Genomic DNA, 57,671 nt, shown 5'->3' with positions numbered 1-57,671 from the left:
GCCGGGCGGGCCTCGGGGCGCTGGGCCTCAGCGTGCGCTGAGAGCGGTCCGCGCACCCGCTCACCGTCCCTCGCTGTCGTCCGGGCGGACGGCGATGTGGTCGGGTTCCAGTTCCAGCGCGACGCGGTCACGCATGTCCAGCGCCTTCGTGTACTCGGCGGGCAGCTGGAGGCGTCCGGCGCGGTCGAGCATGGCGTACTCGCGGGCGACGACGGTCTCGTGGCCGGTGGCCGCGTCGACCTCGCTGCGGCGCAGCACCTCGGTGGAGGTACGGCCGTCACGGATGGCGACCGTACGGCGGACCTCGCCCGCCACCGCCTGGTCGTGGGTGACGATCACGATGGTCGTGCCGAGCCGTTCGTTCGCGGTGCGGAACGCGGCGAAGATCTGCTCCGCGGTGTGGGAGTCCAGTTCGCCGGTGGGTTCGTCGGCGAGGAGTACGGAAGGATCGCCGGCGAGGGCCACGGCGATGGCGACGCGCTGCTGCTGACCGCCGGACATCTCGTGCGGGCGGCGGTCGCGGCAGTCCGCCACCTCCAGCAGCTCCAGCAGTTCCAGGGCGCGTTCGGCGCGGGCCCGGCGTCCGGACCGGGACCGGCTGCCGCGGCGGCCGGCGAGCCGCATCGGCAGGTCGACGTTCTGCGCCGAGGTCAGATAGGGCAGCAGATTGCGGGACGTCTGCTGCCAGACGAAGCCGACGACCTCACGGCGGTAGGCGAGGCAGTCCCCGGCGGTCATCGTGAGCAGATCACGGCCGGCCACGCGCGCCGCGCCGGCCGTGGGGGTGTCCAGGCCGGCCAGGATGTTCATCAGGGTCGACTTGCCGCTGCCGGACGCGCCCACGAGCGCCATCAACTCGCCCTCCCGCACCAGGAGATCGAGCCCCTGGAGCGCCTGCACCTCCACCCCGTCCGCGGTGAAGACACGGACCAGGCGGTCGCAGGTGATGAGCGCGTCATGGCCGTAGGCCGGGCGGTCACGGTCGGCGGCGACGCGGTCGGCCAGCTCGGCGAGCGTGGGATCCGAGGTCATCGGGGGCCTCCTGGGCGGGAGTCGGTCGCTGCGGCACCGCACGGGCGGGCCCGGCCGCCGGACGGCCGTGCGGCCACCCGGGTCCCGGGCCCGGAACGGGGGCGGTCGTGCCACGGCCGGAGTGGCCGTAGCGGCCGGGGCGAGGCGGGAGAGGGCGCGGACGAGGAGCGGAACGTCGTGGGCGAAGAGCGGGGCATCGGGGGAAGCGCCGCGGGCCCGGACGCCGTGCGGCCACCCGGGCCCCGGGCCCGGAACAGGGGCGTCCGTGCCACGGTCGTAGCGGCCGGGGCGAGGTGGGCGAGGGCGCGGGCGAGGAGCGGAACGTCGTGGGCGAAGGGCGGGGCATCGGGGGGATGCGCCGCCGGGGAGGGCGCCGGGCGGGTCATCGGGCGTCACCCGCCCTCAGCTCCCGCACCGATCCCCTGCGCCCCGTCCACCAGGCCTGCGCCGCCGCGATTCCGACGGTGATGGCCACCACGGTCAGCGCCGGTACCAGCAGGGACACCGGGTCGGTGCGCAGCGCCGCCCGCCCCGCCGGGGACGCGGACGAGGAGACGGCGACGGCCGTCAGGTCGATGCCGGGCGACAGCAGCCGGATGGCGGCCCACGCCGTGACGGTGCCGCCGGCCGCCGCGAGCAGCGCCTGCGGCAGGGACTCCAGGACGAGCAGGCGGCGGCCCTGGGCCCGGGTGAGGCCCATGGTGCGTAGCCGGGCCAGCAGCGCGGCGCGTTCGGGAGCGGCGCGCAGCAGGGTCAGCAACAGGGCGAGCACCGCGTACCCGGCGCCCGCCGCCACCGCCGCCGTGTAGACGCGCTCGGCGCCGGACTGCAGGGGCGAGTCGACGTACCGCGCGAACTGTTCCGCCCGGAGCCGGACCTGCGCGGCACCGCCCGCCGCCTCGCGCAGCGCGCCCGCGTCCGGCCGGTCCCCGGTCACCAGCAGCGTGGTCGGACGGTCGGGGCCGTCGGGCAGCCCGGAGCGGTCCACGACCAGGAAGTCCAGCCCGGCCAGCACCGGGGTCCGCTCACGCACCTCCACGATCCGTACGGTGATGTCACTGCCGTCGTCCAGGCGCACCCGGAACGGCCGGGTGCCGTAGCGGTCGGCGACCTCGGGGGAGGCCAGGGCGGGCAGGGCCCCGGCACCGGACGCCTTCAGCACGTCCGGATCGAAGGCGCCGACGTCCGTGTGCCGGCTGAGGGCCGCGTAACCGGCCGGGTCGACCCCGGCCACCGGCACGGTCAGCCGCCCGCCCGGGGGCATGCCGTCGTAGGAGACGCTTACGGCGGTGACGTCCCGGACGCCGGGTGCGCTCCGGACCCGCTCGGCGAGCCCCGACGGCAACGGCTGCATCCCCTCGACACGGGCGTCGGCGCCGACACCGAGGACGGCCGCGCGGTCCCGGGCGTCGGCCACACCGGTGAGGACGGAACCGCCGAACGCGGCCGTGGTCAGCGCCGTCAGCAGGGCGAGCAGCGGCAGCACCGCGGACCCGGACGTACGGCCCGCGCGGGCCAGCGACAGCGGGCCCACCACACCCCGCAGCCGCCCGGCCGGACGGGCCAGCCCGCGCAGCGGCAGCGGGTACAGCCGCGCCAGCACCAGCGCGGCGATCATCCCCACCAGCACCGGTGCCGACGACACCAGCTCGTCCCCGGACGTCCCCTCGCCGTCCGGCGTACCGCGCGTGCGCAGCGCCACGACCGCGCCCGCCGCCAGCGTGAGCAGCGTGAGCTCGGCGACCGTGCGACGCCGTGACGGGCGGGCCGAGGCGAGGTCGTCACGGGCGGCGTGCACCCGTACCGCGCGGTGCGCGGCGACGGCCCGCAGCGGCAGCGCCACGGAGGCGAGCAGGGCGACGGCCCCGGCGGCGGCCACGGCGTACGACAGCCGGCCCCCGTCGACCGTGAGCCGGGCGGCGGCCAGACCCAGGGCGGCCGCCGGCACGGCGACCACCGCCGTCTCCGCCAGCAGCCGCCCGGTGAGACCGCGCAGGGAGGCGCCGCGGGCACGCAGCAGGGTCAGCTCGGCGCGGCGCCGGTCGGCGGCGAGACCGCCCGCCATCAGCAGGACGACGGCCGCGACCGTGCCGGTGCCGAAGGCGGCGACGGCCACCAGGGGGCCGATGACGGAACGCAGCCCGGTGTACTCGGCGAACACCTCGTCGAGCGAGGTCTCCGCTTCCGCGGTCGGCGCGGCGACCGCACGGGCCCGCTGGAGCAGCGGGCCCGCCTCCAGGGAGGCGACGGCCGACGTCAGCCGCGGCAGGTCGTAGCCGTGCAGGGCGGACACCTCGGGGGCCAGCATCCAGTACCGCTCCGGGATCCCGCCCGTGCCCAGCAGCGCCGGGGCCGCGTCCGGGGGCAGCAGCAGCGCGCCGACCCAGAACACGCTGCGCGACGGATCGCCGGGGACGGTCACCAGGCTCGGGCCGCGCAGCACGGGGGTCGTCGACCAGTACGCCTGACGCGGCGCGCGCGGTTCGACGACGCCGGTGATCCGCACCGCGAGCGGGGCGCGCTCCACACCGGGCACGTGGACGACCGAGCCCACCTCGATGTTCAGTTTCCGGGCCGTCTCGGCGGTCACGGCGGCCTCGACCGTCGTCGTCGACGCGGTGACGCCGTCCGGGGCCTTCGGCAGCCGGCCCTCCCGCAGCCGGGAGTGGCCGGCGAGCCCGCCCGGGGCGACGAGGTGGAACTGCGGGGCGAGCCCGTCCGGCCGGGACAGATACGGGTCCGGGGCCGCCAGCCGCCGGGTGGTGCGCACACCGTAGGACGACTGGTCCGGGTCGAGCGGGAGGGAACGGCCGGGCAGCGCGAAGAGCTCGGCGTAGGGGCCGCGCACGGCGTCCCCGCGCAGCTGCTCCTCCCACGTTTCGAGGGGTATGACGCCGTCGGGCCGGGAGGCGTACAGCTGGACGGTGGTGCGGTCGGGCCCGGCCGTCTCCATCGACCGGCGCAGCCCCGCGTCGCCGTACCGGTCGACCGCGAGCGGCAGCGCGGCGGCCAGGAACGCGGTCACCGTGACCAGCACCGCGAGCGCCGCAGCCGCCCCGGGCGCCGACCGCAGCCGGGTACGCACCCAGGGCACGGCCACCCGCACCCGCCCCGAAGTCCGCTCGCTCACGTCACTCGCCTCCCGTTCCGGCAGGGGTACGGCCGTGATGGGCGGTGGTGGCGGGGAGTGCCGGGTTGTCGCGGCGTCGGGTGCGCGGGGTCGGGGCGCCCATTCTCGATCGCCTCTCCGTTTCCGCAGGGGTACGGCCGTGATGGGCGGTGGTGGCGGGGAGTGCCGGGTTGTCGCGGCGTCGGGTGCGCGGGGTCGGGGCGTCCACTCTCAGTCGCCTCCCCGTTCCCGCAGTGACGTCACCGGGTCCGCCCTGCGCAGGGCCAGTACGGTCGTGATCAGCAGAGGGGCCGCGACCACGGCGGCCAGCAGGGTGGCCACTCGGGCGGGGGGCAGCTCCACCAGGACCCCGGGGACCGGGCGGGTGGCCTCCGTGGTCAGCATGATCAGGGGGATCACCGCCCGGGCCAGCACCGCGCCGAGCAGGACGCCCACCGCCAGCGCCAGACCGACCAGCACCCCCTGCTCGACGAGCACCACCCGGGCCAGCCGCCGCCGGGAGGCGCCGAGCGCGCGCAGCACCGCGAACTCGGCGGACCGTTCCCGCAGCGACCCCGCCGCGCTCACCGCGAACCCGACCGCCGTCAGCGCCGCCGCCGCGAGGGCCGCCGCCCCGAACGCGGTGCCCGGCCCGGCGCCGAACGGGTCGTCGCGCAGCTCCTCGGCGATCTCGTCCCGCACCACCACCCGGGACGGATCGATGTCGGGCCGGCCGCGCAGCGCCTCCGCCACCCGCGCCGACGCGCCCGGCGCGGTCGCCAGCCACCACTCGTTCGGCAGCGCGCTCTCCCCCTGGCGCGCCTGCGTCATCCGGTTGACGGACCGCAGGTCGACGAGCAGGGCCCCGCCGTCGTCCTTCCCGCCGGTCGGCGTGGACGGCAGCTCCCGCACCGCCCGCACGAGCCGCAGCGGCACGGTGACCCCGCCGATCCGCACGTCCACCCGCTGCCCCGCCCGCGCGCCCGTGGAAGCGAGGTAGCGGTCCGTCGCCACGGCGGTGACCTCGGACGACGACGGCTGCGGCACCTGGAGGCCGATGGTGAGCGGAGAGGGCCGCCAGGCCAGGTCCGCCGGGATGTAGCCGGTGCCGTAGACGACGGTCGTCGGGTCGTCGGAGACGATACGGGGCTGGTCCGGGCCGGTGTTCCCGCCGGGGGAGGACACCGCGTCACCGGCACGGACGGACAGCTTCCACTCGGCCGGCAGCGACAGCTCCCGTTCCCGGCCGCCGGTGTCCGTGGCGGTCAGCGCCGCCAAGGTGAGGCGGTGCCGCTCGGCCTTCCCGACCGGCTGGACCAGCTCCAGCCGGAGCCCGGTCAGCGTCAGCGCGCCCATCGGCGCCTCGGTGACCGCCGCGAGGTCGAAGGCGAGGCCGTGGGGGCGTCCGTCGGCGCGCAGTCCGCCGAGGCCGAGCGCGTACGGGGTGCCGTAGGAGTCCTCCACGGTGGCGGTGACGTCGACCGAGGCCCCCGCGTCCGCGCCCCGCAGCGCCGCCGTCAGCGCCAGCCGCGCGGTGCCCGCCGGCACGCGGACGCCCGCCGAGGCGCCCTTCGGCGGCAGCTCGGACATCATCGCGCGCACCGGCACCGGCGCCAGGTCGGAGCGCATCAGCACCGTGTCCGCCGCGTGCGCGGTGTCCAGTGCCAGCACGGTCGCCGTCCGTCCGCCGGACAGCGGCACGGTCGTACGGAAGGCGGGAGCGGCCGCGCGTACGCCGGACACGGCCGCGTACGCCTGACCGCGGCCGAACACGTCCTCCCCGGTGGCCAGGACCCGCACCGGCGCACCGGCCCGGAAGTCCGCCTGCTCGTCCTGCGAGCGCTCCCACGAGGAGCCCTGGCCGATCGCCAGCGTGCCCAGCGCCACGGCGAGCACCAGCAGCAGCACCGGCCCGGCCCCGCGCATCGGGCGGCGGCTGAACTGCCAGCCCGCCAGCGCCCCCGGCAGCCCCCGGCCGCGGGCCGCCCACCGCTCGGCCAGCCGCGCCACCGGCGGCAGCAGCCGCAGCGTCAGCACCGTACCGGCGAGCAGCGCCAGCGCCGGGGTGACCACGAGCAGCGGATCGACGCCGAGGTCCTCGCCCACGGCACCGGAGGGCCGGCGGCTCAGCCGCCAGTACGCCACACCGGCCACCACCAGCAGACCCATGTCCGCGCCCGCGCGCACCATGCCCGGCAGCGGCCTGGCACGGCCGGCCGTGAAGGAGGAGCCGAGCGCCGGGACCGTGACGGCCAGCGCGCAGCCCAGCGCCACGCCCGCCGCCACCAGCCACACTGTGCCGCGTCCGGCGACCGCGCCGACGGAGGCGTCCAGGCGCAGCCCGATCCGGGCCAGCGCGCCCTGCCCGGCGAGCAGCCGGACGAGCGGTCCCGCGAGCAGCGGGGCGCAGGCCGCCGCGGGCACGGCCAGCAGCAGCGCCTCCAGGGCGGCGAGCCGGGCCAGCTGGGCGCGGGAGGCGCCGCGGGCCCGCAGCAGCAGGGTCTCGCCCGCGCGTTCGGCGCTCAGCAGCCGGGCCACCAGCAGCAGGGCGCACGCGGCGAGGAGGGCGAGCTGGAGCGCGATGACCAGCAGTGTGGAGCGGGAGACGAGCAGGGAGCGTTCGATGCGGTCCAGCGCGGCGGGCAGCTCGCTCGTGGCGGTCGCCGTGCCGTCCAGCGCCTCGGCCTCGGGCAGGCGGGCGACGCCCTCGCGCACCGCCTCGCGCAGCGCGTCGATCCGTTCGGTCGTCATCGTCGAGAAGTCGGCCGACGCCAGCCATCCCGAGGGGCCCGTGCTGACCGGGTGCCCGGTGAACAGGGTGGGGTCGGCGAGCAGGGGACCGTACGTCGTGAAGTGTCCCTTGACGATTCCGCGGCCGTTCAGGTCGTCCAGTCGCCAGTAGGGCGCGGCGGTGTCCACGGGCCGGTACAGGCCGGTGATCCGGACCGTCGCCGGTGGTCCGTCGAGCCGGTTGTCCAGGGTGAGGCGGGCGCCCGGCTCCAGGGCGAGGACGCGGGCGGCGGTCTCCGGGAGGGCGGCCTCGATCTCCGTACCGGTGACCTTCGCGGGCATCCGGCCCTCGGTGATCCGCACCTGGGTGCGGTCCAGTGCGGCGAAGTGTGTGAGGTCGGGTTCGTCCGTCCTCGCGCGTTCGTCCGGGGGGCGGAGGGAGCCGGGGAGGGCGTACGGGCCGGAGCGGGTGAGGGTGCGCAGCGTCACCGGCAGTCCGTCGAAGGCTTCGCGGGTGCCTTCGCGTACGGCGGCGTCGGCGGCGGTGCGGCCGGACGCAGGGACGGTCTCGGCCTTGACGGTGAGTGTGGTGTCGGCGGCGTCGCGGGGGGCCGCCAGGGCGTGGCGCAGGGAGGCGTCGCCGATGGTGGTGGAGTAGGCGGTGAGGGTGGCGAGGACGGCTGTGGTGAGGAGGACGGTGAGGAGGGCGGCCGCGAGGAGGGGTCTGTGCGCGCGTGCGCGGGCGAGTATGAATTTCGCCGAGTCCCCTGCGGATGGCACCGCAACCCCCCGTGGTTGTCCGGACCTTCGGGTGATGTTGTCAGAGGGGGTGGGGTGGGGGTAACCGTTCGGGGGGTGGGTTTGATCGGATCGTGATCGGAAATCGGGGTCGGGGGACCGGAATGCGATCGGGAAGGGAGGGTTTTCTTCGCCCCCGCCGCCCCTTCCCGTCCCGTCCCGGGGCTCCGCCCCGGACCCCGCTCCTCAAACGCCGGAGGGGCTGATTGCGGAGAGGCTGCTCGTCAGTCCGGGGAGTTGATCATCGACGCCGCCGCGTGCGTCATGTACTTCCACAGCGTCTGTTCGTGTTCCTCGGGCAGGTCCAGTTCGTCGACGGCGTCGCGCATGTGCTTCAGCCATGCGTCGTGTGCCGCCCGGTCGACCTTGAACGGGACGTGACGCATCCGCAGTCGCGGGTGGCCGCGGTTCTCGCTGTAGGTGGTCGGACCGCCCCAGTACTGCATGAGGAACAGTGTCAGCCGTTCCTCGGCCGGGCCCAGGTCCTCCTCGGGGTACATGGGCTTCAGCAGTGGATCGTCGGCCACCCCCACGTAGAAACGGTGGACGAGCCGGCGGAAGGTCTCCTCCCCGCCGACCTGCTCGTAGAAGGTCTGCTCCTGAAGCGTGCCGCGCCGAATCTCTGTCACGCCGTCCATGGTCTCAGACGTGCCGGCATAGGACTTGAGGCCTAGGACCGCCCTACTGTGGAGACGTGAGTGGACAGGACCGTGAGCTGCGGGCCGCGCTCGTGCGGGAGATCGGTGCGAGCGGGGCCTTCGACGCCGACCCGGTGTGGCGGGAGGCGTTCGCCGCCGTACCGCGCCACCTGTTCGTGCCGTACTACTACGTGGGCGTCGTCGGCGGCTACGAACGCCGGTGGGGCGAGAACCCCGACCCCGAGGCGCGCGAGCGGTGGCTGCGCGGCGCGTACGAGGACACCCCGCTGGCGATCCGGCTGCGCGACGGCGAGCTGCTCTCCTCCAGCAGCCAGCCCTCCCTCATGGCGCTGATGCTGGCCGGCCTGGAGGTCGGGGAGGGGCAGAGCGTCCTGGAGATCGGCACCGGCAGCGGGTACAACGCCGCCCTGCTCGCCCACCGGCTCGGCGACGACGACCTGGTCACCACCGTCGACCTCGACCCGGACATCACCGAGTCGGCCACCCGGCACCTGGCCGCCGCCGGACACCGCCCGGCCGTCGTCACCGGCGACGGCGCGCGCGGGGTGCCCGCACGCGCCCCCTTCGACCGGATCATCGCGACCTGCGCCCTGCCGTCCGTCCCACGCGCCTGGCTCGCCCAGTGCCGTCCGGGCGGCCGGATCCTCGCCCCGTTCGCCACCGGCCTGGTCGTGCTCACCGTGCGCGACACGGGCCACGCCGAGGGGCGCTTCCTGCACACGCCCGCCTACTTCGTCCCGCTGCGCGGCGCGAGCCGGTCGTGGCAGGAGCAGCCCGATCTGGAAGGGCTGCCGGCCACGGCCAGGGGAAGCGATCTGTTCCGGTTCCTGCTGGCACTGACCGCCGGCGCCCTCGCCCCACGGGAGGCGTACGACCTCTGGGAGCGCGAGGGCAGGCCGCAGCGCGAACGCTACGGCCTCACCGTCGACGCCGAGGGCGACCGGGCCTGGCTGGACGACCCCGGAGGGCCGCACGCCTGGCCGGTGCCCGCGGCCTAGGGGTGTCGCTCAGCCCCGGCGGATGGTGATCGTCGTCCAGGCGCCCACGTGGACCTGGTCGCCGTCCTGGAGCGGGACCGGGACGAACGGCTGGATCGGCTCGTCCGAGCCGTTGACCGTCGTGCCGTTCGTCGAGTTCTGGTCGACGACCGCCCACGTGCCGTCCGGCTGCTGCACCAGCACCGCGTGCTGGTGGGAGACGCCCGGGTCCTCCGGCGGGGTCGACAGATCGATGTCGGGGGTGTCGCCGGTGGAATGGCGACGGCGCCCGATGGTGATCTGGTTGCCGGTGAGCGTGCGCTGCTGCTCGGGCGAGTACGCGGGCAGGTTCAGGCCCGCGGCCTCGGGGCCGGAGCGCTGCATCATCGCCATGAAGTACTCGCGGTCCGGACCGATGGTCGCGGTCCAGGTCGCCGGGCCCTGCGGCGGACGGGGCTGCTGCGGGAAGCCGCCGGGTCCGGGCGGAGCATGGGTCGCACCGGGCTGCGGGTAGCCGTAACCGCCGCGCTGACCGGGGCCGTTCGGGCCGCCGGGACCAGGACCGGGACCGGGGCCGCCGGGTCCGCCGGTCGGCGGGGAGATCACCCAGTCGTCGTCACCGCCGCCGAAGGGCGGCCCGCCCGGCTGGGGGCGGCCGGTCTCCTGCGGGAACCCGGGCGGGGCCGACGCCCCGGGCTGGAACGCCTGCGGAGCACCGGGGCCGTTCGGCCCGCCGGGGCCTCCAGGGCCGCCGGGACCACTGAAACCGCCGGGACCGTTCGGGCCGCCGGGTCCACCGGGACCACCGGGTCCGCCCGGACCGTTCGGTCCACCGGGACCGCCGAAGCCACCAGGGCCACCAGGCCCGCCGGGACCACCGAAGCCGCCAGGACCGTTGGGCCCACCAGGTCCGCCGGGCCCGCCGAAGCCGCCAGGACCGCCAGACCCGCCGGGACCGTTGGGCCCACCAGGACCGCCGAAGCCGCCGGGACCGTTCGGGCCGCCGGGTCCACCGGGCCCGTTCGGGCCGCCAGGCCCGTCAGGACCGCCGAAGCCGCCGGGACCGTTCGGGCCGCCGGGTCCACCGGGCCCGTTCGGGCCGCCAGGCCCGTCAGGACCGCCGAAGCCACCGGGCCCGCCCGGGCGGTTCGGTCCGCCGGGACCGCCGAAGCCACCGGACCCACCCGGCCCGCCAGGTCCTCCGGGTCCGGGCGGACCCGGAGGCGGCGGTACAGGCCGTGAGGGGTCGCCGCCGAAGCCGGGCGGGCCCGGGGGGATCGGTTCGGCGGGGCGGTTCATCTGTGAGGGGCGTGAGCCCTGATAGTCGTACGAGTCACCGCCGCCGTACGACGGTCCGCCGGGCGGCTGCCGGAAGGGACCGCCCGGACCCGGACCCGGACCCGGGCCTGGGGCCGGCGGACGCGGGGCGGCCGGGGTGTACGAGGTCGCCGTGTTCGTCAGGAAGTTCCACCGGCACTCCTCGCAGAACGGCGCCGCGCCCTCACGCGGCGTACGGCACTGCGGGCACAGCTCCGTCCGGCCGCCACCGGGGCCACCGCCGAAACCACCGGGACCGCCAGGACCGCCGGAGGGGCCGCCGGGCGGCGGGAAGCCGTAGCCGCCGCCGGGTGCGGGCGGCGGGGGAGGAGGTGGGGGCACGGCACCCGCCATGCGGTGACCGCACACCTCGCACCAGTCGTCGGAACCCGACTGGTGTCCGTTCGGGCAGGTCGGCATGTCGGCGCTTCCCCCTCTCCCTGTCCGGCCGGTTCCGGCCGGTTTCTCCCACCCCGAGGGGTCGGGCTCGACTACTTACGGATCACTTCTTTACACGAACAGTCTTTGTCGACCGAGTCTCGAGCGTCATCTCGTCGGCCTCCTCGACCTTCGCCTTCAGTCGCACAGTACCCGTCGCGGCATCGACCACGTCCACCACCTTCGAAAGCAGTTTCGCAGTATCCGCGTTGCCGGACGCGCTCGCGAGCTGCACGGCCCTGCCCAGTTTGGCCGTCGCTCCGTCCATATCCCCCTCTTTGCGCAGATCGAGACCCTGTTGGATGACTTCCGCCAGTTCCGCCTGCCCGGTGTAGTGGGCGACCTGGGGGTTGATCGACGTCGAGGCGGCCATGTCGTCCGTCCACACGGCCCGGACCAGACCCTGCGCCCCGAGGTTGCGCACGCTGCCGTCGGACGACTGCGGGATCACCAGCGACAGCCGGGCCGCCAGCATCTCCTGCCCGATGTTCGCGGGCGGCACCTCTACACAGACGTGGTAGTCGCGGGACTCGTCACCCCAGGAACCCAGCGGGTAGTCGCCCGCGCGCGGACCCGCCTCCGTACGACGGCCGGTCAGCTCCTCGACCGTCGGCGCGACCTGCTTGACGAACCTCACCGTCGTACCGACCGGGGTCCACAGCCGCAGTGAGACGTCCGCGACCTCCTTGCCCATCGCCGTCTCCATCATCCGCGTGAAGTCGGCGGCGAGACCTGCCGGATCGGCGACGATGTCGGCGGTGCCGAGGAGGGCGGAGGCGACGGCTGTGACTTCTTTCACTTCCCAGTCGGTGCCCACCCCGCGGGCGTCACAGGTGAACCGTCCGGCGCAGGCGTCCAGGGCCGCCTTCAGGTCCTGCGGCGACTCGTGCTCGTTGCGGCCGTCGGTGAGCAGGATGCCGTGCCGGATCGCCACGTCCGCCGGCGCCAGCAGCCGGTCGGCCAGCCGCAGCCAGGTGCCGATCGCCGTGCCGCCGCCCGCGCTCAGCTTCCGCAGCGCCTGCTTGGCCTGCTCACGGGTGGAGGCGTCGGTGACCGCGAGGCCGCCGCCGCCCGGATACACCTCCTTGGCCACGTGCGTGCCGCCGACCACCGCGAAGTGCACGCCGTCGCGCAGGGCGTCGATCGCGGCGGCCGTCGCGTCGCGGGCGTTGCGCATCTTGGTCGGCGGGTAGTCCATCGAACCCGAGCAGTCGACCATGAGGACCACGGCCGCCGACGGGCCCTGGCCGGGCGAGTAGAGGTGGGGTGCCGCCACCGCGCTGCCGATGGTGCCGCCGCCGGTCGCGGTCACCGTGACGATGGCGTTGACCTCGCGGCCGCCCTCCGGCAGGTACGCGTTCTGGTACACGTCCACCGAGAACTGCGGCACGTTCGATTTCGAGAGATTGGCCATGCCTGTTCGATCCCCCTTGGATGCCCCGGCGGCGCGGGGCGACGACGGATGACGGACCGGTCCCCTCCGGTCCGTCGATGCTTCCCCGTGCGAGGCGTCCCGTAAGCGGCCTCAGGCCGATCCTGCCCCCTGCGGGACGGCGGGGAACGGCACGAGGGCCACTGTTACGTTGTCGTGGCCCCCGCCGTCGAGGGCGTGACCGACCAGCACCCGGGCGGCGTGCAGCGGTCGTACGGCCGCGTCCGCGGGCACGGCCTCGGCCATCTCGTCGGCCGACTCCGCGTAGTTCCACAGGCCGTCCGTGCAGACCACGACCACACCGGGCCGGTCCGGCTTGAACGACGCGGTGTGCGGCTCCAGTTCGTACGCGTCGGCGCCGAGCCAGCCGGTGATCGCGTGCGCGCGCTGGTCGGCGTACGCCTCGGCCTCGCCCATCAGACCCGCGGCGACCATCTGCGCGGCCCACGAGTCGTCCTCGGTGAGCCGGGCCGCCGGGGTGGAGCGGTCGACCGGGATCCAGTAGACGCGGCTGTCGCCGACCCAGCCGACCACCAGCAGACCGGCCGTCACCACGGCGCCGACGATGGTGCACGCCGGGGCGTTCTGGTGCGGGGCGTGCTCACGGGCCGCCGCGGGCTCGTCGGCCAGCGCGTTGACCGCTTCGGAGGCGGCGACGATCGCGTCGTGCATCGCCTGCTGCGGATGCGTGCCGCGCGGCAGGGCCGCGAGCAGGGACTCGTTCGCCGCTCGGGAGGCGGCGAGTGACGCCTCGTCGGGGCGGGTCGCGGAGGAGACGCCGTCGCAGACGATCGCCACGGAGGCGGGGGAGCCGTCGGGCAGCGCCGTGGTGCTCACGGCGAAGGCGTCCTCGTTGCGGTGGTGGCGCAGGCCGCGGTCGCTGACCGCGGCCACGGGGCCGCGTTCCTGTTCCATGTGGTCCCGTTCGCGCGGCTGGGCGTGGCCGCAGTTCTCGCAGTAGCCGTCGTCGTCGACCCGTCCCGCACGGCAGGCCACGCACACCGCGGCACCACCGCCGGCCGTCCCCTGCTCGGCCGCCACCCGCGGGTCCGGCGCCTGGAGCGGATACTCGTCGGGCTGCGCGGCCCGCTCCTCCGGCTGCGCACGCCGGTCGAACCGCACTCCGGACGACGGCGCGGAGGGCTCCGCCGCCGGGGACGGCGGCACGGCACCCGTCGACGCGTGGGTGCCTTCGGCCCGGGACGGGGGTACGGGGGCACCCTGGGCCGGCGGTGGTACGGGAGCGTCCGGGGCGGGCGGCGGCGGCACTTGGGCGCCGGGCGCCGGTACGGGGGTGCCCCGGACCGGTGTCCCATGGCCGGCCGAGGTGTCGGGCAGGGGGACGCCGGGAGGCGGGGGCGGTGGTACGGGGGCGCCCTGGACCGGTGTCCCATGGTCGGCCGAGGTGTCGGGCAGGGGGACGCCGGGAGGCGGGGGCGGTGGTACGGGGGTGCCCTGGACCGGTGTCCCATGGTCGGCCGAGGTGTCGGGCAGAGGGACGCCGGGAGGCGGGGGCGGTGGTACGGGGGCGCCCTGGACCGGTGTTCCATGGCCGGCCGGCGTGTCGGGGAGATGGGCCGGTGGGGCGGTGGGGCCGTCCGGGGCGGGCCAGGACGGTGCGGCGGGCGGGGCCGACGGCGGCCGGGGCCGGTCACGGTCCGCCGCAGCCTGCGGCGGCACCGAGCCGTTCATGGCGATCGTCGGCTCGTCCCGCGGCCGTGCGGGGACCACGGACAGGTCGTATCCGCACGCACCGCAGAAACGATCACCCGACTCGAGGGGTTCCTCGCAGCTCGGGCACTTCGTCAGAGCGGCCTGCTGAGGCATCTGCGACATCAACTACACCCACGTCCGGGGGCGGTAACGATTGGCACGTTCCACCAGGTCGATCCTCTCCTCGCCGCTGCGCGCCAGCCGGGCCAGCGTGCGGTACGAACGCTCCAGGCCGAAACGGAGGCCCCGCTCGTCCAGGCCGCTGCCGAGCAGCGTCCGCCCCCCGGCGGCGGAAGGAGCGGAACCCTGGCCCCCGGAGAGTACCCAGTCCAGCCCGCAACCGAGGACTTCGGCCGACAACAGCTCGCGCCGCGCCGGATCCAGACCGTACGCCTCCAAGGCCTCGACCTGCCCGGCGGCGGCGCTCAGGTCGTCCAGGAACGGTACGTCACCGGCGGCGGCCGTACGCCCGCGCAACCGCGCCCGGACGGACGCCACCCGCGCGGCCGTGTAGTGGATGGAGGACTCCGGCACCGACACCAGCGTCCGCACGGCACTCCTGCGGTCCCCGGCCGCCAACTGCACCCGGGCCAGCCCGAACGCGGCGCTCACATGGCTCGGGTCGGTCGACCACACCAGGCGGTAGTACTCGGCGGCGTTGTCCAGCTGGCCCAGCACCTCCGCGCACACGCCGAGCGCCAGCTTCGGCGCGATCTCGCCGGGGAACGCGTCGTAGACCGCGTCGAAGGCGAGCGCGGCACCCTCGTGGTCACCGGTGACGAGCGAGGCCACCCCCCGGTACCAGACCACCCGCCAGTCGTCCGGGTCCTGCTCCTCCAGTGCGCCCAGCGCCGCCAGCGCGGTGGGCCACTCGCCGGTCTCCAGCCGGGCGCGGATCTCGCGCAGCCGGGTCTCCGCCGACGGGGCGGGCGCGGCGGCGAGCGCGTTGATCAGCTCACCGGGCGCGGACGCCAGCAGACCCGCGAGGAAACCGGCGTTGGGGTCGGACGGGTGGACGTGCGGCACGGGCAGGGCGAGCGCGGCGGCGGCGCAGTCGACGGGCTTGACGAGGGCGGCGGGCGGGAGCGTGTGAGGTGTGCCCTCGCGGGACTTGCGGGAACGGTCCGGGCGGGCGCCCAGGCGGGAGACGTCCCCGGCCGGCGTGGGGAACAACTCCGTGTCCGTCACCCGCGGTTCCGGGCCGAAGAGCGTGGACAGCGCCGGACGCGCCCGGCCCGACTGCAGGGAGACCACCTCGCGCAGCACGCCCGTCAGCTGCTCGGCCATCTCCTGCGCGGAGGAGAACCGGCGGGCCGGGTCCGGGTCGGTGGCGCGGACCAGGAAGCGGTAGAACGACTCGTACTGCCGGAAGACCTCGATGTTGTCCGGGTCGGGCAGCGAGTCCACGTAGACGTTCGTGTAGCCCTGGAAGTCGAACGTGAGGACGGCGAGCGTACGGGCCACCGTGTACAGGTCCGACGCCACCGAAGGACCGACGTCGGCGACCTCGGGCGCCTGGTAGCCGACCGTGCCGTAGATGGCCGACTCCTCGTCGTCCGTCCGGCGCACCGCGCCCATGTCGATCAGCTTCAGCTGGTCCTCGGTCTGGATCGCGTTGTCGACCTTGAAGTCGCAGTACAGCAGGTTCCGGCTGTGCAGATGGCCGAGCGCCTCCAGGGCCTCGATGCCGTACGCGCACGCCTGCTCCACCGGCAGCGGATCGCGTCTGCCCTCCGGGGTGCGGCGGCCGTTGGCGATCTCCTTCAGCGACTTGCCGCCCAGGTACTCCATGACGATGTAGCCGTCGAGGGAGCCGGTGCGCTGGTCGAGGTGTTCCACGAAGTTGTAGATCCGCACGATGTTGGCGTGCTCGATCTCCGCGAGGAAGCGCCGCTCGGAGATCGCCGCCGCCATCGCGTCCTGGTCACCCGTGTCCAGCAGGCCCTTCAGCACCACCCAGCGGTCCGAGACCGCCCGGTCCACGGCGAGGTAGATCCAGCCCAGACCGCCGTGCGCCAGACAGCCGACCACCTCGTACTGGCCGTGCACGACGTCCCCGCCCCGCAGCTTCGGGACGAACGAGTACGGGTGGCCGCACTTGGTGCAGAAGCCCTCCGTGCGCCCCGGCCGGCCGCCGCGGGCCCGGCCCACCTGCGCCCCGCAGTCCGAGCGCGAGCAGAACCGCTTCCGCTCGGGCACCTCGGGATGGTCCAGCACCATCGCGCGCGGATCGGGGCGAGGGATCGGCGGCACCTCGACCAGACCGGCACCGAGACGGCCCCGGCCGGAGGAGCCGGCGCCCGCGCCGGAACTGCGCACCGACACCGAGCGGCCCGTGGCCCGGCCCGACAGCGAGCGGGAGAGCCGCCCGGAGACCGAACGGCGGGACTTCGACGACTGGGACGACGTCCGGGAACTGCGGCCGCTACGGCCGCTGGAACGCCCGCTGCCCGCCGAACCGCGGCCGCCCGCCGTGATGCCGGTCGGGGCCGAGCCGACCAGACCGGTCGGCGACACCACCGGGGCGAGACCACAGGTGTCGCAGTACAGCTCGCCGCCGCCGACGTCCTCGTACGCGCCGCCGCACTCGGGGCGCTGGCACCCGGTCCCGGATGCCCGGTTCTCCGGTCCGCTCATGACGCGGCCTCCCCCTCGTCGCTCATGTGCCGGGCCCCCTCCGGTCGTCGGGCACGCCCTGGCCCGGTACCCGGGGCGCCGTGCCGAGGACCTCCGCCGCGGCCTGCTGGTAGCGCAGCACCGCCCGGTCGGCGGCGCGCAGGTCACAGGGTGCGCTCCACAGCATGCGGCGTGCCTTCTCGTACCGCTCCACCAGGACGGGATCCTCCGCCAGACCGTGCCGGGCCACCTTCGCCTTGTACGCGTCCAGCCGGCCGCGCAGCTCGGCACGGACCGCCAGCGGTGCCGTCACCGCGGTCAACGACTCGCGGGCGCGCAGCAGTTCGTCCTCCGCCTTCTGCTCGAGGGACTCCAGGAGCGGGGACAGGCGGTGCCACTGGGCGTGCCTGCGGTACTCGGCCGCCGTCGACAGCTGCTCCTGCAGCACGGTCGGCGGCCCGCTGACCACCGGCACCTCCGTCGCGGCGATCTTCGCCAGCACCTCGCCGCGCGCGGTGCGGGCCTCGGCGAGGGTGCGGTCGGCACGGGACAGCACGTCCCGCAGCCTGACGATCCGCTTCTCGGCGTCCTGGCGGACCGTCAGCACCGCGTCGATCTCCCGGCGCACGTCCTCCAGGGCGCGCGCCTCACGGTCGTAGACCGTGGTGTCGGGGCGTCCGCCGCCGGGCGCCGAACTGCCCTCCGTCCGCTTCCAGTACGCCAGCGGGTCCGACACCACCTGCTCGCGCAGCTTCGTCAGCGTGCGGGTGATCCGCTCCAGGTCGTCGCCCGCCGGATGCTCGCCCGGACGCACCCCGACCGAGTGCGCGAGCCTGCTCGTGCGCTGCAACTCGGCGGCGAGCAGATCGATCCGGGCGGGCAGCGCCGACCACACCGCGTCGGCGGCGACGACCATGTCCAGCGAGGTCGCGTACAGCTCGTTCATGCGGTCGACGAGGGTGGTGAGCGAGTACCGCTCGCTGAGCTTCCCGGGGGCGGCGTGCGGCGTCGGCGCGTTGGCGGTCGCCGCCGCACCGCCCGCCACGGTCACCGCGTCGCCGCGCAGCAGCTCCGTCAGCTCCACCAGGTCCTCACGGCTGGACCAGCGGCGGCGGGACCGGATGTCCCGGGCCGTGCGCAGCGCGTCCGTGTACGCGTCGAAGTACGTCCACAGCAGCGTGATCGACGCCTCCGTGACCGTCCAGCGCTCCTCGGTGACGCCGGTGAGCCGCGCGCCCTCCAGGAGTCTTCGGCCCGCGTGGTCCTGCAGGGCGAGGAGCGAGGTCTCGATCGCCTCGTGCTCCGCGCCGAGCCGCGCCAGCGCACGGTCCACCTCGTCCCGGTCCATCACCGGCCCGGTGGGATCCGTGTCGGCCATCGGTCACCTCTCGCTGGGGGGTCGTTGACGGTTGGGGGTGTGTCCGGCTGGGGTCGTCGCCTCGGGTCGGTCCGAGGCCGGTTCGAGGTCAGTTCTCGCGCAGGTACTCCGGGGCCGGGGGCCTAGACCCGGAGGAGTCGTCGCCCAGCGTGGCCGACAGCCACTCGGTGTACGCGTCCTGCCAGCCGTCCGTGGTGTCCCCGCGGAAGTCCACCAGGATCCGGTTGACCCGGCGCACCAGGTCGTCCGCGTCCTTCTTCATCGCCACGCCGTAGTACTCGGTCGTGAAGGCCTCGCCCTTGAGCTGGACCGTCGGATCCTGCGCGGCCTGGCTGGCCGCGAGCGCGCCGTCGGTGACCACCGCGTCGACCTCGCCGAGCTGCAGCCGCACCAGGCAGTCGAGCTGGTTGGGGACGGTGGTGCGGATGTCGGTGGACGCCGGAAGGACGCCCGCCTCCTTGTCCGTCTCCAGCTTGGTGTACGCGGTCGAGCCCGTCGCCGTGCAGATCTCCTGGTCCGCGAGCGTCTCGTCGTACCCCTTGATCGGTGAGGACTTCGGGGCCAGGACCTGCTGGCCCGTCCTGAAGTACGGCGCGGAGAACGCCACGTCCTTGATGCGGGCGCAGTTGATCGTCATCGTACGGACGACCATGTCGACGCGGCCGGCCTGGATCGCCGGGATGCGCTGGTCGGTCGGGATCGCCTTGAACTGGACCGCGTCCCGGTCGCCGAGTATGTCCTCGGCGATGCGGTGCACCAGGTCGATGTCGAAGCCCTCCAGGGTGCCGCCCTCGCCGCTGTTGGGGTCGCGGTAGCCCCAGCGGTAGCTGTTCTGGTCGACCCCCACGACCAGTTTGCGCTTCTCGCCCTGACGGTTCTTGATCGCCTCGATGGTGGGGCCGTCGGCGTCGGAGGGGGAGAGGGTCTGCTTCTCCGGGGCCGTGCAGTCCTCGTCCGCCCGGGTCTGTGCGGTGTGGGACACGGTCTGGCCGGTGGTCCTCGAGGGGCCGCCGACCGGGGGGCCGGTGCAGGCCAGTACCAGCGCGAAGACCAGGGCCAGGGCGCAGGCGGTCGCCATCGCACCCACTCCGCCCCAGCCCTTCAGGCGGGCCCGCAGGTGTCGTGCGATCATCGTCATGGCCCCCTTCGGCTCGTTCACGCGTTTGTTCATCGGTACTCCGACAGCCTGCGGCCGATGCCCAGCACCGCGCCGGCCGCGCCCAGTACGGCGAGGACGGCCGCGCCGGCCGGCAGGCCCGTCAGCGCGTCCCGGCCGTCGCCGGCCGCCCGCTCGAACTCTTTCTCCTCGTGCGTGAGTGCCGTGGCCAGGTTCTTGTCGACGCTGTCGAAGCACTCGCCGGTCGCGCCCTTCGCGCCGATCACCATGTCCAGCGCCTGCTGGTAGTTGCCGTTCTCGTCCTGCTCGCGGGCCGCCGCGTGGCGCTTCTTCCACTCCGTCATGTTGCCCACCGCCGAGTCGACCGGCTTCTCGCCGTCGGCGTCGTCCGCGAGGCGCCGCGCCTGTGCCAGGCCCTTGCCGAGGGTGTCCATGTCGCGGCCGAAGTCGTGGTCGTAGGCGTCGAACGTCTCGTCGCCGACCTTCGTCGTCTCGGCGCCCCGGGCCACCAGGGTCAGGTTCTCGTTGCCCCTCGCCTTCAGGGAGGCGATCCGGGCGTCGTGCAGCACGTTGAGCGAGCGGACGCCGTGGTCGTAGGAGTCGTCGAGGCCCGAGCGGGCGAGGGTGTGGCCGGCCGTCAGCCAGAGGAGGACGACCGCCGCTGCCGCTGTCGCCGCCACCAGGCCGTGGTTGAGGACCCTGTTGGTGTGCAGGTAGTTGCGGCGCATGGCCCAGGCGAGGGCGGCCAGGGCGACGACGCCGAGGGCCATGGCGGGCCAGGGGTAGGGGGTCGCGTCCGCGTAGTCGTCGCGGAGGCGCTGGTTCTCCTTGGTGTAGAGGTCCTCCGCCGCCGGGAGCATCTCCTTCTGCATCTTCTCGTTCGCGTACCGCAGGTAGGCGCCGCCGACGGGGAAGCCCTGACGGTTGTAGGTGCGGGCGCGTTCCACCAGGCCCTTGTACTCGGGGAGCAGGCGGTTGAGCTTGGTGATCGTCTTCGCGGAGGGGGAGCCGGGATCCGAGTTGGCCGCGGCGTTGACGAGTTTCGCGGCGGCCGTGCGGATGTCGTTCTCGTAGCGGTCCCTGGAGGCGGCGGTCTCCTGACCGCCGGCCAGGAAGCCGCTGGACGCCGCGGTGTTGGCGTCGGCGAGGGAGCGGTAGATGTCGGCGGCGTCCGAGCTGAGGGGCTGGCTGCTGGTGAGGACGTCGTCGGCGGCCGCGGCCCGGTCGGTCATCTGCCAGGCGGTCACCGCGCCGAAGGCGACGACGAGGGCGGCGAGGAGCGCGCCGATGATGCGGAGACGGCCGGGTTCGGTGGTGGCGGCCCTGCGGAGGCGGTCGACGCCCTCGGCGAAGGCGGTGCGGCGGGCCTCCGGCGGTGGCGGGGTGCGGGTGGTGGGGGTGGGCTGGGGCGGTACCGCCGACAGCGTGGGCACGGGCGTGGCGGTGCCGGGTGGCGCCGTGCCGTTCGGCGTGTGTGTCATGTGACCTCCCCCGTGGTCATCCCTCGCGGCAAGTATCGCCGCCGCGACCGACATATGCACCGGCCTTGGCACGATCTTGATCCGATCGCAGCGCGACCACCGAAACCCCCGCCCCCACCCTGCCCACGAACACGCCCGGGAAATCAGTTCGGTTCCCACCCGGGCGCCCGCGGCGCCCCGCCGGCGCCGGGCCGCGCGAACACCCCCGGTCCACACCGGCGCGGGGCACCCCGTACGGCGCCGGGGGCGCGAGCCCACCCCCGGCCCACAGCAAGAACGTCAGGGCTCGAAATGCCCGCGCAGACGCTCGTGCGCCTCCGCGGGCACGTCCAGGTGGTCCAACCCCAGCAGGGCCGCACCCAGTACAGGGCGCGCGGTGACCACCCGGGGTACCGCCCTGGGTGCCCGGGCGGCCAGCAGGCCGTGTACACGGTCGTCGAGCCGGGGGTGCCGCGCCGCCAGCACCCCGCCTCCCAACAGCACAGGCGTCTCCTCCTCCAAGAGCTCCAGCCGCGTCAGCGCGACGACGGCCATCGTCACGATCTCCTCGGCCTGCCGGTCGACGAGCGCCCGCGCCACCCCGTCCCCCTCCGCCGCCACGGCGAAAAGCACCGGAGTCAGCTCGTGCCGTCGGGCCGCAGGCACATGCTCGAGGTGCAGTGCCTCGATCAGAGCGGGCATGTCGGGAAGCCCGAAGTGGGAAGGCAGGGCACGGACCAGAGCGGTGGGCTCCCCCCGCCCGTCCCAGGCACGCGCCGCGTACCACAGCGCCTCCTCCGCCAGCGCCCAACCCCCGCCCCAGTCCCCCGAGATCCGCCCCACCGCCGGAAACCGTGCCGTACGGCCGTCGGGAAGCATCCCCACACAGTTGATGCCCGCCCCGCAGACGACAGCCACCCCCCGGGGCTCGGCCACCCCCGCCCGCAGGATCGCGAACGTGTCGTTGCGCACCTCGACACTCGCGCCCCAGCCCCGCTCCACCAGCGCCGCCGCCAACCGCTGCTCCTCGACGGGCAGATCGGCGTTGGCCAGGCAGGCCGAGACGTGGGAGACGGCGGGGACGCCGGCGGCGCCGAGCGCCCGGTCGACGGCCTCGGCGAGAGCGGACATCGCCGCCTCCAGGCCCACGGCCGGCGGCCGGAACCCCTCCCCCCGCGCCGTCCCCAGCACCGTCCCGTCGTGGGCGACCACCGCCACGTCCGTCTTGCTGTTCCCGGCGTCGATGGCGAGGACGCCCGCGGTCAGGCCCACGTGAGGTGCTCCCGGTTGTGTGCGACGAGGTCGTCGGTGAGCCGGTCGGCGTACTCGTACTGGCCGATCAGGGGATGGGCCAGGAGAGCACGGAAGACCCGGTTCCGGGTGCCGTGCAGGGCCGCCTCCAGGGCCAGGCCCTCGTACGCGGTGACATCGGCCATGAGGCCCGCGAACAGCGGGTCCACGGGGGCGACGGGGAGGGGCGTCGCGCCCTCCGGGCCGACCGTCGCCGGTACTTCGATCACCGCGTCGTCGGGGAGGAAGGGCAGCGTGCCGTCGTTGAGGGTGTTGACCACTTGGTGGGGGGAGCCCGCGCCGCGGAGGAGCGCCGCCGCCAGGTCCACGGCCGCCTCCGAGTAGTAGGCGCCGCCCCGTCGGGACAGCAGCGCCGGTTTCTCGGCGAGCGCCGGGTCGGCGTAGAGGGCCAGGAGGCGGCGTTCCATGTCGGCCACCTCGGCCGCCCGGGACGGCTTGGTGCGCTGTTCCCGTACGACCTCGTCGTGCGCGTAGAAGTAGCGCAGGTAGTAGGACGGGATCACGCCCAGGCGGTCCAGCAGGGGGCGGGGGAGGCGGAGGTCGGCGGCGATCGTGTCGCCGTGGGTGGAGAGGAGGCGGGGGAGGACGTCCTCCCCCGCCGGGCCGCCCGCACGTACCGCCGTCTCCCAGGTGAGGTGGTTCAGGCCCACGTGGTCCAGGTGGATGCCGGCCGGGTCGGTGCCGAGGAGCGCCGCGAACTTGCGCTGGAGCCCGATGGCCACGTTGCACAGGCCCAGCGCCTTGTGGCCGGCCTGGAGCAGGGCCCGGGTGACGATGCCCACGGGGTTGGTGAAGTCGATGATCCAGGCGCCCGGGTTGGCCCGACGGACGCGCTCGGCGATGTCCAGGACGACCGGGACCGTGCGCAGCGCCTTGGCCAGGCCCCCGGCGCCGGTCGTCTCCTGGCCCACGCAGCCGCACTCCAGGGGCCAGGTCTCGTCCTGCTGCCTGGCCGCCTGGCCGCCCACCCGGAGCTGGAGGAGGACGGCGTCGGCGCCGTCCACCGCCGCGTCCAGGTCGGCGGTGGTGGTGATGGTGCCGGGGTGGCCCTGACGGGCGAAGATGCGGCGGGACAGGGCGCCGATCAGCTCCAGGCGCTCCGTCGCCGGGTCGGTGAGGACCAGCTCGGTGAGGGGGAGCGTGTCCCTCAGCCGGGCGAAACCGTCGACGAGTTCGGGGGTGTAGGTCGAGCCCCCGCCGACCACGGTGAGTTTCATCCGAGTCCTTTCGTGGACACCCCGGCCTCAGCCGGGAGAGGAGACGAAACCCTTGCGTAAGCCCGGTGCGGAGGGAGCGTCAAGAGCGGTACGGGAAAGGGCGGCACCCGGGGAGTCCCGGATGCCGCCCTTCGCGAGCCGGCGGTTACTTCGTGGTGCTCGTCGGCGGGGGCAGCGGGGACGCCGCCACCGACTGCGGGGAGATCGTGCTCGCGTAGACCGACGGGGGCGCCACGCCCGCCGCCGGGTCGGCGGCCTCCACGTCCTCCGTGGCCGTGGCGCCGCCGACGATACGGATGCCCCGCGCGTCGAAGGCCCGCTTGACGCGCCAGCGCAGCTCCCGCTCCACCGTCAGGGACTTGCCGGGCATGGTCTTCGCGGAGAGGCGGACCACCATCGAGTCCAGCAGCACCGAGTCCAGGCCGAGCACCTCGATCGGGCTCCACAGGAGCTCGTTCCAGGGCTCCTCCTTGCCCATCTTCTCGGCGACCTCGCTCAGCGTGGCCTTCACCCGGTCCAGGTCCTCGTCGGAACGGACCGTGACGTCGACGCCCGCGGTCGCCCAGCCCTGGGAGAGGTTGCCTATGCGCTTGACCTCGCCGTTGCGGACGTACCAGATCTCGCCGTTGTCACCGCGCAGCTTGGTCACCCGCAGTCCGACCTCTATTACCTCGCCCGAGGCCACGCCCGCGTCGATCGTGTCGCCGACGCCGTACTGGTCCTCCAGGATCATGAAGACGCCGGAGAGGAAGTCCGTCACCAGGTTGCGCGCGCCGAAACCGATCGCCACACCCGCGACACCGGCCGAGGCCAGCAGCGGGGCCAGGTTGATCTGGAAGGTGCCGAGGATCATCAGTGCGGCCGTGCCCATGATCAGGAACGACGCCACCGAGCGCAGCACCGAGCCGATCGCCTGCGAGCGCTGCCGGCGCCGCTCGACGTTGACCAGCAGACCGCCGAGCGCGGTGCCGTCCACCGCCTGGCCGGTCCGGGACATCCGGTCGACCAGTTTGGTGATCGCCCGCCGCACCACGACTCTCAGCACCATCGCGATCACCAGGATCAGCAGGACCCTGAGCCCGATCGCGAGCCATGTCGACCAGTTCTCCTCGACCCAGCCGGCGGCGTTCGTGGCACTCTCCTGGGCGTCCTGGAGCGAGGGCACCCGCGGTGTCCCGGACTCCGAGGGCGACGGCGACGGGTCGGCGGCCGACAGGACGGCGGACAAGGACACGGCAGGTACCTCCAGGTGCATGTCTGCCCCCGGCGCGGCGGTCAAGGTCTTCAAGGTCACGATCGGGTCACCGGACGGGCAGAACCACCACACTAACGGGGCATTGTGCGGGGATCGGCACCATGTGTGAAGAAGAGACCGTCCTCACCCGCGCTTGAACAGGCAATGATCCTGGGGATGAATCGGGATGTGGTCGAAAACACTCCCAGCCCGTTACCGGGACATGGTGGCGCGTTCACCAGGCATGAGGGGAGACTGACTACGGATCGTCCCGGCGCGAGCCACGCGCCGCCGGCGTACAAGGAGGCCGTCCGTGCCGCATGTCCTGGTCCTCAACGCGTCGTACGAGCCGCTCGGCGTCGTACCGCTCCGCCGCGCGCTCGTGCTCGTCCTCGAGAACAAGGCAGTCTGCCTCGAGGAGACCGGCGCCCATCTGCACAGCGCGACCATCACAGTCCCCGCACCCAGCGTGGTCCGGCTCAAGCGTTTCGTGCGGGTCCCCTACCGGGGTCCCGTCCCGCTCACCCGCAGGGCGCTGTTCGCCCGTGACGGGGGCCGGTGCATGTACTGCGGTGGCGTCGCAACCAGCGTCGACCACGTCATCCCGCGCAGTCGCGGGGGCAAGCACGTCTGGGACAACGTGGTGGCGTCCTGCCGTCGCTGCAACCACGTGAAGGCCGACCGCCACCTGATCGAGCTGGGCTGGCGCCTGCGCCACAAACCCGCCCCGCCCACCGGCCTGGCCTGGCGCATCATCGGCACCGGCCACCGGGACCCGCGCTGGCTGCCCTACCTGCAGCCGTACGGCGCGGACGACGCGATGGCCCGGATCGACGGCATCTCCGCCTGACGCCGTGTCCGGGCCCACGTACGACAGGGGCCCGGCTCCGGGGGTGCTCCGCGTGAGCGTGAACACTTCGACGTCAGGTGTTCACGCTTGTGCGGACGGGCCCCGGGGCGGGAACGTCCCACTCGGCGTACACCGTCCCGCCGACGGCCCGCGGCTCCCGGCCCCACCGCGTGGCGACGGCCTCGGCCAGGAGGAGTCCCCGTCCGAACGGCCCGGCGCCCCCTTCCCCGGCCGGGCGCGGCCTCGGCGGCCGCGCGCCGCGCGACCCGCGGGATGCGGTGACCGAGGGTGATGTGCACGCGGACGAGCCGTCCCCGGACGCTGCCGTGCGGCAGGGCGTCGGTCATCGACTCCGACACGGCGAGGGCGACGTCCCCGGCGAGTACTGACCGGCTGGACCACCCGGCGGGACATGACTCCCCGAGAGCCCATGACACCTCCCCTGCCGAAAAGAGTGAGCATCCGGCGGGCGAACGCGACTCGCGCACTCGAATGAGCGGAACGTGAACACCGGAGGCCGAGACGCTCTCGCTTTTCAGAGGGGGTGCACGCCTTCGCCCGCTCAGGACGACGAAACAGCCCGGCCCCGGGGGACCCCCGTTCCCCCGGGACCGCGGCGAGCCCCCCGCGCGGCTCGTCAGTCGCGCCGTCCCTCGGGCCGTGCCCCGCGTACGGCGTACAGCGCCGAGCCCGCCACCAGGAGTACGGCGGCGGTCACCCAGGCGATGCGCTGCGCGGCGGGCTGCACCGGCCACGCCCACACCGGGACCAGAGGGCCGCGCGCGTTAGCCGACCCCATGTACACGGCACTGACGTAACCGAAGACCGGCAGCCAGCTCAGCCGGGCCCCCAGCAGGGCGGCCGCGCCCGCGGTGAGGCCCGCGCACCCCAGGGTGTTGCGGATCATGGCCGCAGGACCGAACGGGGAAGGATGCCCGTACACGGCCGCCGCCAGCAGCAGCGCGGCGCCGCCGGTCAGCGCCAGCAGATGGGCCAGGCGCCGGTGCCACCAGGGGCGCACGGCGGTGCGGTCCAGCTCGTCGGACGCGCTGTGCAGACCGGTGCCGATCACCGCCGCCGCGAACAGCGGGGCCAGCGCGACGACCGGGACCTGCCGGGACGGGTCCAGATACGTGTTCAGGTTCCGGGCACCCAGGACGGCGAGGGCGGCGGTCGCGACGAGCACGAGCACGGTGCGCGGAACGGTGCGCGCGCGGGCATACAGGAGGAAGCCGTGCGTCACAGCGCCGGCACCCCGTTCCGGCCGCACTCGTCCCGCGTCGCGAAGTACGCCGACAGCCACGCGCGGCGCTCCTCCTCACCCATCGACGCCAGACGCCCGCGCGCCGCGAGCCGTTCCCCGAGCTCGGCGCGTTCGGCGGCGCTGCCCCGCGCGTCCTGCTCGTCGAACTGCCGCCGCAGCGGGCTGGGGGCCAGGTAGTACTCGACGGCGTCGTCCACGGCGGCCACCCGCGGCGCCACCCCGTCGCACTCCCCGCGGCCCTGCAGCGTCATCCCCGCCGCCCACGCGTACTCCTCGGGATCGGTGAGCCGCCCCCGTACGACGGACCAGCCGATCGGTGTGATCATCGGCAGCTCCACCTCGTCCGGTCCCGGCCGGCCCCGCCGGTCCTCGAAGCGCACCGGCAGGTTCTCCACGCCCTCCAGACGGCTCGTCATCCCGGACAGCGCCCCGGTGATCTGGGGGAGCAGCTCCTCGTAGCGGGCGTTCACGCAGATCTGCGGGGTGGTGGAGGTGTCGCACACCTGACGCCGAGCGAGTGGATCGGTGCGCCACAGGCCGTCGCCGGTCTGGACGAGCAGCGTCCCGGCGGCTGCCGCGGCCACCAGCGGCAGCAGGGCGAGCGCGCGGCGGCGCGCGGTGTACGCGAGGACCGCGGCAGCCGTGAGCCCGCCCGTCCACACCACCGTCACCAGGGGCTGCCACCACACCGGTACGGAGTCCGACGGGTGGTCGGTGAAGGGCGACAGATGACCGGCGGAGCCGCGATCGCCGTACCCGACGACGCCGAGCACGACGTACCCGGCCGCCGCCAGCAGCGGCGCCGCCAGCCGCCAGGCCACCAGACGGCCCACGACCTGCCCGGTCAGTGCGGCGGACGCCAGGACGGCGGCGTCCCCGAGCGGCGTGCCCAGGTGGGGCCGGTCACCCATGGCGCAGTACCAGGTGGCGAGCAGCGCGAGCGCCGTCGCGACGGCGTACCCGGCGACCAGCCACAACGCGACCGGCAGGGCCGACGCGAGGAACGCCGCCGTCCGGCCGCGCACGGCCGTCGCCAGCAACTCCCCCGTCCCGCGCCTGCGTTCCCGGCCGCCCTGCCAGCATCCGGCCGCCAGGGCCAGCGGGACACCGAGGACCATCGCCACCGTGTGCACATGGTCGCGGGTCTCCGCCCAGCCCCCCTGCCACCGCTCCGATCCGGCCGCCAGCGCCACCACGAGTGTGAGCGTCATCGCCGTTCCGGCCCAGGGGGCGAAACCGCGCACGGCCTCCGCCCGCAGGGGATGCCGGGAGAGGGACGGGCGCGGCGGCGCACCGCGTTCCGCGGGTGTCCGTTCCGTCAGGAGGGTCATCGGGCCGTCCCTTCGGGAGCCGACGGCCGGTCCGCCCGTGCCGCGGACGCACGGTGCGCCCGCAGGGCCGCCGTGTAGCCGCGCTCGATCGGGTGGTCGCCGGGGCCGCCCGACGACTCGCCGAGAGCGGCGAGTGCGGGGGGCGTCCCGCGGTAGGCGACCCGGCCCGCGTCGAGGAGGGTGACCTCCGTGCAGGCCGCCGCCACGTCCTCCACCAGGTGGGTGGAGACGATGACGGCGGACGAGGCGCCCAGTTCGCGCAGCAGTTCGCGGAACTCCACGCGCTGTTCCGGGTCCAGGCCGGCGGTCGGCTCGTCGAGGAGCAGCACCCGGGGATCGTTCACGACGGCCTGGGCGATGCCTACGCGGCGGATCATGCCGCCGGACAGTCCGCGCACCTTCGCGTCGATGCGGTCGGCCAGGCCGACGCGGGCGACGGCCCGCTCGACGGCGGCCGGGACGCGGTCCGCCGGCATCTCCTTCAGCCAGGCCACGTAGGCGACGAACTCCCGCACCGTGAAGCCCGGGTAGTAGCCGAAGTCCTGCGGCAGATAGCCCAGGTGGCGGCGGACCTCGCCGCGCCGCCGGTGGTCGCGGGTGTCGTGGCCCAGGATCTCCACCCGGCCGCCGGACGGTTCGGCGACCGTGGCGAGGACGCGGATCAGCGAGGTCTTGCCGGCACCGTTCGGGCCGAGCAGACCGTGCACGCCGGGGCCGAAGTCCAGGTCCACCGAGTCCAGGGCGACGGTTCTGCGGTGCCGGACGTGCAGACCGGTGGTCCGGACGGTGGCATCCGGTGCTTCGGGCACGGGGCGGGAAGCGGTGTGCGGAGCCGTACTCAACTCTTCTCCAGGAAGTGGAAGGCGGGGCGGCGCGCGGCCAGCAGGGCGGCGGACAGGAGGGCCGCGGCCGCCCAGCCCCCCTGCGCCGGTGCGCCGCCGAGGTACGAGGACAGCCGCAGGCCCAGCTCGTCGGTGGGCCCGCCAGGGGTGGCGAGCACCGGACCGAGGACGGCGCACAGCCAGCCACCGCCGGTCGCGGCGGTGGCGGCGCGCAGGCCGACGTATCCGGCGAGGGCCAGTGAGGCCAGGGTCAGTGCGAGACCGGGCAGCAGCCAGGCGGCGGCGTTCGGGGCGTCCGTGGACGGCAGCAGCGCCCCGGCGAGGGTCAGCAGCGGCAGACTCACCGCCAGTACGGCGGCCGTGCGCATCAGGACCAGCCGCAGCCCGGCCGAGGGTGTGGCCGCGGTGATCTCGTGCATCGGGTCGGCGTGCGGCCCGTAGGACAGGGCGACCCCGGCGACCGGCACGACCGGGGCGAGGGCCAGCAGCCAGGGCCGTGCGTGGGCGAAGCCGGCCCCGTGGGCGAGCGCGACGGCGCCGACGGCGACGAGCAGCACGGCCGGCAGCCAGGCACCGCGCACGGCCGGCCCCAGGGCCCACAGCACGCGCACGGTTCTCGGGCCGGCGGACGGCCACCGGAGCGCCCCCGGCCGGGCCGCCCGGGCCGGGAATCCGGCGGGGCGCGCGGGAGCCGGCGCCCCGGAGACCGGGCCGTGCGCGGGTGAGGCCGTCGGTACGGCCACCGGTGCTGCTCCGGGAGCACCGGCCGGCGTCGCCTTGTACGCCTCGGTCCGGGCCGCCGCGCCGATGCGGGTCCGTGCCGTCTCGTGGAGGCTGGTTCGGGCCGCCGTGTCGATGTCGGTCCGTGCCGTCTCGCGGACGTCGGTCAGGACTGCCTCACGGATGCCGGCCAGGACCGGGCCCGCCCCCGTCGCGCGTACCGCCTGCGAGACGCGCCGCGCGCAGCCGCCGCAGCACTCCAGGTGTTTCTCCAGCGACCACGCGTCCGACTCCGGCAGGGAGCCGTCGGCGTAACGGGTGACGAGGTGGTCGGACGCGTGCCAGCCGGTCATGCCGGACCTCCCAACGGCGACGGGTTCATCCGGGCCAGGACCGCCCGCAGTTCGGCGCGGGCGCGCATCGCACGGGACTTGACGGTCCCCTCGGGGATGCCGAGCAGCCGCGCGGCCTCACGGGTGCTCAGCCCGTCGACGACCGTGGCGCGCAGCACCTCCCGCAGTTCGGGTGAGATCCGGTCGAGGGCGGTGCCCACGTCCCCGTACTCCAGCCCCGCCAGCACCCGGTCCTCGGCGGACGGCGACACGGCCCCGGCCGGCGTGCCCCCGTCCCACGCCTCCTCCATCGGCGCCGTGCGCAGCCGCGCGGCCCGCTCCTGCGTCCGGTACGCGTCGACCAGTCGCCGCGCGGCGATGGTCCACAGCCAGCCGCCGGCCTGCTCGCCGCGGTGGGTGTCCGCCGACCGCCACACCGTGACGAACGTGTCCTGGAGCACCTCCCGGACGGTCTCGGGATCGGCGCAGCGCCGGTTCAGCCGTGCGTACAGCCACCCCGCGTGCCGGTCGTACAGCGCGGCCATCGCCGCCGGGTTCCCGCCCGCGACCGCCCTCAGCAGCGCCGCGTCGGAGTCCCCTTCGTCCTTCTCCCGATGGCCCCCCACGGGGCGGAACAGTCTCACACCCCGTCTATCGACGGCCGCGGGGACGCCGGTTCACGGCATCGGCCGGCCCGGTCACCGGGCGACCGCGTACGCCTCCACCGACCACAGCGAGTAGCCGTACCGCGTCGCCCGCTTCTCGCCCTGGACGCGGATGTGGCGCACGCCGGGCTCGTCCATGCGGACGGTTTCCCGGCCGCCTCGGCTGCCTTGGACCGTCGCCGCCGTGCGCCAGGTGCGGCCGTCCGCCGACACCTCCACGCGGTACGCCGACGGGTGTGCCTCCTGCCAGTGCAACGCGACCTTCCCCAGCCGCACCGGGCGCTCCAGTTCGACCTGCCACCAGGCGTCGGCGTCGACCGGGGACGACCAGCGGGTCTCCGGGTCGCCGTCGTTCGCCGCCGGGGCCGGGAAGTCGGGTGTCTCGTCGGCCGAGGAGCTCGCCCGGCCGGTGCGGGCCAGGTCGGGGCCGGCGGTGCGGGGGACGGCGTGGACCGTCGGCGTGCGGGTCGTGCCGGCGAAGGCGAGCCGGATGCCGTACGACCCGGTGGGCGTGCCCGGTTCCACGGTCACCTCGACCGGTACCTCCACCGGTGTGCCGCGCGGGACGGTCAGCGCGTCCTTCGGCACCTGGACGTCGATGCCCTTCGGGGCGTCCACGGTCAGCCTGCCGCGCACCTCGTCGGGGCGCAGCGAGCCGAGGGCGACCGTCAGCCGTCGGGTACCGCCGATGTCGGTGTCCGCGCGGTCGTCGGACAGCTCCAGGGAGGCGGCGGGCGCGTCCGCGTACCAGGGGACCAGGTGGCGGACCCGGGAGGCGTCGGCGCCGGTGACCCGGACGGAGTCCACCGGGCCGTCGCCGGGCGGCAGTTCGGTGGCGCCCGACGCGGACAGCGCGCCCAGGCGGCGCCACCCCTCGCCCGGCACACGGACCTCCACGGCCCCCCGTGTGCCCGGCTCGGTGAGCACCGTCACGGCGTCCATCGTGCGGGCGCGCGGGAGGTCGAGGACGCCGCGGTCGCCGCCGGACCGCTCGGGCGGCTCGTGGTCGATGCCCGCCCAGCTCTCGTACGCCTTCTGCGCCCGGCTCAGGAACGGGTCCAGCACCCCCTCGCCGACCGTCGCCCGGGAGGACTCCAGTCCTGCCCGCTGCTCGCCCAGCCGCCGGTACGCCGTCCAGGCGGCGCCCGCGTCCCCGGCCCGCTGCGCGCGGAACAGGTCCAGGGCCGTGGTGCCCGCCTCTCCGTAACGGGCCAGCCGCCGGGACCACGGGTCGACCTCGGCGGCGAGCCCGGTCCCGGACAGCCGGTCCGGCAGCTCGCGCAGGACGGCGAAGGCCGCCCGCAGCCGCGCCGCCTCCTCCGTCCCGCCCGTGCCGGGGGCGGTCGTACGGGTCCGCCGGAACGCCTCCAGCAGCGGCCGCAGATACGCCGACTCCTCGCCGCCCAGCACCGAGGACGCGGTGTTCCCGGCGAGCGCGGCCAGGGCCTCCCCGCGCCGGGCGTCACCGCCGGCGAGGTCGGCGATCGCGGCCCGCCAGGACTCCTGGGGGCGGTAGTCGCGCGGGTTCCAGGCGAAGTCGGCGGCGGTGAACAGGGGGATGCGGGACGCCTCGGGCTGCTCCATCGCGTTGGCGAGCAGCGCGGCCGAGCCCGCGGCGACGGCCGGTTCGCGGCCCTGGTAGGGGCCGAGGAAGATCCGGCCGGGGGCGTAGTCGTTCACCGGGTAGTTGTCCATGGTCACCAGCGGATGCCCGAACACCTCCCGGGCCTTGGCGAGTTGGCCGCCCGTGATGGTGCTCGGCACCACCCCGACCCCGGTCCACGCCACCTCGACGCCCGCGTCCAGTTCCTCCGCGAGGGCACGCCGGTACGCCGTCGGGCCGTCCTCGTAGAACTCGGTGGGCATCAGGGACAGGGCGGCGGAGTCCGGGTGGCGCTCCGTCAGGTGCCGGGCCACCGCGTTCGCCACGTGCGCCTGGGCGCGGGCGGCCGCGTCGGGCCCCGACCCGAACCGGCCGGCGTCCGCCCCGCAGTGCCACTCGCTGTAGCTGACGTCCTGGAACTGCAGCTGGAAGGCGCGGAAGCCCAGCGCCCACATCGCGTCCAGCTTGCGGGTCAGCGTCCGCAGGTCGTCGTCCGAGGCGAAGCACATCGCCTGCCCCGGCGCCACCGCCCAGCCGAGCGTGACGTGGTCGCGCCGCGCCCGCTCCGCCAGCTCCCGGAACTCCGCCCGCCGCCCGGCCGGGTACGGCTCCCGCCAGCGGGCCTGCCGGTGGAGGTCCTCGCCGGGCGCGTAGAGGTACCGGTTCTGCTTGGTGCGGCCCATGAAGTCCAACTGGGCCAGCCGCTGCCCGTGCGTCCACGGGGTGCCGTAGAAACCCTCGGTGATGCCGCGCACGGCGGTGCCGGGCCAGTCGCGTACGACGGCCGCGGTGAGCGTGGCGCCGTCCGGGCGCAGCAACTGGCGCAGGGTCTGTACGGCGTGGAACTGGCCGTCGCCGTCCGCGCCGGTCAGGGAGACGGCACCCTTGCCGACGGTCAGCGCGTAGCCGCCGGCGGGGAGGGCGTGCCGGGGGTCGCCCGGGGCGCGTTCCGTCCCCACGCGCACCACGAGCGCCCCCTCGGGCACCTGTGAGCCGGGGGCGGTGAACCGGAGTGCGCCCGCCTCCCGCAGCAGCGCGCGGAGTGCGTCGAGGGCGTACGGGTCGGCCGTCGCGTCCGCGGTCAGGGCGACCTCCTCGGTCACCGCGACCGGGGCGCCGTTCGCGCGCAGGGAGTGCGGCCGCGGCCACACGGACGGCTCCGCCGCCCGCACCGGGCCGGCGGCCGGAGACGGGGACGCGGTGGTGCCCGGCGCGGGCGGCGCGGCCACGGCGGCGGGCGCGCCGCCCAGGGATCCGGCACCCAGGGTTCCGGCGAGGACGGCGAGGGCGAGGGCGGTCCTCCTGGCGTTCGCCGTCCTCCCACGCCGTAGCCGCACGGGGCCCTCCTGGTCGCTCGACGGGCCACCCGGCCCGGTGGCCGGTACGGCCGTGTCCATTCCGTTACCGAGAAAGCCCGAGCCCACCATTTCTGCGGTGAACGTGTCAATGAGAGTGGCCGTTGTGGCGCGTTTGTCCCGCTGCGGAGGGAGGGGACGGGGGGAGAATGTGATCAGGACCACGTTGGAAGACTTTGTGCGTCTGGCATCGCGCCCCCTGGGTAGGGCTGCGGGATAACCCGCACGACCCGCACGCCCCGCGTGATCCGCGCGCCGTGCTCGACGAGGAGGCCACCTGTGGCTGCACCGGCTCACGTCCCTTCCCCGGCCCTGTCCAAACCCGCGGCGGAGCCCTCCGCCGACCTCGAGGAGCCGCACTTCTGCGTCTTCAGCGCGGAAGGATCCTGCGCCGAGGCGCCGCTCACCAGCGAACCCCCGCTGCCCGACGCCGAACCCCTCACCAGCGAACCGCCGCTCGCCGACGCCACCCCCCTGACCAGCGAGTCCGACGCCTTCCTGGACACCTCGGACTCCTCCGGACTCGACTCCTTCCCGGCCCAGTACCGCCCGGAGCCCTAGGGTGAGCGCGCCACGGCCGGCCGAGCCCCCTTCCGAGGACCTGTCCCGGCTCGCCGCCCTGCACGGCGTCGCCACCTCGTACCACCCCTCCCCGGACCGCACGGTCGAGGCCTCGGCCACCGCCGTCACCCTCGCGCTGGCCGCCCTCGGCGTGGACACGACCACCCCGGAGGCCGTACGCGCCGCACTCACCACCCGCGAACGGGAACTCGGCGAGCGGCTGCTGCCCCCCACCGTGGTCGGCTGGGGCGCCGGCACCCCGGCCGCCCTCGCCGCGCTCCCCGAGGACACCCGGCTGCACGTCCGCACCGAACAGGGCGAGACCCGCGCGTCCGCCGGACACCTCCCGCCCGGTGTGCACGAGGTGACCGCCACCACCCCCGACGGCCGCACCGCCCGCGCCCACCTGATCGTCGCCCCGACCGGGCTCCCCGCGCCGCCCGGACGCTCGTACGGCCTCCTGGTCCAGCTCTACTCCCTCCTCTCCCGCCGCTCCTGGGGCATGGGCGACCTCGCCGACCTCGGCGAACTCGCCGGCTGGGCCGGACGCGCCCTCGGGGCCGGATTCGTCCAGGTCAACCCCCTGCATGCGGCCGTCCCCGGCCCCCCGACCGACCCCTCCCCCTACCGCCCCTCCTCCCGCCGCTTCCCCGACCCCGTCCACCTGCGGATCGAGGACGTCCCCGAGTTCGCGTACGTCGACGACCGCGACCGCGTACGCACCCTGCTGGAGCGGGCCGGACGGCTGCGCGAGGCGGTGCTGGACGAGGGCGCCCTGATCGACCGGGACGCCGTGTGGGAGGCCAAGCGGGAAGCGCTGGAACTGGTGCACCGGGTCCCGCTCGGGCCCGGTCGCCGCGCCGCCTACGACGACTTCCGCACCGGACAGGGCCGGGCCCTGGAGGACCACGCCACCTGGTGCGCGCTTGCCGAGGCCCACGGCGCCGACTGGCACCGCTGGCCCGCCGCACTGCGCGACCCGCGATCGCCCGAGACCGCCCGCGCCCGGCGCGAACTGGCGCACCGCGTCGACTTCCACTCCCGGCTCGTCTGGCTCACCGACACCCAGCTCGCCGCCGCCCAGCGGGCCGCGCGCGAGGCCGGGATGCCGGTCGGGATCGTCCACGACCTCGCCGTCGGCGTCCACCCCGGCGGCGCCGACGCCTGGGCGCAGCAGGAGTACTTCGCGGCCGGCATGTCCGTCGGCGCGCCCCCGGACGCCTTCAACGCGCGCGGCCAGGACTGGGGCCTGCCGCCCTGGCGCCCCGACCGGCTCGCCGCCTTCGGGTACGCCCCGTTCCGCGCCCTGCTCAGAGGGCTGTTCCGGTACGCGGGAGCCCTGCGCATCGACCACGTCATGGGTCTGTTCCGGCTCTGGTGGGTCCCCGAGGGCCACCCGCCCACGGAGGGCACGTACGTCCGCTACGACGCCGAGGCGATGCTCGCCGTCCTCGTCCTGGAGGCGTCCCGGGCCGGGGCGATGGTGATCGGCGAGGACCTGGGGACCGTCGAGCCCGGCGTGCGCGAGGCGCTGCGCGAGCGGGGGGTGTACGGCACGTCGGTGCTGTGGTTCGAACGGGACTGGGACGGCGACCGGCGCCCGCTGCCGCCGGACGACTGGCGCGCGGACTGCCTGGCGACCGCCACCACCCACGACCTGCCGCCGACGGCCGCGCGGCTCAGCGGGGAGCACGTGGAGCTGCGGGACGGTCTGGGGCTGCTCACGCGGTCGCCGGCGGAGGAGCGGGCGGAGGCGGCGGCCGACACGGCGGAGTGGCGGGAGCTGTTCGTACGGCTGGGGCTTATGGGGGCGGGGGCCTCCGAGGAGGCCGAGGTCCAGGCCGTCCACCGGTACCTGCTGCGTACGCCGGCCCGGATGATCGGGGTCTGGCTTCCCGACGGCATCGGCGACCGGCGCCCGCAGAACCTGCCCGGTACGTGGGACCAGTACCCGAACTGGCGGCTGCCGGTCGCGGACGCGCGGGGGAGGCCGGTGACACTGGAGGAACTGGCGGGTTCGGCGAGGTTGCGGGCTCTTGTGGATGTGCTGAGGCCGGACAGCCCGTCCGGGGGTGCCCCCGCTGGGGGAGTTTGAGGAGGAGGCCCGTCCAGGGCCGAAGCGGGGGTTACGAGGGCGGCGGCCCCCGTAACCCCCGCGCTGGCGCTCACGGGGTCGGTGCCGGGCGGGGGGTGCTCGCGCGGCCCGGCGCTTGCGGGGTGCCTCCCCCACTCTCGGCTTCTCCCCCACTCTCGGCTTCGCTCGAGCGGGAGGGACCCCCATGAGCGGGAGGTATACCCCCACCTCCCACCCGTGCCGCCCTGGGGGCACCTCCCAGGCCCTTAAGGCACTGGGGGAGGCACGACTGCCCGCGGAGGGCGGGGAGCGGTGGCGGCTGTCCGCGGATGGCGGGGGCGTCGGCTGCCCGCCGGGGCGGCTTACGGCACCCCGCCCGCGCGAACCCCGCCCGCGTTGGATAGTTTGGGCACCGTGGACAAGAAGAACGCCCTGCGCGCCGGCGCCCTGGCAGCCGGTACGACGCTGATGATGCTGCTCATGTCGTCCCCCGCGCTCGCGCTCACCCGCGACGACGGTGACGACCCCGGCACCGGCCTGAGCGTCGTCGAGACGCTGGGCCTCTACGTCGTGGCCCCGATCGCGCTGTTCGTGATCATCGCCGCCCTGGTGATGGTCGGCGACAAGTCGCACAAGAAGAAGGACACGACCAGCTCCAACATCAGCACCAAGGCCGAAGCCAAGGTCTGACCCGGGGCTCACCCGCTCTTGAAGAGGGCGCCGCCACCGCCGCACGCGGGGCCGGCGCCCTCAGTGCTGCCGAAAAGCGCCCTTGCGCCTTCCGCCGCGGCACGATCTCCTCACAGATGGCACCGAGGAGGTCCTGATGAACGGCACCACCCGTACCGTGATCGTGGTCGGTTCCGGCCCCACCGGCCTGCTGCTGGCTGGTGACCTGGCGACCGCCGGCGTCCCCGTCACCGTCGTCGAGAAGCGCGCCCGCGGAATCAGCAACCTCTCCCGCGCCTTCGTCCTGCACGCCCGCACCCTCGAACAGCTCGACGTGCGGGGCCTGGCCGACGAGCTGGAGGCGGTCGGCCGCCCGCTCGACCGGCTGCGCCTGTACGACCGGCTCGAACTCGACCTCCGCGCGCTCCCCTCCCGCTTCCCCCACCTGCTGGTCATCCCGCAGTACGAGGTGGAGAAGGCCCTGCTGCGGCGGGCCGTCGAGGCCGGCGCGGACTTCCGGTACGAGACCGGGGCGACCGGGCTGACCCAGGACGCGGACGGCGTGACGGTCAGGACGAAGGGCCCCGGCGGGGAGCGCGGGGAACTGCGGGCCGCGTACGTCGTCGGCGCCGACGGAATGCGCAGCACCGTACGGGAGGCGGTCGGGCTGCCGTTCCCCGGACGTTCCGTCATCCGGTCCGTGGTCCTGGCGGACGTACGGCTCGCCGAGCGGCCGGAGACGCTGCTCACCGTGAACGCCGTCGGGGACGCCTTCGCCTTCCTCGCGCCGTTCGGCGACGGCTACCACCGGGTCATCGGCTGGAACCGGGCCCGCGACGTCCCCGACGACACCCCCCTCGACCTCGAAGAGATCAGGGAGATCACCCGCCTCGCCCTCGGCCGGGACCACGGCATGCACGACGCCCGCTGGATGTCCCGCTTCCACAGCGACGAACGCCAGGCGCCCGCCTACCGCGTGGGCCGCGTCCTCCTCGCCGGGGACGCCGCGCACGTGCACACCCCGGCCGGCGGACAGGGCATGAACACCGGCATGCAGGACGCGGCCAACCTGAGCTGGAAGCTCGCCCAGGTGCTGGACGGCCACGCCCCCGAGTCCCTGCTCGACACGTACCACGCCGAACGGCACCCGGTCGGCCGGGCGGTGCTGCGCAGCAGCGGCGGCATCGTCCGGCTCGCCATGGCCCGGCGCTCCACGACCCTGGCGCTGCGCGCGGCCCTGGCCGCGGTGGTCACCCGTGCCGCCCCGGTCCGCCGCAGGGCGCTCGGCCAGGTCACCGGCGTCGGCATCCGGTACGCCGCGCCCCTCGGCGCCCACCGCATGACCGGCCTGCGCGTCCCCGACGTGGCGCTCGGAGGCGGAGGCCGCCTGCACCGGGCGCTGCGCGGCGGCCGCTTCGTACTGATCACGCCGGAGCCGTACGACGACGGGGGCGCCCGCAAGGAACGGCTGGCGGTGGAGCGCTGGGCGTCCGGGAGCCGCCGTACGACCGTGCTGGTGCGTCCCGACGGATATGTGGCCTGGGCGTCGGACTCCGCCGGCGCGGCCGACGTCGAGGCCGCGCTCGCCGCGCACGTCGGCTGAGGAGGGGCGGGTTCCTACCGCTCGGTCGCGAGCAGCAGCTCCCGCAGCAGACCGGCCAGCTCCCCCGCCCGTTCCCCGTCCAGGGTGGCCAGGGCCTCCGTCTGGGCGGCGAGACCCGCGCCGACCGCCGCGTCGATCAGGCGCAGACCCGCCTCGGTGAGCGTGACCTGCAGTCCGCGGCGGTCGTGCGGGTCGGGGGAGCGGCGGAGCAGTCCCGCACGCTCCAGCTTGTCGAGGCGGCCGGTCATCCCGCCGGTGGTGAGCATCAGCGTGGCCGAGAGCTGGCGGGGGGAGAGGGTGTAGGGCTCCCCGGAGCGGCGCAGGGTGGCGAGGACGTCGAACTCCCCTCGTGAGATCCCGTACTTGGCGTACTCCTTCTCCATCCGGTCGCCCATGGCGCGTGCGAGCCGGAAGACGCGTCCGAAGACCTCCATGCCGGCGGTGTCGAGATCGGGCCGCACCCGCGCCCACTGCTCGATGATCGCGTCGACGGGGTCCTGGGGGCGCTGCTCTGCGGTCATGGACAGGAGTATCCGCCGAGATCGGGTCACCCGCAAGAAAGTAGATTGACGGCAAGTAGCTTGCGGCTAAGCTACTTGCCATTGACCTACTCGGAAGAGGTGCGCCCGCCATGGCCGCGAACCGTGCCACCCTCATCGCGCTCACCGCCCTCGCCCCCGTCTCCTGGGGCACCACCTACGCCGTGACCACGGAGTTCCTCCCGCCCGACCGGCCCCTGTTCACCGGCCTGATGCGCGCCCTGCCCGCCGGACTGGTCCTGCTCGCGCTCGTCCGGGTGCTGCCGCGCGGGGCCTGGTGGTGGAAGGCGACGGTGCTCGGCGCGCTCAACATCGGCGCCTTCTTCCCGCTGCTGTTCCTCTCCGCGTACCGGCTGCCCGGCGGCATGGCGGCGGTGGTCGGCTCGGCGGGTCCCCTGCTCGTGGTCGGCCTCTCGGCGCTGTTGCTGGGCCAGCGGCCGACGGTCCGCAACGTGGTCGCCGGGGCCGTGGCCGCGTTCGGTGTCAGCCTGGTGGTCCTGAAGGCGGCCGGCGCGCTGGACGTGCCGGGTGTCGCCGCGGCCCTCGCCTCCACCGCGTCGATGTCCGCCGGCACCGTCCTCACCAAGCGCTGGGGCCGCCCGGAGGGCGTCGGCCCGCTCGCCCTGACGGGCTGGCAGCTGACGGCCGGAGGCCTGCTGATCGCGCCCGTCGCCTTCCTGGCCGAGGGCGCCCCGCCGGCCCTGGACACTTCGGCGATCGGGGGTTACGCGTACCTCGCCCTGGCGAACACGGCGATCGCGTACTGGCTCTGGTTCCGGGGCATCGGCCGCCTCACCGCCACCCAGGTCACCTTCCTCGGCCCGCTCAGCCCCCTCACGGCGGCGGTGGTCGGCTGGGCGGCCCTCGGCGAGAGCCTGACGCCGCTGCAACTGGCGGGCATGGCACTGGCGTTCGGCGCGACGGTGGCGGGGCAGAGCGGCCCGCCCACCCGGACGGACCGTGCCGCGAGATCATCGGGGAAGCCCGGCGGAACGGTCACGGTCCGCCGTCCCGGACGAGGAGAGGCACGACATGCGGTGGACAGTGCACGGTGAACACACGCTCCACGACACCCCCTGGGTGCGGTTGCGCTCGCTCGACGTGGAACAGCCGGACGGCACCCGGACCGACTACCACGTCGTACGGCTGCGGGACCTCGCCGTCGTGGCGGCCGTGGACGACCGGCGGCGCGTGCTGATGATGTGGCGTCACCGCTTCGTCACGGACACCTGGGCCTGGGAGCTGCCCATGGGGCTGGTCGAGGACGGCGAGACGCCGGCCACCGCCGCCGCCCGGGAACTGGAGGAGGAGACCGGCCTGCGCCCGGGCCCGCTGCGGGAACTGGTCTACGCGCAGCCGGCGGCCGGGATCACGGACTCCCGGCACTTCGTGTTCCGCGCGGACGGGGCGCGGCGCGTCGCCGAACCCACGGAACGCAACGAGTCCGACCGGCTGGAGTGGATCCCCCTGGACGAGGTGCGCGGCATGATCGCCCGCCGGGAGATCGTCAGCAGCGCGACACTCGTCGGCGTGATGGCGCTGCTGCTGGACCCGGAACAGGACTGAAAGGGGCGGTTGAGGCCGGGCCCGGCCTCAACCGCGGGTGACGGACCGCTCGATGAGGGCGACGGTGGCGCGGGGGTCGTCGACCTCGATGACGAGGCGGTCGTAGGTCTCGGCGTCGGCCAGTTCGACGACGACGGCCTTGTCCGGGTTCTTCACGTCCCAGAACAGACGCTCCCCGTCACGCCGGAAGCGGCCGGCGGTGATGACGCCGGGGAAGTGGGTGCCACCGACCCGTACGCCCTTCGGCTCGCGTGCCATCCCGGGGTCGTGGGTGGCGCCGCGCACATGGGCGAGGGGGATCTCCAGGCGGCTCTTGAGCGTCCAGAGCTTGTCGAGGCCCTGGAACTCGACGGTCAGCAGGCCGTGTTCGCGGTCGATGGAGATCAGGGCCATGGTCGGTGCTCCTTGGAGGCGGTCGGCAGGCCGGCGCGCAGCCGCAGGCGAGCGCCGAGGACGGTGGAGGCGAGCCGGGGGGCGGCATCGCCGTGGGAGGGGCGCAGGGCGTCCTCCAACGCGGTGACGCCTTCCGCGACCAGGGCGGCGACCTCCCGGTCGTGGGGGGCGCGTTCGGCGGCGGCGAGCAGGAGGAGCCCGGCGGCCGGGCCGTTGTCGTACGAGGCGATGGCCGCCGTCAGTGCCTGCTCCGGGTCGGTGAGGCCGGCGATGACGGCGGTGGCCGGGTGGATCTCGTGGTCGAGGTGGTTGCGGAGGGCGGTCAGATGCAGGCTCCTCTTCGACCCGAACACCTTGTAGAGACTGCCCCGGTGGACACCGGTGGCGGTGACCAGGTCGTCCACGGAGGTGCCCTCGTAGCCGTGGGTGGCGAAGAGGGCGGCCGCGGACTCGACGGCCCGGTCGGTGTCGAAGGTGCGAGGTCGTCCCATGTCCATGACCCTAGGCGTTTGAGAACGGTCAGTCAAGAACGAGCGTTCTCAAACTGCTGCCGGACGGTGGTGGGGCACGCCGACCCGGCGTGTCCGGTCGGGTCCCCCGGGAAGAACGGGCTCGGCCCACTCGCCGGAGTGCCACCGCTGGAGCGTCCGGTGACCGTCGAGTCCGGCTCCCGCCCGCGCGTGATCGGTAAATGGTGTGGCGGATCATCACCCCGCCTGCGAGCATCCGGCTCATGCCGACGTTCTACGCGCCCGACGGGACCCGACTCGCCTACCACCGGAAGGGCTCCGGGGGTGATCGACCGCTGGTCTGCGTTCCCGGCGGTCCGATGATGCCCTCCGCCTACTTCGGCGACCTCGGTGGGCTGGCCGCGCGGCAGGAGCTGGTACTGCTGGACCTGCGCGGCACAGGGGACTCGGCCAGGCCCACCGATCTCGCGGGCTTCCGCGTGGACCGGCAGGCCGAGGACATCGAGGCGCTCCGTGTCGCCCTCGGCCCGGAGCGGTTGGACCTTCTGGGCCACTCGGCCGCCGGTGACCTCGTGCTGGCCTACGCGGCCCGGTACCCGGAGCGGGTGCGCTCGCTCGTCCTGGTCTGCGCGCGTGCGCGCACCGCCGGGATCGACTTCCCCGTCGAGCGGCGCCGCGAGGCGCTGGAGCTGCGCCGTGACGAGCCTTGGTACGAAGAGGTCCGGCCGGCCTTCGAGCGGGCCGTGTCCGGGAAGGCGGACGACGCGGACTTCGCGCTGCTCGACCGCCTGTCCTACGGCCGCTGGGACACCGCCGCGCACACGCACGCCACCGCGTGCGCGGAGTGGTACGACGGGGAGGCGGCGGACGCCTACCTGGCTCCGGGGGCCTTCGACGGCGCGGACGCCGCCCGCGCGGTCCTGGCCGGGCTGGACGCGCCCGTCCTTGTCGTCTCCGGTGCGCTGGACGGCTCCCCGCGTCCGGACTCCGCCGCCGAGGTGGCGGGGCTCTTCCCGCGCGGCGAGCACGTCGTCCAGGCGGGCGCCGCGCACAACCCGTGGGTGGACGGTCCGGACGAATTCGCCCGGACCGTCGTCGAGTTCCTGGCCGGGGACGGCCGGTAGCGGCCGGGCCCGGCAAGGGAACAGGGGCGCCCGGTACAAGCACCGGGCGCCCCTGACGCACGTACCGGCTAGGACGCCGCCGCGTCCGCCGCCTGGGCGCGCAGGGCGCGTTCCACGCCCGCGCGGGATTCCGAGACCAGACGGCGCAGGGCCGCGTTCGGCTCGGCGGACGTCAGCCAGGCGTCCGTCTTGTCGAGGGTCTCGCCGGAGACCTGGACCGTCGGGTAGAGGCCGACCACGATCTGCTGGGCCATCTCGTGCGAGCGGGACTCCCAGACGTCCGCCAGCACCTCGAAGTACCGGTCCGTGTACGGCGCCAGCAGCTCCCGCTGGTCGGTCTGGACGAAGCCGGCGATGACCGCCTCCTGGACGGCGTTCGGCAGCTTGTCGGACTCGACGACCGAGGCCCACGCCTCCGCCTTGGCCTCCTCGGTCGGGCGGGCCGCGCGGGCGGTCGCGGCGTGCCGCTCACCGGCCGCCGTCCTGTCCCGCTCGTACTCGCCCGCGATCTCCGCCTCGTCGAACCGGCCCACCGCCGCCAGCCGCTGCACGAACGACCAGCGCAGCTCCGTGTCCACGGCCAGCCCCTCGACGGTCTGCGTACCGGCCAGCAGACCCTCCAGCAGGTCCAGCTGCTCCGGCGTACGGGCCGTCGCCGCGAACGCCCGTGCCCACGCGAGCTGGTGGTCGCTCGCCGGCTCGGCGGACCGCAGGTGGGCCAGCGTGGCGTCGGTCCAGCGGGCCAGCAGGGCCTCACGGGCGCCCGGGTCGGCGTACAGGTCGATCGCCAGCTTCACCTGGCGGTGCAGCGACTGCACGACACCGATGTCGGACTCCTTGCCGATGCCCGACAGCACCAGGGACAGGTAGTCGCGGGCGGCGAGTTCCGCGTCCCGCGTCATGTCCCAGGCGGAGGCCCAGCACAGGGCACGCGGGAGGGACTCCGCGAAGTCGCCCAGGTGCTCGGTGACGAACGCCAGCGAGGCCTCGTCCAGGCGGACCTTCGCGTACGACAGGTCGTCGTCGTTCAACAGGACGACCGCCGGACGGCGCTCGCCCGCCAGCTGCGGTACGGCCGTCAGCTCGCCGTCCACGTCCAGCTCGACGCGCTCGCCGCGCACCAGCTTGCCGGTCGCCTCGTCGAGGTCGTACAGGCCGACCGCGATGCGGTGCGGGCGCAGCGTCGGCTCGCCCTTGGCGCCGGCGGGCAGCGCGGGCGCCTCCTGGCGGATGGCGAAGGAGGTGATGACACCCTCGGCGTCCGTCTCGATCTCCGGGCGCAGGACGTTGATGCCGGCCGTCTCCAGCCACTGCTTCGACCACGTCCTCAGATCGCGCCCGGAGGTCTCCTCCAGCGCGCCCAGCAGGTCGGACAGGCGCGTGTTGCCGTACGCGTGGCGCTTGAAGTACGCCTGCACGCCCCGGAAGAACTCGTCCTCACCGACGTACGCGACGAGCTGCTTCAGCACGGACGCGCCCTTGGCGTACGTGATGCCGTCGAAGTTGACGAGCACGTCGTCCAGGTCGCGGATGTCCGCCATGATCGGGTGCGTGGACGGAAGCTGGTCCTGGCGGTAGGCCCAGGTCTTCATCGAGTTCGCGAACGTCGTCCACGAGTGCGGCCAGCGCGAGCCGGGCGCGGCGGCCTGGCAGGCGATCGACGTGTACGTGGCGAACGACTCGTTCAGCCACAGGTCGTTCCACCACTCCATGGTGACCAGGTCGCCGAACCACATGTGGGCCAGCTCGTGCAGGATGGTCTCCGCGCGGACCTCGTACGCCGCGTCCGTCACCTTCGAGCGGAAGACGTACTGGTCGCGGATGGTCACCGCGCCCGCGTTCTCCATCGCGCCCGCGTTGAACTCCGGCACGAACAGCTGGTCGTACTTCGCGAACGGGTACGCGTAGTCGAACTTCTCCTGGAACCAGTCGAAGCCCTGCCGGGTGACCTCGAAGATCGCGTCGGAGTCGAGGTACTCGGCCAGCGACGGCCGGCAGTAGATGCCGAGCGGGACGGACTGGCCGTCCTTCTCGTAGACGCTGTGCACGGAGTGGTACGGGCCGACGATCAGCGCCGTGATGTACGACGAGATGCGCGGGGTCGGCTCGAACGTCCAGACGTTCCCCTGCGGCTCCGGCGTCGGGGAGTTGGAGACGACGGTCCAGCCCTCCGGCGCCTTCACGGTGAACTGGAAGGTCGCCTTCAGGTCGGGCTGCTCGAAGCTCGCGAAGACGCGGCGGGCGTCCGGCACCTCGAACTGGGTGTACAGGTACGCCTGGTCGTCGACCGGGTCGACGAACCGGTGCAGACCCTCACCCGTGTTGGTGTACGCGCAGTCGGCGCTCACCCGGAGGATGTTGCGGCCCTTCAGCAGGCCGGGCAGGGCGATACGGGAGTCCGCGAAGACCTCGGCGGGGTCGAGGGAGTCCCCGTTGAGGGTCACCTCGTGCACGGTGGGGGCCACCAGGTCGATGAAGGACTCCGCGCCGTCGCCGTCCTCGGCGACGTCGAAGCGCACCGTGGTCACGGACCGGTAGGTGCCGCCCTCCTGCGCGCCGGAGAGGTCGAGATCGATCTCGTACGAGTCAACGGTCAGCAGCTTCGCCCGCTGCCGCGCCTCTTCGCGAGTCAGGTTTGTGCCAGGCACGCGGTCATCTCCTCGATATGTGTGGGTTGCGCCATCCTTCCACGCGACATCGGGATGAGGCGATGACCGAGCCGGATCATGGGGATACCCCTGTGTCGTCCGGCGGGCGAGGGGTGGGGCTCGACGTCCGGAACCCGCCGGCGGTCAGGGCGGGCGGGAGCGAGTCTGGGGACATGACGATCCGCACCGCACGCCCCGTCCCCCCGCCGGTCCTGAAGGAACTGCTGGTCACCGACGACGCCGGCCGCCCGGCGGCCCCCCGCACCGACGACGGGGGCGGCGCCCCGCTCCGCTGCTGCCTGCGCCGCAGCCGCCCCGGAGAGCGCGTCGCCCTCGTCTCGTACGCGCCGCTGCGCCGCTGGGCGGCGGAGACGGGCGCGGACCCCGGCGCCTACGACGAACAGGGCCCCGTCTTCGTCCACGCCGAGGAGTGCGCGGGCCCGGAGGGCGGAGACCTCCCCTTCACCGACGCCCACCGCACGCTCCGCCGTTACTCCGCCGACGGCCACATCCTGGGCGGCCGGCTCGTCGAGGCACCGGAGGACTTCGGACCCGCCCTCACCGAGGCGTTCACCGACCCCGAGGTGGCACTGGTGCACGTACGGGCCGTGGAGTACGGCTGCTTCCTCTACGAGGTACGCCGGGACTGATCCTCCCCGGGGCCGTCTCAGCCGCCCACCCCGGCCCGCCAGGGACCGTGCCCCCAGGAAGCGGTGTCCTACGCGGCGGACAGCTCCGCCGCCACCAGCTCCGCGATCTGTACGGCGTTCAGCGCCGCGCCCTTGCGGAGGTTGTCGTTGGAGACGAACAGCGCGAGGCCGTGCTCCACCGTCTCGTCGGGGCGGATCCGGCCGACGTACGACGGGTCCTGGCCGGCGGCCTGGAGCGGGGTGGGGATGTCGGTGAGGACGACGCCGGGGGCGTCCGCCAGCAGCTCGGTCGCGCGCTCGGCGCTGATCGGGCGGGCGAAACGGGCGTTGATCTGCAGGGAGTGCCCGGAGAACACCGGGACGCGCACGCACGTGCCGGAGACCTTCAGCTCGGGGATCTCCAGGATCTTGCGGGACTCGTTGCGCAGCTTCTGCTCCTCGTCGGTCTCGTTCAGACCGTCGTCGACGAGGTTGCCGGCCAGCGGCAGCACGTTGAAGGCGATGGGGCGCTTGTAGACACCGGGCTCGGGGAAGTCGACCGCCGAGCCGTCGTGGGTCAGCTTGTCGGCCTCGTCGATCACCTTCTGCGCCTGGCCGTGCAGCTCCGCGACGCCCGCGAGACCGGAACCGGACACGGCCTGGTACGTGGCGACGACCAGCGCCTGGAGGCCCGCCTCCGCGTGCAGCGGACGCAGGACCGGCATCGCGGCCATCGTCGTGCAGTTCGGGTTGGCGATGATGCCCTTGGGGCGGTTCGCGATCGCGTGCGGGTTCACCTCGGAGACGACGAGGGGGACCTCGGGGTCCTTGCGCCAGGCGGAGGAGTTGTCGATCACGACCGCGCCCTGCGCGGCGACCTTCTCGGCCAGCGCCTTCGAGGTCGCGCCGCCCGCGGAGAACAGCACGATGTCCAGACCGCTGTAGTCGGCGGTGGACGCGTCCTCCACCGTCACGCCGTCCAGCTCCGTGCCGGCCGAGCGGGCCGAGGCGAACAGGCGCAGCTCCGTGACCGGGAAGTTCCGCTCCTTGAGGATCCTGCGCATGACCGTGCCCACCTGACCGGTGGCTCCGACGATTCCGACCCTCACGGCGACTCCCTACTGTGTCCTGATTCGTATCCGAATGCCTGGCCGAGGCTCTTCCATGATGCGGCCGACCACGGCCCGCCTGTCCAATTCTTTGCGGACCCCGCTCGCGAAGTGGGACACACCGGTGGCGGCCACCGGTTGCGGACCTTCGGCCGCCACGCCCCTGAGCTGCAGAAATTCAGCCGTCGGGGGCTGTGGACCGCAAGGTCCCCTGCCCGGTCCGGTCCCGGTCACACGGAGGTGTGACGTACGCCTCGGCCGGATCCGGAGAACCCGGCCGAACGTTCCGGGCGGAAGCGGCGTCGTAGAGGAAACAGCGTGAGGGGGGTGGCCGGTGCTGCGCGGAAGGACCCGGCGCGGCCGGGGGTCGTCGTACGTCGCCACGGACGACGACCCGCTGGACGCGGCGCAGGAACGCCGGGTGCGGGCGGTGCTCGCACTGGGCGGGGTGCCGCAGGCGGACCTGTCGGACGGGGTGCAGCAGGTCCGCCTGCGGCTGCTGGAACGCGCCGCGAGCGGGCGGGAGGCGCCGCGGGACGTCTCGGCGTGGGCGGCGGTCGTCGCCTCCAACCTCGCCATGGACTGGCACCGGGCCAAGCGCCGCCAGGAGCGGCTGGGCGAGCGCCTCGCCGCGCTCCGTCCGGCGGAGGCTGCCCCTTCCGGCGAGGAGACCAGCCTGCTCTCCCTCGCCGTGGCCCGCGGCCTGGACGAGCTGCCCGACGCGCAGCGCCAGGTGGTCGTGCTGCGCTTCTACGCCGACCTGCCGGTCCGGTCCATCGCCGAGCAGCTCGGCGTCCCGGAGGGCACGGTCAAGAGCAGGCTGCACACGGCGGTACGCGCCCTGCGCGCCCGCCTGCACGAGGACGAGGTGGTCTGACATGCCCGCCCACGACGAACACCGGGACGCCGGGAACGCCGAGAGCGTCGAGTACGACGGCATGGACGCGCTGATGGCCGCCGTCCTCGACGAGCCGCTGCCCGCGCGGGCCCGGCAGGACCCGGCGTTCGCGGCCGCGCACCGGGCGGCTGCCGCCGACGTCGCCGTACTGAGGGAGCAGCTGGCGCTGATCGGGGACGCCCTCGCGGCCCCCGGCGAGGGGACGGCGGACGGGGAAGGGGCCGGCGAGCCGGCGGGGCGAGTCGGGGCCGGGCGGCCGGGCGACGGACCGGAGCCCGGGGACGGGCCGGACTCCGGGACGCGGGCCGGGAGCGGAAACGGCCCGGAGGCCGGGCGCGAGCCCGCGGATCCGCCGGCCGCCCGGCCGGCGGTGAGGTACCCGGCGGAGGGCCGGCCGGGAGCCGGGCTCGGGTCCGCGTCCGGGGACGGGCTGGGAGCCGGGCTCGGGTCCGCGTCCGGGGACGGGCTGGGAGCCGGGCTCGGGTCCGCGTCCGGGGACGGGCCGGGAGCCGGGCTCGGGGACGGGCCGGAGGCCGGGGGCGGGGCAGTCGCCCGGCCGGCGGTGAGGTACCCGGCCGGCGGACGTCCCGGCACCGTGCGCGGCCCCCGCGGGCCGCACCGCGGCCGGCGCCGGCCCCTCAAGGCCGCCCTCGGTGCCCTCGTCGCCGCCGCTGCCGCCACCGTCGTCGTCGGTACGGGGTGGCTCGTGACGCAGGCCGGGGGAGTGTCCGACTCGGACGCGGGCGGTTCGGCCGCACGGGCCGACTCCAAGGAGGCGGGCGGGGAGGACGCGGGCGGGGTCGCCTTCGGCGGCCCCCGCTACCTCGCCTGCGCCCGCCTCGTCGCCGAGGGCACCGTGCTGGCGGTGGACCCGGTGCCGGGGGCCGGGGCGGAACGCGTCACGCTGAGGGCGAGCCGCTACTACAAGGGCGAGGGCGAGGTCGCCTTCCTCCGGGACCTCCCCGGCGGCACCCCGCTGCACGAGGGCGATCTCGTGCTGGTCGGCATGCCCCCCGACGGCGTCCACCCGGACACGGTGATCGTCGGTGAGGCGGACATCGCCCCCGAGCGGGCCCGGATCACCGCCTCGCTCCCCGAGTCGCGCACCCTCACCTGCGACTGAGTACGGCGAAGGGACGGGCGTCCTCTGTGGACGCCCCCACCTTCGCCGTCCCGCGCGGTCCTGGCGGGCGTCGGCGTGGACGCGATGCCCGCCAGGACCGGGAAGCACAGCCCGCGGGAGCGCCGAGGAGGCGCGCGAGGAGGCCGTGCTCCAGGTGACCGCCGCGGTTGCCGACCAGCCTGACCTCGCCGAAGAGCCGGCGGTGGCCGGGGAGGCGGGAGACGGAGGACGGCAAGTCGCCCACGCGGCCCACGTGGTACCGGCCGCCGGGTTAACGTCCCCGGATGCGACGGAATCTGAGGGTGGCGGCCTACGCCGTGGTGGTGCGCGACGGACAGTTCCTGCTCGCCCGGTCACCGGGCCCCGGCGGTGTCCCCGAGTGGGTGCTGCCGGGCGGCGGCATGGAGCACGGCGAGGACCCCTACGACACCGTGCGGCGGGAGGTCGAGGAGGAGACCGGCTACCGCATGGAGGTCACCGGGCTGCTCGGTGTGAACTCCACCCGCCGCACCTTCCCCGCCCGCTTCGGCCGCTCCGTCGACCACCACGGCGTACGGCTGGTCTACGAGGGCCGGATCACCGGCGGCGAACTGCGCAACGAGACCGGCGGCTCCACCGACCTCGCCGCCTGGCAGCCCCTGGACGCCGTCCCGGACCTGGTCCGCGTCCGCATGGTCGACATCGGGCTGCGGCTGTGGCGGGAGCGTCCGACGGCGGGGCGGGTGGAGTCCGCGTAAGGGGGGCGCACGTGCGGATCCGGCCGGCGCCCGGAGGACCGCACCGCGGAACCGCCCCTGGAGAAAGGCCGAAACCCGGTCAACCACCGAGGCCGGCGGCAACCCCGCCGGCCCGTCCGCGGTCCCTCCCCGCGACCATGCCCGATGAACAGGGGAGACACGAGCATGCGGATGCGGACGACAGCGGTGGCTGCGGTGGCGGTGGCCCTTTCGGCGGCCCTGGCGGTCCCCGCCGTGGCGGCGCCTTCGGGCACCGGGGCAGGAACGGGGAACACCGCCGCCGCCACCGGCGACCACCAGGCGACCCGCCGGGCGATGAAGGCCGCGGTCGCCGCGGGTGTGCCCGGTGTGACCGCGACGGCGCGGGACGGGAGGGGCACCTGGGCGTCGACGGCCGGGGTGGGCGACCTCCGCACGGAACGGAAGCGTTCCCCGCAGGACCACTACCGGGTCGGCAGCATCACCAAGACCTTCGTGGCGACGGTGCTGCTGCAACTGGAGGCCGAGGGAAAGCTGTCCCTGGACGACACCGTCGACACCTGGCTGCCCGGCCTGGTGACCGGCAACGGCCACGACGGCACCCGGATCACCCTCAGGCAACTGCTGAACCACACCAGCGGCGTCTTCAACTACACGGAGGACGAGGACTTCGGCCGCACGTACTTCACGAAGGAGGGCGGCTTCCTCGAGCACCGCTACGACACCCTGGCCCCGGAGGAACTCGTACGGACCGCCCTGGCCCACGAGCCGGACTTCGACCCAGGCGCCTCCTGGCACTACTCCAACACCAACTACGTCCTGGCCGGCATGGTGATCGAGAAGGCCACCGGCCGCCCCTACGGCGAGGAGGTCCGCCGGCGCGTCATCGACCCCCTGCACCTGACCGCCACCTCGGTCCCCGGCACCCGTGCCTCCCTGCCCCGCCCCGGCAGCCGCGCCTACTCCAAACTGGCACCGACCGCGACCGGCCCCACGTACGACGTCACGCGCATCAACCCGTCCCTCGCCCACTCGGCGGGCGAGATGATCTCCGACTCCAAGGACCTGAACCGCTTCTACCAAGCCCTGCTGACGGGCCGGCTGCTCCCTCGGGAGCAACTGGACGAGATGACCACCATGGTCCCCGTGGACGCCACCCGCGCCTACGGGCTGGGCCTGATGAGGACCACGCTGAGCTGCGGCGTGGACGTCTGGGGCCACGGCGGCGGCATCCACGGCTCCGTGTCCGAGGCCGTCACGACGAAGGACGGCCGGCACTCCCTGGCGTTCAACTTCAACGGCGACTGGGCGGGGGACACCGAGGCGGTGATCGAGGCGGAGTTCTGCGGCGACTGACGTCCGCGGCCCGGACGCACGGGAGGGGCCACCGGGCGACGGCTCCCGGCGGCCCCTCCGCCCCCTCCTGACGGTGCCGCCCCGGCCCCCTACCGGGGCAGCACCACGACATACGCCGACGGGTCGCGGTCGGCCGAGGCGATCAGCGCCGTACGGACCACCGCCGCCTGCTGCTCCATCGCGTCCCGGAGCTTGCGCGGGGTGATGTGGACGACCGTGATGCCGAGGCGCTCCAGGTGCTCGCGCTTGCGGGCGTACTGCGACCACTCGGCCCCGTCGTCGGGCCGCCGGCCCGGGCGCGGCGCGCGGGTGTCCAGCTCCACCGCCACCGCGTGCTCCGGCCAGTACGCGTCCACGCCGCCGAGGTGGGGCCCGCCCGGCAGCCGCAGGTCGACGTTCCAGCACGGGTCGGGCAGGCCGTGCTCGCGCACCATCCGGTACAGCCGGGACTCCGCCAGCGTCCGCCCCTCGGCCAGCAGCGAGTCCACCGCGTCCACCACGTGCGGCCGGTTCAGCAGCTTCGCGGCGGTCAGTTCGCGCACCACCGCCGCCGGGTCGCAGAAGCCGCCGCGCACCGCCTCCGTGAGCAGCCCGCGTACCGTGCCCGCGTCCTGCAGACCGGCCACGGCGTCGGCCAGCGCACGCGGGACCGGGGCCACCGGCAGGCCCGTGACCTGCTCCGGGACGGGCAGCTCGGGGGTGCGGACGATCCGGACGCAGCCCGTCGAGCGCAGCCGGCGCAGCCGCGGGACCAGGACGTCGAAGGCGTCCAGGGACGGCAGCGGGGGAGCGGACGGGAAGCCGTGCAGGGTCAGCGCGGCCAGCCCGGTGATCATCGCCTCCCCGTAGGCGGACGCGGGAGGGCTCTCCGTACCGGGCTGCACGGGGACGCCCACGGTCCGCTCCCGTGCCGCGTACATCAGCACCGCGTGCAGCCGCTCCTCGCTGGTCGGCGGGCCGGGGTGGAGCAGGACGACGCCCGGGAGCAGTTGCAGCCAGGGCCCGCCGGGGCGGCACTGTTCGCCGGCCTTCGCGGCCGAGACGCCGTGGGCGCGCAGTTGCGCGTGGGTCAGCACCCGGCGTCCGACGCCGGTGGAGAGGTGGTGCAGGGGGCGGGGGGAGAGCGGGGTGTTGTGGTTCATGCCCGGCAATTTCCCGCCTCCGAGCCGTCTCCGAACCCCTGTTACAGGCTCGTCGACAAATGAGGACAAGGCCGCACTAAAGGACGCATGTTCGGATACCGAAAACCCCTGGTCCGTTCGGGTACGGACCAGGGGTCACGGGCATCTTGTAACGGTGGGGGAACGGCCGGTCGAGGGCCGGGGCCGTCCCTCAGCGGCCGGAGGCGGCCGCGTCGCAGGCCTGGCCGCGCAGGGCGCGGGCCAGGTCGTCGCGGGACTCCAGGACCAGGCGGCGCAGGGCCGGGGCCGCGTCCTCGTGGGACGTGAGCCACGCGTCCGTCGCGTCCAGCGTCGCCTGCGAGTCCTGGAAGGAGGGGAACAGGCCCCGCACCACGTCCATGCCGATCTGGATCGACCGCTCGGTCCACACCCGCTCGATCGCCGCGAAGTACTTCTCCGCGTACGGCGCGAGCAGCTCCCGCTGGGACGCCTGCGCGAAGCCCGAGATGGTGGCCTCCACCAGCGCGTTGGACAGCGCGTCCGACTCCACGACCTGCGCCCAGCACTGCGCCTTGACCGCCGCCGACGGGCGGGCGGCCAGACAGCGCACGTGGTGCCGCTTGCCGGACGCGGTGTCGTCCCGGGCCAGCTCCTCGTCCAGCCGCTTCTCGTCCGCCGCCCCGTGCGCGGCCAGCGGCTCCAGGAACGCCCAGCGCAGCTCCTGGTCGACCTCCAGGCCCGGCAGGGTCACCGTGCCGTCGAGGAGCGAGGCCAGCAGCTCGAAGTCGGCCGGCGCGTCGGCCGCGTGGGCGAAGAACCTCGCCCACGCGAGCTGGTGCTCGCTGCCCGCCTCGGCGGCGGACAGCAGGGCGGAGGCGCCCTCGGCGAGCCGGCGGTCGGCCTGCTCCCGCCGCTCGGGCGCGGTGTAGTGCACGGCGGCCGACTCGGCCCACGCGTGCAGCATCTGCAGCACGCCGATGTCGGACTCCCGGCCCGCGAACTCCAGCACCAGGTCGATGAACTCCCGCGCCGGCAGCAGCGCGTCCCGCGTCATGTTCCACAGCGCCGACCAGCACAGGGCGCGGGCGAGTGGGTCGGTGAGGTCGCCCAGGTGCTCGCGCAGCGTGGCCAGCGAGGTCTCGTCGAACCGGGTCTTGCAGTACGTCAGGTCGTCGTCGTTGACCAGCACCAGCTCCGGCGCGTCCGCGCCCGCCAGCTCCGTCACGACGGTACGCGCCCCCTCGACGTCCGTCTCGGCCTGCGCGTACCGCTCCAGGGCGCCGGAGTCCGTGCGCCGGTACAGGCCCACCGCCACCCGGTGCGGGCGCAGTTCGGGGTGCGACTCGGCGGCCTCCTGCACGATCGCCAGCTCGTCGATCCTGCCGTCCTCGCGCAGCAGCACCTGCGGGGTGAGGGAGTTGACGCCGGCCGTCTGCAGCCAGGCCCGCGACCAGGCGGCCATGTCCCGGCCGCTGGTCTCCTCCAGGACCGACAGCAGGTCGCCGAGGCGCGTGTTGCCGTACGCGTGCCGCTTGAAGTAGCGGCGGGCGCCCTCCAGGAACGCGTCCTGACCGACGTACGCCACCAGCTGCTTGAGCACCGAGGCGCCCTTCGCGTACGTGATGCCGTCGAAGTTGAGCTTGGCGGCCTGGAGGTCGCGGATGTCGGCGGTGACCGGGTGCGTGGAGGGGAGCTGGTCCGCGCGGTACGCCCACGCCTTGCGGCGGTTGGCGAAGGTGATCCAGCCGTCGGTGAAGCGGGTCGCGCCGACCAGCGAGAACGCGCCCATGAAGTCCGCGAAGGACTCCTTCAGCCACAGGTCGTCCCACCACTCCATGGTGACCAGGTCGCCGAACCACATGTGCGCCATCTCGTGCAGGATCACGTTGGCGCGGCCCTCGTACGACGCCCGCGTGACCTTGCCCCGGAAGATGAACTCCTCCCGGAAGGTCACCATCCCCGGGTTCTCCATCGCGCCCAGGTTGTACTCGGGCACGAACGCCTGGTCGTACTTGCCGAACGGGTACGGGTAGTCGAAGTGGTCGTGGAAGAAGTCCAGGCCCTGTTTGGTCACCAGGAACACGTCGTCGGCGTCGAAGTGCGGGGCGAGACCCTTGCGGCACATCGCGCCGAGCGGGATCTCCAGCCGCGTACCGTCCTCGAGGACCCGCTCGTAGGAGTCGGTCACGTAGTGGTACGGGCCGGCCACCACGCACGTGATGTACGTCGAGATCGGCTTGGTCTCCGCGAACCGCCACATCCCGTCGGCGAGTTCACCGGCCCCGTTGCTCCACACCGTCCAGCCCTCGGGGGCGCGCACCTCGAAGCGGTAGGGCGCCTTGAGGTCGGGCTGCTCGAAGTTGGCGAAGACGCGACGGGAGTCGGCCGGCTCGTACTGCGTGTACAGGTACACCTCGCCGTCCTCGGGGTCGACGAAGCGGTGCATGCCCTCGCCGGTGCGGGAGTAGGCGCACTGCGCGTCGACGACGAGCTCGTTCTCGGCGGCCAGGTCCTCCAGCAGGATCCGTGCGCCGTCGAAGACCTGGCCGGGGTCGAGGTCCCGCCCGTTGAGGGAGACGGCCGTCACGGCCGGTGCGATCAGGTCCGCGAAGCTGCTCGCGCCCGGCTCGGCGCAGCGGAACCGGACGGTGGTGACGGAGCGGAAGGTGCGCGGCCCCCCGCCGCTGTGCTCGCCGACCGCCGAACGCAGGTCCAGGGACACCTCGTACCCGTCGACGGACAGCAGGGCTGCCCGCTCCCGGGCCTCGTCACGGGTCAGGTTCTCACCGGGCACGGGCGGACTCCTCATGCGTCGTCGACATGGATGATCAGGACCGATCCTGCCATGCGCTCCTGACACGGGGCGGGCGGGAATGGCCGGGACCCCTCACGTTGTTCCCGGGAACGACCTTTTCCTTCTCTGAGGAGCGACATGCCGGACAAGACGACCGCCACGCCCGTCGACTTCTGGTTCGACCCGCTGTGCCCCTGGGCCTGGATGACCTCCCGCTGGGTGCGGGAGGTGGAGAAGGTGCGGGACATCGAGGTCCGCTGGCACCTGATGAGCCTCGCCGTCCTCAACGAGGACAAGCTCGACGAGCTTCCCGCCGAGTACCGCGAGATGCTCGAGGTCAAGGCCTGGGGTCCGGTCCGGGTGGTCATCGCGGCCCAGCAGGAGCACGGCGCGGAGGTGCTCGGCGACCTCTACACCGCCCTCGGCACCCGCATCCACAACCAGGGCGAGGGCCCGGGCAGGGAGACGGTCGCCGCCGCCCTGAAGGACGTCGGCCTGCCCGAGTCCCTCATGGAGCACTGGGACTCCACCCCTTACGAGCCCGAGCTGCGCGCCTCCCACAAGGAGGGCATCGAGAAGGTGGGCCAGGAGGTCGGCACCCCGGTCATCGCGGTCCCCGGACCCGACGGCGAGGAGATCGCCTTCTTCGGCCCGGTCGTCACCCCGGCGCCCAAGGGCGACGAGGCCGCCCGCCTGTGGGACGGCACCCTCGCGGTGGCCTCCGTCCCCGGCTTCTACGAGATCAAGCGCACCCGGACGAAGGGCCCGGACTTCAGCAACCTGTGACGGTCACTCGATCACGGGCACTTTGATCGGCGCGGCGAAGGGCTTCTTGTTGAAGCCCGTGCGCAGGTTGCGGCACTGCCTGCCGGTGTCGGGGTCGAGCACGTTCACACAGAGCCAGAACTCGCCGACCCCGGACCGGCCGAGCCGTTCCTTGAGCCAGTCCTCCTCCTTCTTGTTCAGCTGACGGTGCTGCTGGTCCCCGTCGCAGGTCCAGCAGTAGTCCCTCATCGTCCTCTGTGTCGCCATTGCGCAACCATGACCCGGATTGCCGCATACCGGAAGCCCCCGCGAGTCCTGTCCTCGCGGGGGCTTCCCTCTTTCCGCCTGCCGGGTGAACGGTGAGAAGACGATCACGAGGCAGGACGCTTATTGCACATCACTTGCAACTGCACGTTAGCAGCGGAAAGGGCTGTCCGTGAGCCCCCGGTACGCGAAACGGCCCCCGCGTGTCCACGCGAGGGCCGTCGGGGCGGGCGTCAGCTCCGGGCGCGCGCCCGCTGCCAGGCGTACCCCCCGGCCGCCAGGAGGAGCGTCATGGCGCCCGTCGAGTACAGCTGCACCCGTGTGTCCGGCTCCCGGGCCATGAGGACGAAGACCGCCGCCATACCGGCCAGCGCGACCCGGGTGAGCCACGGGAACGCCCACATCCGCACCGTGAGCCGCTCCGGCGCCTCGCGCTCCAGCCGGCGGCGCAGCCGCAGCTGGGAGACGGCGATGAAGATCCAGACGACCAGGATCACCGCGCCGATGGTGTTCAGCAGCCAGGCGAAGACGTCGTCCGGCCGCCAGTAGCTCAGCAGCACGCACAGGAAGCCGAAGGCCGAGGAGGCCAGTACGGCGACCCGCGGCACCCCGCCCGACACCCGGCCGAGCGCCTTCGGCCCCTGCCCCCGCTCCACCAGCGAGTAGCCGATGCGCGAGGCGCCGTAGATGTTGGCGTTCATCGCGGACAGCAGTGCCACCAGGATCACGACGTTCATCACCTGGTCGGCGCCCGGGATGTCGAGGCGGTCCAGGGCGGCGACGTACGGGCCGTCCTCGACGACCGCCGGGGAGTCCCACGGCATCAGGGTGACGACGACCGCCATCGAGCCGATGTAGAACAGCGCGATCCGCCACATCGCCGTACGGACCGCGCCCGCCACGCCCCTGACCGGGTCCCGCGACTCGGCCGCCGCGATGGTCACCGTCTCCAGACCGCCGTACGCGAAGACGGAGGCGAGCAGTCCGATCACCAGGCCCTCGCCGCCGTGGGGGAGGAAGTCGGTGAGGTGGGAGGCGCCCGGGGAGTCCGTGCCCGGCAGCACACCGGCGATCGCCAGCACGCCGAGCACCAGGAACAGGGAGATCGCGCCGACCTTGAGGGCCGCGAACCAGAACTCGAACTCGCCGAAGTTCTTCACCGCCGCGAGGTTCGTCCCGCAGAACACCACCATGAACAGCGCCACCCACACCCACTCGGGCGTGCCCGGCAGCCAGCCGGTGACGATCGTCGCGGCGCCGATGCCCTCCAGGCCGACCGCCGTGCACAGCAGCACCCAGAACGACCAGCCGGCGGTGAACCCCGCCCAGGGCCCGATCGCCCGCTCGGCGTGCGCGGAGAAGGAGCCCGACGACGGATACGCGGCGGACATCTCGCCCAGCATCCGCATCACCAGCATCACCAGGAGGCCGGAGAGGGTGTAGGCGACGACGACGGACGGACCGGCGGCGGCGATGGCCGACCCGGAGCCGACGAACAGCCCGGCGCCGATCACCCCGCCGAGGGCGATCATCGACAGATGGCGCTGCTTCAGGCCGTGCGAGAGGGAGACGTCGTCCGCCTTCGGGGGCGTCTCGACAGGGGTGCGGGGCATGGGCGCGACTCGTCCAATGCGGGAGACGGCAAAACGCCGCCCAGTCTGGTCGGGGGCCCCCCGGGGGCGGGGGGGGCGCCCCGCCGATTGGCAACGGTGAAGAGGGGGGTTTCAGTGCCCCTAACCCGCCCCCCCC

Annotated in this window: 45 protein-coding genes (1 of these 45 only partly in view); 16 read left to right on the top strand and 29 right to left on the bottom strand. The window is 74.3% G+C overall.

All coding sequences use genetic code 11. The features are described from left to right. Window positions 1-41: the 3' end of a hypothetical protein gene (locus ACFV5H_RS25260; RefSeq protein WP_385047960.1), read on the top strand. It extends 625 nt beyond the left edge of the window; 41 of the gene's 666 nt are visible here — the last part of the coding sequence; its start codon lies off the left edge, out of view; its stop codon occupies window positions 39-41. Between the two features lie 19 nt (window positions 42-60). On the opposite strand, the gene ACFV5H_RS25255 is transcribed toward ACFV5H_RS25260, so the two are convergent. From ACFV5H_RS25255 to ACFV5H_RS25240, 4 genes are all read right to left on the bottom strand, one after another. Next, entirely contained in the window at window positions 61-1,032 is a 972-nt protein-coding gene (locus tag ACFV5H_RS25255; RefSeq protein WP_385197389.1) for an ABC transporter ATP-binding protein, read from the bottom strand. 382 nt (window positions 1,033-1,414) lie between these two features. Next, entirely contained in the window at window positions 1,415-4,162 is a 2,748-nt protein-coding gene (locus ACFV5H_RS25250) for an FtsX-like permease family protein (RefSeq protein WP_385197388.1), read from the bottom strand. 210 nt (window positions 4,163-4,372) lie between these two features. Further along, window positions 4,373-7,651 carry an FtsX-like permease family protein gene (locus ACFV5H_RS25245; protein WP_385197386.1) on the bottom strand — a complete coding sequence of 1,093 codons (3,279 nt, stop codon included), beginning with the start codon at window positions 7,649-7,651 and terminating at the stop codon, window positions 4,373-4,375. Window positions 7,652-7,893: 242 nt separating this feature from the next. After that, window positions 7,894-8,307 (bottom strand): globin, encoded by a 414-nt coding sequence (locus tag ACFV5H_RS25240; protein ID WP_385197385.1) that lies wholly within the window; start codon window positions 8,305-8,307, stop codon window positions 7,894-7,896. Between the two features lie 56 nt (window positions 8,308-8,363). Here ACFV5H_RS25240 and ACFV5H_RS25235 point away from each other — a divergent pair, with 56 nt between their 5' ends. Further along, window positions 8,364-9,326: a methyltransferase domain-containing protein gene (locus ACFV5H_RS25235; protein ID WP_385047974.1), complete on the top strand. Its 963-nt coding sequence runs from the start codon at window positions 8,364-8,366 to the stop codon at window positions 9,324-9,326. A gap of 9 nt (window positions 9,327-9,335) precedes the next feature. Here ACFV5H_RS25235 and ACFV5H_RS25230 read toward each other — a convergent pair whose 3' ends face one another. The 10 genes from ACFV5H_RS25230 to ACFV5H_RS25185 form a co-directional block, all read right to left on the bottom strand. Then, window positions 9,336-11,042 carry an FHA domain-containing protein gene (locus ACFV5H_RS25230; protein ID WP_385197383.1) on the bottom strand — a complete coding sequence of 569 codons (1,707 nt, stop codon included), beginning with the start codon at window positions 11,040-11,042 and terminating at the stop codon, window positions 9,336-9,338. Window positions 11,043-11,124: 82 nt separating this feature from the next. Beyond that, window positions 11,125-12,474, bottom strand: coding sequence for a VWA domain-containing protein (locus ACFV5H_RS25225; RefSeq protein WP_385197381.1), 1,350 nt, complete (start codon window positions 12,472-12,474; stop codon window positions 11,125-11,127). A gap of 111 nt (window positions 12,475-12,585) precedes the next feature. After that, a complete protein-coding gene (locus tag ACFV5H_RS25220; RefSeq protein ID WP_385197380.1) occupies window positions 12,586-14,328 on the bottom strand; it encodes a protein phosphatase 2C domain-containing protein in 1,743 nt (580 codons plus the stop codon). A gap of 3 nt (window positions 14,329-14,331) precedes the next feature. Next, window positions 14,332-16,842: a tetratricopeptide repeat protein gene (locus tag ACFV5H_RS25215; protein WP_385047985.1), complete on the bottom strand. Its 2,511-nt coding sequence runs from the start codon at window positions 16,840-16,842 to the stop codon at window positions 14,332-14,334. Window positions 16,843-16,864: 22 nt separating this feature from the next. Next, the gene (locus ACFV5H_RS25210; protein ID WP_385047988.1) at window positions 16,865-18,199 is read right to left on the bottom strand and encodes a hypothetical protein; all 1,335 of its coding nucleotides are present in this window, start codon (window positions 18,197-18,199) and stop codon (window positions 16,865-16,867) included. Between the two features lie 88 nt (window positions 18,200-18,287). Further along, window positions 18,288-19,331, bottom strand: a complete 1,044-nt coding sequence (locus tag ACFV5H_RS25205; protein WP_385047991.1) for a glutamate ABC transporter substrate-binding protein — start codon at window positions 19,329-19,331, stop codon at window positions 18,288-18,290. A 35-nt stretch (window positions 19,332-19,366) separates the two neighbouring features. Further along, on the bottom strand, window positions 19,367-20,797 hold the full coding sequence (locus tag ACFV5H_RS25200; RefSeq protein ID WP_385197379.1) for a hypothetical protein: 1,431 nt from the start codon (window positions 20,795-20,797) through the stop codon (window positions 19,367-19,369). A gap of 279 nt (window positions 20,798-21,076) precedes the next feature. Next, window positions 21,077-22,048: an N-acetylglucosamine kinase gene (locus tag ACFV5H_RS25195; protein WP_385197377.1), complete on the bottom strand. Its 972-nt coding sequence runs from the start codon at window positions 22,046-22,048 to the stop codon at window positions 21,077-21,079. After that, window positions 22,039-23,304 carry a 6-phospho-beta-glucosidase gene (locus ACFV5H_RS25190; protein WP_385197376.1) on the bottom strand — a complete coding sequence of 422 codons (1,266 nt, stop codon included), beginning with the start codon at window positions 23,302-23,304 and terminating at the stop codon, window positions 22,039-22,041. Before ACFV5H_RS25190 ends, ACFV5H_RS25195 begins: the two co-directional genes overlap by 10 nt. A 145-nt stretch (window positions 23,305-23,449) precedes the next feature. Further along, window positions 23,450-24,538 carry a mechanosensitive ion channel family protein gene (locus ACFV5H_RS25185; RefSeq protein ID WP_385047996.1) on the bottom strand — a complete coding sequence of 363 codons (1,089 nt, stop codon included), beginning with the start codon at window positions 24,536-24,538 and terminating at the stop codon, window positions 23,450-23,452. Between the two features lie 313 nt (window positions 24,539-24,851). Between ACFV5H_RS25185 and ACFV5H_RS25180 the strand changes: the two genes are divergently transcribed. Beyond that, window positions 24,852-25,388, top strand: a complete 537-nt coding sequence (locus ACFV5H_RS25180; protein ID WP_385047998.1) for an HNH endonuclease — start codon at window positions 24,852-24,854, stop codon at window positions 25,386-25,388. 637 nt (window positions 25,389-26,025) lie between these two features. Here ACFV5H_RS25180 and ACFV5H_RS25175 read toward each other — a convergent pair. From ACFV5H_RS25175 to ACFV5H_RS25150, 6 genes are read right to left on the bottom strand one after another with little or no spacing between them, the layout of a single operon-like run. After that, window positions 26,026-26,631, bottom strand: coding sequence for a hypothetical protein (locus tag ACFV5H_RS25175; RefSeq protein ID WP_385048001.1), 606 nt, complete (start codon window positions 26,629-26,631; stop codon window positions 26,026-26,028). After that, a complete protein-coding gene (locus tag ACFV5H_RS25170) occupies window positions 26,628-27,983 on the bottom strand; it encodes a hypothetical protein (protein ID WP_385197375.1) in 1,356 nt (451 codons plus the stop codon). The genes ACFV5H_RS25175 and ACFV5H_RS25170 overlap by 4 nt, the downstream gene beginning before the upstream one ends. After that, complete coding sequence (locus ACFV5H_RS25165) at window positions 27,980-28,792, bottom strand: ABC transporter ATP-binding protein (RefSeq protein ID WP_385048007.1); 813 nt, start codon at window positions 28,790-28,792, stop codon at window positions 27,980-27,982. The genes ACFV5H_RS25170 and ACFV5H_RS25165 overlap by 4 nt, the downstream gene beginning before the upstream one ends. Before the next feature lie 29 nt (window positions 28,793-28,821). Continuing rightward, a complete protein-coding gene (locus ACFV5H_RS25160; protein ID WP_385197374.1) occupies window positions 28,822-29,898 on the bottom strand; it encodes a zf-HC2 domain-containing protein in 1,077 nt (358 codons plus the stop codon). Then, window positions 29,895-30,521: an RNA polymerase sigma factor gene (locus ACFV5H_RS25155; protein WP_385197373.1), complete on the bottom strand. Its 627-nt coding sequence runs from the start codon at window positions 30,519-30,521 to the stop codon at window positions 29,895-29,897. Before ACFV5H_RS25155 ends, ACFV5H_RS25160 begins: the two co-directional genes overlap by 4 nt. 54 nt (window positions 30,522-30,575) lie before the next feature. Then, the gene (locus ACFV5H_RS25150) at window positions 30,576-33,482 is read right to left on the bottom strand and encodes a beta-N-acetylglucosaminidase domain-containing protein (protein WP_385197371.1); all 2,907 of its coding nucleotides are present in this window, start codon (window positions 33,480-33,482) and stop codon (window positions 30,576-30,578) included. 297 nt (window positions 33,483-33,779) lie between these two features. Here ACFV5H_RS25150 and ACFV5H_RS25145 point away from each other — a divergent pair, with 297 nt between their 5' ends. The 4 genes from ACFV5H_RS25145 (at window position 33,780) to ACFV5H_RS25130 (ending at window position 38,407) form a co-directional block, all read left to right on the top strand. Beyond that, a complete protein-coding gene (locus ACFV5H_RS25145) occupies window positions 33,780-34,061 on the top strand; it encodes a hypothetical protein (protein WP_385197370.1) in 282 nt (93 codons plus the stop codon). A 1-nt stretch (window position 34,062) separates the two neighbouring features. Next, window positions 34,063-36,156, top strand: a complete 2,094-nt coding sequence (gene malQ / locus ACFV5H_RS25140; RefSeq protein WP_385197368.1) for a 4-alpha-glucanotransferase — start codon at window positions 34,063-34,065, stop codon at window positions 36,154-36,156. 393 nt (window positions 36,157-36,549) lie between these two features. Continuing rightward, on the top strand, window positions 36,550-36,825 hold the full coding sequence (locus ACFV5H_RS25135; RefSeq protein ID WP_385048022.1) for a hypothetical protein: 276 nt from the start codon (window positions 36,550-36,552) through the stop codon (window positions 36,823-36,825). A gap of 136 nt (window positions 36,826-36,961) precedes the next feature. Next, on the top strand, window positions 36,962-38,407 hold the full coding sequence (locus tag ACFV5H_RS25130) for an FAD-dependent monooxygenase (RefSeq protein ID WP_385048025.1): 1,446 nt from the start codon (window positions 36,962-36,964) through the stop codon (window positions 38,405-38,407). A gap of 14 nt (window positions 38,408-38,421) precedes the next feature. Here ACFV5H_RS25130 and ACFV5H_RS25125 read toward each other — a convergent pair whose 3' ends face one another. Beyond that, complete coding sequence (locus ACFV5H_RS25125; protein ID WP_385048028.1) at window positions 38,422-38,928, bottom strand: MarR family winged helix-turn-helix transcriptional regulator; 507 nt, start codon at window positions 38,926-38,928, stop codon at window positions 38,422-38,424. A 110-nt stretch (window positions 38,929-39,038) separates the two neighbouring features. Here ACFV5H_RS25125 and ACFV5H_RS25120 point away from each other — a divergent pair, with 110 nt between their 5' ends. After that, a complete protein-coding gene (locus ACFV5H_RS25120; protein ID WP_385048031.1) occupies window positions 39,039-40,001 on the top strand; it encodes an EamA family transporter in 963 nt (320 codons plus the stop codon). Continuing rightward, on the top strand, window positions 39,979-40,512 hold the full coding sequence (locus ACFV5H_RS25115) for an NUDIX hydrolase (RefSeq protein WP_385048034.1): 534 nt from the start codon (window positions 39,979-39,981) through the stop codon (window positions 40,510-40,512). The genes ACFV5H_RS25120 and ACFV5H_RS25115 overlap by 23 nt, the downstream gene beginning before the upstream one ends. Window positions 40,513-40,539: 27 nt before the next feature. On the opposite strand, the gene ACFV5H_RS25110 is transcribed toward ACFV5H_RS25115, so the two are convergent. Together ACFV5H_RS25110 and ACFV5H_RS25105 are read right to left on the bottom strand one after the other, a co-directional pair. Then, window positions 40,540-40,905 carry a hypothetical protein gene (locus tag ACFV5H_RS25110; protein ID WP_385048037.1) on the bottom strand — a complete coding sequence of 122 codons (366 nt, stop codon included), beginning with the start codon at window positions 40,903-40,905 and terminating at the stop codon, window positions 40,540-40,542. Then, window positions 40,896-41,396 carry a TetR/AcrR family transcriptional regulator gene (locus ACFV5H_RS25105; RefSeq protein ID WP_385197367.1) on the bottom strand — a complete coding sequence of 167 codons (501 nt, stop codon included), beginning with the start codon at window positions 41,394-41,396 and terminating at the stop codon, window positions 40,896-40,898. Before ACFV5H_RS25105 ends, ACFV5H_RS25110 begins: the two co-directional genes overlap by 10 nt. Before the next feature lie 242 nt (window positions 41,397-41,638). Between ACFV5H_RS25105 and ACFV5H_RS25100 the strand changes: the two genes are divergently transcribed. Continuing rightward, on the top strand, window positions 41,639-42,499 hold the full coding sequence (locus ACFV5H_RS25100) for an alpha/beta fold hydrolase (protein WP_385197365.1): 861 nt from the start codon (window positions 41,639-41,641) through the stop codon (window positions 42,497-42,499). Window positions 42,500-42,567: 68 nt separating this feature from the next. Here the strand turns inward: ACFV5H_RS25100 and pepN (ACFV5H_RS25095) are convergent, their stop codons facing one another. Further along, the gene (gene pepN / locus ACFV5H_RS25095; RefSeq protein ID WP_385048046.1) at window positions 42,568-45,147 is read right to left on the bottom strand and encodes an aminopeptidase N; all 2,580 of its coding nucleotides are present in this window, start codon (window positions 45,145-45,147) and stop codon (window positions 42,568-42,570) included. Between the two features lie 173 nt (window positions 45,148-45,320). Between pepN (ACFV5H_RS25095) and ACFV5H_RS25090 the strand changes: the two genes are divergently transcribed. Then, the gene (locus tag ACFV5H_RS25090) at window positions 45,321-45,797 is read left to right on the top strand and encodes a DUF1203 domain-containing protein (protein ID WP_385048049.1); all 477 of its coding nucleotides are present in this window, start codon (window positions 45,321-45,323) and stop codon (window positions 45,795-45,797) included. Between the two features lie 68 nt (window positions 45,798-45,865). Here ACFV5H_RS25090 and ACFV5H_RS25085 read toward each other — a convergent pair whose 3' ends face one another. Then, window positions 45,866-46,885 (bottom strand): aspartate-semialdehyde dehydrogenase, encoded by a 1,020-nt coding sequence (locus ACFV5H_RS25085; RefSeq protein WP_383462632.1) that lies wholly within the window; start codon window positions 46,883-46,885, stop codon window positions 45,866-45,868. Window positions 46,886-47,219: 334 nt separating this feature from the next. Between ACFV5H_RS25085 and ACFV5H_RS25080 the strand changes: the two genes are divergently transcribed. The 4 genes from ACFV5H_RS25080 to ACFV5H_RS25065 all read left to right on the top strand — a co-directional run bounded on the left by ACFV5H_RS25080 (window position 47,220) and on the right by ACFV5H_RS25065 (window position 50,978). After that, entirely contained in the window at window positions 47,220-47,762 is a 543-nt protein-coding gene (locus ACFV5H_RS25080; protein WP_385048053.1) for an RNA polymerase sigma factor, read from the top strand. Window position 47,763: 1 nt separating this feature from the next. After that, window positions 47,764-48,906: a hypothetical protein gene (locus ACFV5H_RS25075; RefSeq protein WP_385197364.1), complete on the top strand. Its 1,143-nt coding sequence runs from the start codon at window positions 47,764-47,766 to the stop codon at window positions 48,904-48,906. A 284-nt stretch (window positions 48,907-49,190) separates the two neighbouring features. Continuing rightward, window positions 49,191-49,643 (top strand): NUDIX hydrolase, encoded by a 453-nt coding sequence (locus tag ACFV5H_RS25070; RefSeq protein ID WP_385197362.1) that lies wholly within the window; start codon window positions 49,191-49,193, stop codon window positions 49,641-49,643. 165 nt (window positions 49,644-49,808) lie between these two features. Beyond that, the gene (locus ACFV5H_RS25065) at window positions 49,809-50,978 is read left to right on the top strand and encodes a serine hydrolase domain-containing protein (protein ID WP_385048061.1); all 1,170 of its coding nucleotides are present in this window, start codon (window positions 49,809-49,811) and stop codon (window positions 50,976-50,978) included. Window positions 50,979-51,067: 89 nt separating this feature from the next. On the opposite strand, the gene ACFV5H_RS25060 is transcribed toward ACFV5H_RS25065, so the two are convergent. Together ACFV5H_RS25060 and pepN (ACFV5H_RS25055) are read right to left on the bottom strand one after the other, a co-directional pair. Continuing rightward, on the bottom strand, window positions 51,068-52,120 hold the full coding sequence (locus ACFV5H_RS25060; RefSeq protein ID WP_385048064.1) for a hypothetical protein: 1,053 nt from the start codon (window positions 52,118-52,120) through the stop codon (window positions 51,068-51,070). A gap of 190 nt (window positions 52,121-52,310) precedes the next feature. Beyond that, window positions 52,311-54,893: an aminopeptidase N gene (pepN, locus tag ACFV5H_RS25055; protein WP_385048067.1), complete on the bottom strand. Its 2,583-nt coding sequence runs from the start codon at window positions 54,891-54,893 to the stop codon at window positions 52,311-52,313. 138 nt (window positions 54,894-55,031) lie between these two features. On the opposite strand from pepN (ACFV5H_RS25055), the gene ACFV5H_RS25050 reads away from it, so the two are divergent. Beyond that, a complete protein-coding gene (locus tag ACFV5H_RS25050) occupies window positions 55,032-55,679 on the top strand; it encodes a DsbA family protein (RefSeq protein ID WP_385048070.1) in 648 nt (215 codons plus the stop codon). A gap of 3 nt (window positions 55,680-55,682) precedes the next feature. Here the strand turns inward: ACFV5H_RS25050 and ACFV5H_RS25045 are convergent, their stop codons facing one another. Both ACFV5H_RS25045 and ACFV5H_RS25040 read right to left on the bottom strand, forming a co-directional pair. Continuing rightward, window positions 55,683-55,925 (bottom strand): hypothetical protein, encoded by a 243-nt coding sequence (locus tag ACFV5H_RS25045; protein WP_385048073.1) that lies wholly within the window; start codon window positions 55,923-55,925, stop codon window positions 55,683-55,685. Window positions 55,926-56,155: 230 nt separating this feature from the next. Further along, window positions 56,156-57,535 (bottom strand): amino acid permease, encoded by a 1,380-nt coding sequence (locus ACFV5H_RS25040; protein ID WP_385197360.1) that lies wholly within the window; start codon window positions 57,533-57,535, stop codon window positions 56,156-56,158. Between the last annotated feature and the right edge of the window lie 136 nt (window positions 57,536-57,671).

Source organism: Streptomyces sp. NPDC059787 (genome assembly GCF_042732315.1).
GTDB lineage: Bacteria > Actinomycetota > Actinomycetes > Streptomycetales > Streptomycetaceae > Streptomyces > Streptomyces atrovirens.
Note: the sequence above shows the minus strand (reverse complement) of the source record. Positions and strands in the feature narration are given on the sequence as shown.

What these genes read in the sequence shown, in the direction of transcription:
- ACFV5H_RS25255 (WP_385197389.1), bottom strand. Translation starts at nt 1,032, where the DNA reads ATGACCTCGGATCCCACGCTCGCCGAGCTGGCCGACCGCGTCGCCGCC.
- ACFV5H_RS25240 (WP_385197385.1), bottom strand. Translation starts at nt 8,307, where the DNA reads ATGGACGGCGTGACAGAGATTCGGCGCGGCACGCTTCAGGAGCAGACC.
- ACFV5H_RS25230 (WP_385197383.1), bottom strand. Translation starts at nt 11,042, where the DNA reads ATGCCGACCTGCCCGAACGGACACCAGTCGGGTTCCGACGACTGGTGC.
- ACFV5H_RS25225 (WP_385197381.1), bottom strand. Translation starts at nt 12,474, where the DNA reads ATGGCCAATCTCTCGAAATCGAACGTGCCGCAGTTCTCGGTGGACGTG.
- ACFV5H_RS25220 (WP_385197380.1), bottom strand. Translation starts at nt 14,328, where the DNA reads ATGTCGCAGATGCCTCAGCAGGCCGCTCTGACGAAGTGCCCGAGCTGC.
- ACFV5H_RS25215 (WP_385047985.1), bottom strand. Translation starts at nt 16,842, where the DNA reads ATGAGCGGACCGGAGAACCGGGCATCCGGGACCGGGTGCCAGCGCCCC.
- ACFV5H_RS25210 (WP_385047988.1), bottom strand. Translation starts at nt 18,199, where the DNA reads ATGGCCGACACGGATCCCACCGGGCCGGTGATGGACCGGGACGAGGTG.
- ACFV5H_RS25205 (WP_385047991.1), bottom strand. Translation starts at nt 19,331, where the DNA reads ATGATCGCACGACACCTGCGGGCCCGCCTGAAGGGCTGGGGCGGAGTG.
- ACFV5H_RS25200 (WP_385197379.1), bottom strand. Translation starts at nt 20,797, where the DNA reads ATGACACACACGCCGAACGGCACGGCGCCACCCGGCACCGCCACGCCC.
- ACFV5H_RS25190 (WP_385197376.1), bottom strand. Translation starts at nt 23,304, where the DNA reads ATGAAACTCACCGTGGTCGGCGGGGGCTCGACCTACACCCCCGAACTC.
- ACFV5H_RS25170 (WP_385197375.1), bottom strand. Translation starts at nt 27,983, where the DNA reads ATGACCCTCCTGACGGAACGGACACCCGCGGAACGCGGTGCGCCGCCG.
- ACFV5H_RS25160 (WP_385197374.1), bottom strand. Translation starts at nt 29,898, where the DNA reads ATGACCGGCTGGCACGCGTCCGACCACCTCGTCACCCGTTACGCCGAC.
- ACFV5H_RS25130 (WP_385048025.1), top strand. Translation starts at nt 36,962, where the DNA reads ATGAACGGCACCACCCGTACCGTGATCGTGGTCGGTTCCGGCCCCACC.
- ACFV5H_RS25125 (WP_385048028.1), bottom strand. Translation starts at nt 38,928, where the DNA reads ATGACCGCAGAGCAGCGCCCCCAGGACCCCGTCGACGCGATCATCGAG.
- ACFV5H_RS25120 (WP_385048031.1), top strand. Translation starts at nt 39,039, where the DNA reads ATGGCCGCGAACCGTGCCACCCTCATCGCGCTCACCGCCCTCGCCCCC.
- ACFV5H_RS25115 (WP_385048034.1), top strand. Translation starts at nt 39,979, where the DNA reads ATGCGGTGGACAGTGCACGGTGAACACACGCTCCACGACACCCCCTGG.
- ACFV5H_RS25110 (WP_385048037.1), bottom strand. Translation starts at nt 40,905, where the DNA reads ATGGCCCTGATCTCCATCGACCGCGAACACGGCCTGCTGACCGTCGAG.
- ACFV5H_RS25105 (WP_385197367.1), bottom strand. Translation starts at nt 41,396, where the DNA reads ATGGGACGACCTCGCACCTTCGACACCGACCGGGCCGTCGAGTCCGCG.
- ACFV5H_RS25100 (WP_385197365.1), top strand. Translation starts at nt 41,639, where the DNA reads ATGCCGACGTTCTACGCGCCCGACGGGACCCGACTCGCCTACCACCGG.
- ACFV5H_RS25090 (WP_385048049.1), top strand. Translation starts at nt 45,321, where the DNA reads ATGACGATCCGCACCGCACGCCCCGTCCCCCCGCCGGTCCTGAAGGAA.
- ACFV5H_RS25075 (WP_385197364.1), top strand. Translation starts at nt 47,764, where the DNA reads ATGCCCGCCCACGACGAACACCGGGACGCCGGGAACGCCGAGAGCGTC.
- ACFV5H_RS25070 (WP_385197362.1), top strand. Translation starts at nt 49,191, where the DNA reads ATGCGACGGAATCTGAGGGTGGCGGCCTACGCCGTGGTGGTGCGCGAC.
- ACFV5H_RS25065 (WP_385048061.1), top strand. Translation starts at nt 49,809, where the DNA reads ATGCGGATGCGGACGACAGCGGTGGCTGCGGTGGCGGTGGCCCTTTCG.
- ACFV5H_RS25060 (WP_385048064.1), bottom strand. Translation starts at nt 52,120, where the DNA reads ATGAACCACAACACCCCGCTCTCCCCCCGCCCCCTGCACCACCTCTCC.
- ACFV5H_RS25050 (WP_385048070.1), top strand. Translation starts at nt 55,032, where the DNA reads ATGCCGGACAAGACGACCGCCACGCCCGTCGACTTCTGGTTCGACCCG.
- ACFV5H_RS25045 (WP_385048073.1), bottom strand. Translation starts at nt 55,925, where the DNA reads ATGGCGACACAGAGGACGATGAGGGACTACTGCTGGACCTGCGACGGG.
- ACFV5H_RS25040 (WP_385197360.1), bottom strand. Translation starts at nt 57,535, where the DNA reads ATGCCCCGCACCCCTGTCGAGACGCCCCCGAAGGCGGACGACGTCTCC.